At 71.3% G+C, this 53,874-nt stretch carries 48 protein-coding genes and 3 pseudogenes; 20 read left to right on the plus strand and 31 right to left on the minus strand.

Features of this window, described 5'->3' with window-relative positions:
- Positions 1-61 precede the first annotated feature (61 nt).
- The 3 genes from galK to galT are packed head-to-tail and all read right to left on the minus strand — an operon-like array spanning position 62 to position 3,245.
- Positions 62-1,228 carry a galactokinase gene (gene galK, locus EAO72_RS22470; protein ID WP_148019083.1) on the minus strand — a complete coding sequence of 389 codons (1,167 nt, stop codon included), beginning with the start codon at positions 1,226-1,228 and terminating at the stop codon, positions 62-64.
- Positions 1,225-2,205 carry a UDP-glucose 4-epimerase GalE gene (gene galE / locus EAO72_RS22475; RefSeq protein WP_148019084.1) on the minus strand — a complete coding sequence of 327 codons (981 nt, stop codon included), beginning with the start codon at positions 2,203-2,205 and terminating at the stop codon, positions 1,225-1,227. The genes galK and galE overlap by 4 nt, the downstream gene beginning before the upstream one ends.
- Positions 2,202-3,245 (minus strand): galactose-1-phosphate uridylyltransferase, encoded by a 1,044-nt coding sequence (galT, locus tag EAO72_RS22480; protein WP_148019085.1) that lies wholly within the window; start codon positions 3,243-3,245, stop codon positions 2,202-2,204. The genes galE and galT overlap by 4 nt, the downstream gene beginning before the upstream one ends.
- A 233-nt stretch (positions 3,246-3,478) precedes the next feature.
- Between galT and EAO72_RS22485 the strand changes: the two genes are divergently transcribed.
- Positions 3,479-5,149, plus strand: coding sequence for a sodium:solute symporter family protein (locus tag EAO72_RS22485; protein ID WP_148019086.1), 1,671 nt, complete (start codon positions 3,479-3,481; stop codon positions 5,147-5,149).
- Positions 5,150-5,164: 15 nt separating this feature from the next.
- Positions 5,165-5,461, plus strand: coding sequence for a hypothetical protein (locus EAO72_RS22490; RefSeq protein WP_148019087.1), 297 nt, complete (start codon positions 5,165-5,167; stop codon positions 5,459-5,461).
- 33 nt (positions 5,462-5,494) lie between these two features.
- On the opposite strand, the gene EAO72_RS22495 is transcribed toward EAO72_RS22490, so the two are convergent.
- Positions 5,495-6,190, minus strand: coding sequence for a helix-turn-helix transcriptional regulator (locus EAO72_RS22495; protein ID WP_148019088.1), 696 nt, complete (start codon positions 6,188-6,190; stop codon positions 5,495-5,497).
- 212 nt (positions 6,191-6,402) lie between these two features.
- Here EAO72_RS22495 and EAO72_RS22500 point away from each other — a divergent pair, with 212 nt between their 5' ends.
- Positions 6,403-6,849 (plus strand): hypothetical protein, encoded by a 447-nt coding sequence (locus EAO72_RS22500; protein ID WP_148019089.1) that lies wholly within the window; start codon positions 6,403-6,405, stop codon positions 6,847-6,849.
- A gap of 75 nt (positions 6,850-6,924) precedes the next feature.
- Here the strand turns inward: EAO72_RS22500 and EAO72_RS22505 are convergent.
- The 4 genes and pseudogenes from EAO72_RS22505 to EAO72_RS22520 form a co-directional block, all read right to left on the minus strand.
- Positions 6,925-8,792: pseudogene (locus EAO72_RS22505) on the minus strand (outer membrane protein assembly factor BamB family protein).
- 112 nt (positions 8,793-8,904) lie between these two features.
- Positions 8,905-10,758, minus strand: a complete 1,854-nt coding sequence (locus EAO72_RS22510) for an outer membrane protein assembly factor BamB family protein (RefSeq protein ID WP_148019090.1) — start codon at positions 10,756-10,758, stop codon at positions 8,905-8,907.
- 251 nt (positions 10,759-11,009) lie between these two features.
- On the minus strand, positions 11,010-12,764 hold the full coding sequence (locus EAO72_RS22515) for an outer membrane protein assembly factor BamB family protein (RefSeq protein ID WP_148019091.1): 1,755 nt from the start codon (positions 12,762-12,764) through the stop codon (positions 11,010-11,012).
- Between the two features lie 174 nt (positions 12,765-12,938).
- Entirely contained in the window at positions 12,939-14,756 is a 1,818-nt protein-coding gene (locus EAO72_RS22520; RefSeq protein WP_148019092.1) for an ABC-F family ATP-binding cassette domain-containing protein, read from the minus strand.
- Between the two features lie 220 nt (positions 14,757-14,976).
- Between EAO72_RS22520 and EAO72_RS22525 the strand changes: the two genes are divergently transcribed.
- Both EAO72_RS22525 and EAO72_RS22530 read left to right on the plus strand, forming a co-directional pair.
- A complete protein-coding gene (locus tag EAO72_RS22525) occupies positions 14,977-15,636 on the plus strand; it encodes a lipoprotein (RefSeq protein WP_148019093.1) in 660 nt (219 codons plus the stop codon).
- 42 nt (positions 15,637-15,678) lie between these two features.
- Positions 15,679-15,771: pseudogene (locus tag EAO72_RS22530) on the plus strand (type II toxin-antitoxin system YoeB family toxin); the annotation flags it as partial.
- On the opposite strand, the gene EAO72_RS22535 reads toward EAO72_RS22530, so the two are convergent.
- The 6 genes from EAO72_RS22535 to rsmI all read right to left on the minus strand — a co-directional run bounded on the left by EAO72_RS22535 (position 15,759) and on the right by rsmI (position 21,370).
- Positions 15,759-16,664, minus strand: a complete 906-nt coding sequence (locus EAO72_RS22535; protein ID WP_148019094.1) for a 4-(cytidine 5'-diphospho)-2-C-methyl-D-erythritol kinase — start codon at positions 16,662-16,664, stop codon at positions 15,759-15,761. The pseudogene EAO72_RS22530 and the gene EAO72_RS22535 sit on opposite strands and share 13 nt — an antisense overlap.
- Entirely contained in the window at positions 16,661-17,533 is an 873-nt protein-coding gene (gene rsmA / locus EAO72_RS22540) for a 16S rRNA (adenine(1518)-N(6)/adenine(1519)-N(6))-dimethyltransferase RsmA (protein ID WP_148019095.1), read from the minus strand. Before rsmA ends, EAO72_RS22535 begins: the two co-directional genes overlap by 4 nt.
- A 9-nt stretch (positions 17,534-17,542) precedes the next feature.
- A complete protein-coding gene (locus EAO72_RS22545) occupies positions 17,543-18,874 on the minus strand; it encodes a ubiquitin-like domain-containing protein (protein ID WP_315986311.1) in 1,332 nt (443 codons plus the stop codon).
- A gap of 115 nt (positions 18,875-18,989) precedes the next feature.
- On the minus strand, positions 18,990-19,856 hold the full coding sequence (locus EAO72_RS22550) for a TatD family hydrolase (RefSeq protein WP_148019096.1): 867 nt from the start codon (positions 19,854-19,856) through the stop codon (positions 18,990-18,992).
- Positions 19,857-19,921: 65 nt separating this feature from the next.
- The gene (locus EAO72_RS22555; protein WP_148019097.1) at positions 19,922-20,314 is read right to left on the minus strand and encodes a hypothetical protein; all 393 of its coding nucleotides are present in this window, start codon (positions 20,312-20,314) and stop codon (positions 19,922-19,924) included.
- 159 nt (positions 20,315-20,473) lie between these two features.
- Complete coding sequence (gene rsmI / locus EAO72_RS22560) at positions 20,474-21,370, minus strand: 16S rRNA (cytidine(1402)-2'-O)-methyltransferase (protein WP_148019098.1); 897 nt, start codon at positions 21,368-21,370, stop codon at positions 20,474-20,476.
- 53 nt (positions 21,371-21,423) lie between these two features.
- Between rsmI and EAO72_RS22565 the strand changes: the two genes are divergently transcribed.
- The 8 genes and pseudogenes from EAO72_RS22565 to EAO72_RS22600 form a co-directional block, all read left to right on the plus strand.
- Positions 21,424-23,202 (plus strand): dolichyl-phosphate-mannose--protein mannosyltransferase, encoded by a 1,779-nt coding sequence (locus tag EAO72_RS22565; protein ID WP_148019099.1) that lies wholly within the window; start codon positions 21,424-21,426, stop codon positions 23,200-23,202.
- 133 nt (positions 23,203-23,335) lie between these two features.
- Positions 23,336-24,988 (plus strand): penicillin-binding transpeptidase domain-containing protein, encoded by a 1,653-nt coding sequence (locus EAO72_RS22570; RefSeq protein ID WP_187285176.1) that lies wholly within the window; start codon positions 23,336-23,338, stop codon positions 24,986-24,988.
- A gap of 25 nt (positions 24,989-25,013) precedes the next feature.
- A complete protein-coding gene (locus EAO72_RS22575) occupies positions 25,014-25,781 on the plus strand; it encodes a hypothetical protein (RefSeq protein WP_148019100.1) in 768 nt (255 codons plus the stop codon).
- Positions 25,782-25,800: 19 nt separating this feature from the next.
- The gene (locus EAO72_RS22580; protein ID WP_148019101.1) at positions 25,801-26,652 is read left to right on the plus strand and encodes an EamA family transporter; all 852 of its coding nucleotides are present in this window, start codon (positions 25,801-25,803) and stop codon (positions 26,650-26,652) included.
- On the plus strand, positions 26,649-26,873 hold the full coding sequence (locus EAO72_RS22585; protein WP_148019102.1) for an XRE family transcriptional regulator: 225 nt from the start codon (positions 26,649-26,651) through the stop codon (positions 26,871-26,873). Before EAO72_RS22580 ends, EAO72_RS22585 begins: the two co-directional genes overlap by 4 nt.
- A gap of 325 nt (positions 26,874-27,198) precedes the next feature.
- A complete protein-coding gene (locus tag EAO72_RS22590; protein WP_187285177.1) occupies positions 27,199-28,308 on the plus strand; it encodes a DUF1996 domain-containing protein in 1,110 nt (369 codons plus the stop codon).
- A 116-nt stretch (positions 28,309-28,424) separates the two neighbouring features.
- A complete protein-coding gene (locus EAO72_RS22595) occupies positions 28,425-30,146 on the plus strand; it encodes a discoidin domain-containing protein (RefSeq protein WP_261991603.1) in 1,722 nt (573 codons plus the stop codon).
- Positions 30,147-30,177: 31 nt separating this feature from the next.
- Positions 30,178-30,519, plus strand: a pseudogene (locus EAO72_RS22600) (DoxX family protein); the annotation flags it as partial.
- Between the two features lie 69 nt (positions 30,520-30,588).
- Here the strand turns inward: EAO72_RS22600 and EAO72_RS22605 are convergent.
- The 7 genes from EAO72_RS22605 to EAO72_RS22635 all read right to left on the minus strand — a co-directional run bounded on the left by EAO72_RS22605 (position 30,589) and on the right by EAO72_RS22635 (position 37,014).
- On the minus strand, positions 30,589-31,536 hold the full coding sequence (locus EAO72_RS22605) for a hypothetical protein (RefSeq protein WP_148019104.1): 948 nt from the start codon (positions 31,534-31,536) through the stop codon (positions 30,589-30,591).
- The gene (locus EAO72_RS22610; RefSeq protein ID WP_148019105.1) at positions 31,533-32,096 is read right to left on the minus strand and encodes an RNA polymerase sigma factor; all 564 of its coding nucleotides are present in this window, start codon (positions 32,094-32,096) and stop codon (positions 31,533-31,535) included. The genes EAO72_RS22605 and EAO72_RS22610 overlap by 4 nt, the downstream gene beginning before the upstream one ends.
- A 234-nt stretch (positions 32,097-32,330) precedes the next feature.
- Positions 32,331-33,143 (minus strand): SDR family NAD(P)-dependent oxidoreductase, encoded by an 813-nt coding sequence (locus tag EAO72_RS22615; protein ID WP_148019106.1) that lies wholly within the window; start codon positions 33,141-33,143, stop codon positions 32,331-32,333.
- Entirely contained in the window at positions 33,140-34,300 is a 1,161-nt protein-coding gene (locus tag EAO72_RS22620) for a serine hydrolase domain-containing protein (protein WP_148021976.1), read from the minus strand. The genes EAO72_RS22615 and EAO72_RS22620 overlap by 4 nt, the downstream gene beginning before the upstream one ends.
- A 115-nt stretch (positions 34,301-34,415) precedes the next feature.
- The gene (locus tag EAO72_RS22625; protein ID WP_148019107.1) at positions 34,416-35,195 is read right to left on the minus strand and encodes an energy-coupling factor ABC transporter ATP-binding protein; all 780 of its coding nucleotides are present in this window, start codon (positions 35,193-35,195) and stop codon (positions 34,416-34,418) included.
- A complete protein-coding gene (gene cbiQ / locus EAO72_RS22630; RefSeq protein ID WP_148019108.1) occupies positions 35,192-35,953 on the minus strand; it encodes a cobalt ECF transporter T component CbiQ in 762 nt (253 codons plus the stop codon). The genes EAO72_RS22625 and cbiQ overlap by 4 nt, the downstream gene beginning before the upstream one ends.
- A complete protein-coding gene (locus EAO72_RS22635) occupies positions 35,953-37,014 on the minus strand; it encodes an energy-coupling factor ABC transporter permease (protein WP_148019109.1) in 1,062 nt (353 codons plus the stop codon). The genes cbiQ and EAO72_RS22635 overlap by 1 nt, the downstream gene beginning before the upstream one ends.
- Before the next feature lie 187 nt (positions 37,015-37,201).
- Here EAO72_RS22635 and EAO72_RS22640 point away from each other — a divergent pair, with 187 nt between their 5' ends.
- Entirely contained in the window at positions 37,202-37,567 is a 366-nt protein-coding gene (locus EAO72_RS22640) for an SsgA family sporulation/cell division regulator (protein ID WP_148019110.1), read from the plus strand.
- Positions 37,568-37,737: 170 nt separating this feature from the next.
- Here the strand turns inward: EAO72_RS22640 and EAO72_RS22645 are convergent, their stop codons facing one another.
- Positions 37,738-39,972, minus strand: a complete 2,235-nt coding sequence (locus tag EAO72_RS22645; protein ID WP_148019111.1) for an MMPL family transporter — start codon at positions 39,970-39,972, stop codon at positions 37,738-37,740.
- 116 nt (positions 39,973-40,088) lie between these two features.
- Positions 40,089-40,661 carry a TetR/AcrR family transcriptional regulator gene (locus EAO72_RS22650; RefSeq protein ID WP_148019112.1) on the minus strand — a complete coding sequence of 191 codons (573 nt, stop codon included), beginning with the start codon at positions 40,659-40,661 and terminating at the stop codon, positions 40,089-40,091.
- Positions 40,662-40,830: 169 nt separating this feature from the next.
- Between EAO72_RS22650 and EAO72_RS22655 the strand changes: the two genes are divergently transcribed.
- The 4 genes from EAO72_RS22655 to EAO72_RS22670 all read left to right on the plus strand — a co-directional run bounded on the left by EAO72_RS22655 (position 40,831) and on the right by EAO72_RS22670 (position 46,693).
- Entirely contained in the window at positions 40,831-44,115 is a 3,285-nt protein-coding gene (locus EAO72_RS22655; RefSeq protein WP_148019113.1) for a S41 family peptidase, read from the plus strand.
- A 690-nt stretch (positions 44,116-44,805) separates the two neighbouring features.
- Positions 44,806-45,507, plus strand: a complete 702-nt coding sequence (locus EAO72_RS42115) for an RICIN domain-containing protein (protein ID WP_187285178.1) — start codon at positions 44,806-44,808, stop codon at positions 45,505-45,507.
- Between the two features lie 176 nt (positions 45,508-45,683).
- Positions 45,684-46,112 (plus strand): hypothetical protein, encoded by a 429-nt coding sequence (locus EAO72_RS22665; protein WP_148019115.1) that lies wholly within the window; start codon positions 45,684-45,686, stop codon positions 46,110-46,112.
- 101 nt (positions 46,113-46,213) lie between these two features.
- A complete protein-coding gene (locus tag EAO72_RS22670; protein ID WP_148019116.1) occupies positions 46,214-46,693 on the plus strand; it encodes a hypothetical protein in 480 nt (159 codons plus the stop codon).
- 5 nt (positions 46,694-46,698) lie between these two features.
- On the opposite strand, the gene EAO72_RS42120 is transcribed toward EAO72_RS22670, so the two are convergent.
- From EAO72_RS42120 to EAO72_RS22685, 4 genes are all read right to left on the minus strand, one after another.
- Positions 46,699-46,851, minus strand: coding sequence for a hypothetical protein (locus EAO72_RS42120; RefSeq protein WP_187285179.1), 153 nt, complete (start codon positions 46,849-46,851; stop codon positions 46,699-46,701).
- Entirely contained in the window at positions 46,848-48,527 is a 1,680-nt protein-coding gene (locus tag EAO72_RS22675) for a tetratricopeptide repeat protein (RefSeq protein WP_148019117.1), read from the minus strand. Before EAO72_RS22675 ends, EAO72_RS42120 begins: the two co-directional genes overlap by 4 nt.
- A gap of 285 nt (positions 48,528-48,812) precedes the next feature.
- Positions 48,813-49,241, minus strand: a complete 429-nt coding sequence (locus EAO72_RS22680) for a nucleoside deaminase (protein ID WP_148019118.1) — start codon at positions 49,239-49,241, stop codon at positions 48,813-48,815.
- A complete protein-coding gene (locus EAO72_RS22685; RefSeq protein WP_148019119.1) occupies positions 49,238-50,089 on the minus strand; it encodes an LLM class flavin-dependent oxidoreductase in 852 nt (283 codons plus the stop codon). Before EAO72_RS22685 ends, EAO72_RS22680 begins: the two co-directional genes overlap by 4 nt.
- 94 nt (positions 50,090-50,183) lie before the next feature.
- Here EAO72_RS22685 and EAO72_RS22690 point away from each other — a divergent pair, with 94 nt between their 5' ends.
- The gene (locus EAO72_RS22690) at positions 50,184-50,651 is read left to right on the plus strand and encodes an Lrp/AsnC family transcriptional regulator (protein WP_148019120.1); all 468 of its coding nucleotides are present in this window, start codon (positions 50,184-50,186) and stop codon (positions 50,649-50,651) included.
- A gap of 54 nt (positions 50,652-50,705) precedes the next feature.
- Here EAO72_RS22690 and EAO72_RS22695 read toward each other — a convergent pair whose 3' ends face one another.
- Positions 50,706-51,620, minus strand: a complete 915-nt coding sequence (locus EAO72_RS22695) for an NmrA/HSCARG family protein (RefSeq protein ID WP_148019121.1) — start codon at positions 51,618-51,620, stop codon at positions 50,706-50,708.
- 101 nt (positions 51,621-51,721) lie between these two features.
- On the opposite strand from EAO72_RS22695, the gene EAO72_RS22700 reads away from it, so the two are divergent.
- The gene (locus tag EAO72_RS22700) at positions 51,722-52,285 is read left to right on the plus strand and encodes a TetR/AcrR family transcriptional regulator (protein ID WP_148019122.1); all 564 of its coding nucleotides are present in this window, start codon (positions 51,722-51,724) and stop codon (positions 52,283-52,285) included.
- A 128-nt stretch (positions 52,286-52,413) separates the two neighbouring features.
- Here the strand turns inward: EAO72_RS22700 and EAO72_RS22705 are convergent, their stop codons facing one another.
- The 3 genes from EAO72_RS22705 to EAO72_RS22715 all read right to left on the minus strand — a co-directional run.
- Positions 52,414-52,638 (minus strand): hypothetical protein, encoded by a 225-nt coding sequence (locus tag EAO72_RS22705; RefSeq protein ID WP_148019123.1) that lies wholly within the window; start codon positions 52,636-52,638, stop codon positions 52,414-52,416.
- Positions 52,639-52,726: 88 nt separating this feature from the next.
- Entirely contained in the window at positions 52,727-53,632 is a 906-nt protein-coding gene (locus tag EAO72_RS22710) for an SDR family oxidoreductase (protein ID WP_148019124.1), read from the minus strand.
- Positions 53,629-53,874: alpha/beta fold hydrolase (locus EAO72_RS22715; RefSeq protein ID WP_222724119.1), on the minus strand; the 246-nt coding region annotated here is incomplete at its 5' end. The genes EAO72_RS22715 and EAO72_RS22710, both read right to left, overlap by 4 nt.

Raw genomic sequence — 53,874 nt, forward strand, 5'->3', positions numbered from 1 at the left:
GGCTCCTTGAGGGCTCGGGGTGGTCCGGCCGGGGGCGGGGCCCCGGACCGGACCGGCGGGGTCAGACGAGCCGGCGGGCTCCCGCGGACGGCACCGCGGGGAACACGCCCGGGGCCGCGTACCCGGCCGCGGCGAACGCCTCCTGCACGGACTTGGTGACGGTGTCCTCCTGCGACTCCTCGACGAGCACGATCGCCGAGCCGCCGAATCCGCCGCCCGTCATCCGCGCACCGAGCGCCCCGGCCGCGTTCGCCGTCTCGACGACCAGGTCCAACTCCACGCAGGAGACCCGGAGATCGTCGCGGAGCGAGACATGCCCGGCCGTGAGGACCGGACCCGCCGCGCGTACCTCGCCGGAGTCGAGCAGCGCGATGACCTGCTCGACGCGCTGGTTGTCGCCGACCACATGGCGTACGTAGCGCACGACGGACTCGTCGGCGCCGGACGCGGCCAGCGTGTCGAGCGCGGCGCCCAGCTCCGCGTACGGGAGTTCGCGCAGGGTGCGGATGCCGAGCAGCCGGGCGCCCTCCTCGCAGCCGGCCCGCCGCTCCGCGTAGGCGCCGTCGCCCAGCGCGTGCTTGACGCGGGTGTCGACGACCAGCAGCCGCAGGCCCTGGGCGGCCAGGTCGAAGGGGACCTGGCGCTGGGTGAGGTCGCGGGTGTCCAGGTGCAGGGCGTGGCCCTCGGTGCAGCAGGCCGACGCCATCTGGTCCATGACACCGCAGGGCACGCCGACGAACGCGTTCTCGGCGCGCTGGGCGAGGACCGCGAGCTCGGCGGCCGTGAGGCCGAGCCCGAAGAGGTCGTTCAGGGCCAGCCCGGTCACCACTTCGAGGGCGGCGGACGAGGAGAGCCCGGCGCCGGTGGGAACGGTGGAGGACAGCTGGATGTCGGCACCGGTGACCGCGTGACCGGCCTCGCGCAGCGCCCAGACGACGCCGGCCGGGTAGGCGGCCCAGCCGTGGCCGGAGTGCGGGGCCAGCTCGTCGACGCGGAGCTGGACGACGCCGCCCGGCACATCGGTGGAGTGCAGCCGCAGCTCGCCGTCGGTGCGGCGGGCGACGGCGGCCCGTGCGGTGTGCGGCAGCGCGAGCGGCATCACGAAGCCGTCGTTGAAGTCGGTGTACTCGCCGATCAGGTTGACCCGGCCGGGGGCGGCCCAGACTCCCTCGGGCTCGGTCCCGTAGAGCTCGGTGAACGAGGCGGTCAGCTCAGCGTGGTCGGTCATGGTGCGGTGGGCTCCTCTCGGCGGGCGAACGTCCAGGCGTCGGAGACGATTCCGGCCAGGTCGGCGCGGGACGGCTGCCAGCCGAGGCGCTCCCTGGCGGTGGCGGCGGAGGCGACGAGCACGGCCGGGTCGCCGCCGCGGCGCGGGGCCGCGGTCTCGGGGACCGGGTGGCCGGTGACCTGGCGGACCGTCTCGATGACCTCGCGGACCGAGAAGCCGTTGCCGTTGCCGAGGTTGCAGATCAGGTGCTCGCCCGTGGTGGCGGCGTCCAGGGCCAGCAGATGGGCCTCGGCGAGGTCGGCGACGTGGATGTAGTCGCGGACGCAGGTGCCGTCGGGGGTCGGGTAGTCGTCGCCGTAGACGGAGATCGACGCGCGCTGCCCGAGCGCGACCTGGAGGACCAGCGGGATCAGGTGGGACTCGGGGCTGTGCCGCTCGCCGCAGTCGCCGTACGCCCCCGCCACGTTGAAGTAGCGCAGCGAGACGGCGGCCAGGCCGTGGGCGGCCGCCTCACCGGTGATCATGTGGTCGACGGCGAGCTTGGTCGCGCCGTACGGGCTGGTCGGGGCGGTGGGGTCGGCCTCGGTGATGGGGCTGGAGACCGGTTCGCCGTAGGTGGCGGCGGTGGAGGAGAAGACCAGGGTGCGCACCCCGGCGTCGCGCATCGCGGCGAGCAGGGCGGTGGAGCCGCCGACGTTGTTGACCCAGTACTTCTCCGGGTCGGATACGGACTCGCCGACCTGGGAGTACGCGGCGAAGTGCAGCACCCCGTCATAGGAGGAGTCCAGCCACTTGGCGGCGTCCTGGATGCGGCCCTCGATGAACTCGGCGCCGGCCGGGACGCCCTCGCGGAAACCGGTGGAGAGGTCGTCGAGGACGGTGACGGTGTGCCCGGCCTCCAGCAGGTGCTGGGCGACCACACTGCCCACGTATCCCGCACCGCCGGTCACCAGGTACTTCTTCGGGGACTTGCTCACTCGCTCGCTACCTCTCGCAGTCGCTGGGCCGCGGTCTCCGGCGGCACGTCGTTGATGAACACGCTCATGCCGGATTCGGAACCCGCGAGGAACTTCAGCTTGCCGGAGGTACGTCGGATGGTGAAAAGCTCCAGATGGAGCGCGAAGTCCTCCCGCCCCTCGACTCCGAACGGTGCCTGGTGCCAGGCGGAGATGTACGGGGTCGGCGGCTCGCCGGGGCCGAAGATCCGGTCGAATCGCCTCAAGAGTTCCAGATAGACCTGTGGGAACTCCGTGCGGGCCGCCTCGTCGAGCTGCCGCAGGTCGGCGACGCGGTGGCGGGGGTACAGATGGACCTCGTACGGCCAGTGCGCGGCGTACGGCACGAAGGCCACCCAGTGCTCGCCGGCCAGCACGATCCGCGAGCCGTCGGCCTCCTCGCGGGCGACGAGGTCGTCGAAGAGGTTGCCGCCGGTCTCCGCGCGGTGGGCCGCCGCGGAGCGGAGCATCAGCTCGGTGCGCGGGGTGACGAAGGGGTAGCCGTAGATCTGGCCGTGCGGGTGGCCGAGCGTGACGCCGATCTCGGCGCCCCGGTTCTCGAAGCAGAAGACCTGCGCGACCTGGGGAAGCTCGGCGAGCTCGGCGGTGCGGTCGGTCCACGCCTCCAGGACGAGTCCGGCCTGCTCCTCGGTGAGGTCGGCGAAGGAGGCGTCGTGGTCCGAGGTGAAGCAGACGACCTCGCAGCGGCCGGAGTCACCGGCGAGCGAGGGAAAGCGGTTCTCGAAGACGGCCACGTCGTAGTCCGGCTCCGGGATCTCGCTCTGCCGTCCCTCCTGCGAGGGACAGAGCGGGCACTCGTCGGCCGGGGGGTGGTAGATGCGGCCCTGGCGGTGCGAGGCGATGGCGACGCTGTCGCCGAGGAGCGGGTCGCGGCGGACCTCGGAGGAGGTCGAGACGGGATCCAGCGGGCGCCGGTCGACCGCGTCGCGCACGACGTCGTCACGACTGTCGTAGTAGATCAGCTCCCGGCCGTCGGCGAGCGTCGTAACCGTCTTCTTCACCAGACTCCTCCCAAACAGAACCGAACACAATGAACCACAAATCAACAGGCTCGTCAATGATCCGGCATCCGCGACATGACGGGGATCTCCTGGGCTGCGCGAGGGTTGGGACCGGCTTTTTCGGCAATACGATCACAATCCAACAAAGAACCTCATCGGAAGTGTTCAGTTTCTGAACACAAGAGCGTAGTTTCCTTCGGGTTCAGTTCGCGCAACGAAGCGAGTACCCCCACATGCAATATCTGGCTGCAGGGCTCCGGCTCCCCACGAACGGGCTCGACTACACGATCCTGGCGATCTACTTCGTCGTCGTTCTCGGCATCGGCTTCGCCGCTCGGTCGAGCGTGAAGACGAGCCTCGACTTCTTCCTGTCCGGACGGTCACTGCCCGCATGGGTGACCGGTCTGGCCTTCGTCGCGGCGAATCTCGGCGCCACGGAGATCCTCGGCATGGCGGCGACCGGCGCGCAGTACGGCGTCGCGGTCGTCCACTGGTACTGGATCGGCGCCATCCCGGCCATGGTCTTCCTGGGCCTCGTGATGATGCCCTTCTACTACCGGTCGAAGGTCCGCTCCGTACCGGAGTTCCTCCTCCAGCGCTTCGACAAGTCGGCTCACCTGCTGAGCTCCATACTCTTCGCCTTCTCGGCGGTCCTGATCGCGGGCGTGAACCTGTACGCCCTGTCGATCGTCGTCGAGGCGCTCCTGGGCTGGCCGCAGTGGGTCGCCATCGTGGTCGCGGGCCTCTTCGTCCTGATCTACATCACCATCGGCGGGCTCTCCTCCGCGATCTACAACGAGGTGCTGCAGTTCTTCGTCATCCTCGCCGCACTGATCCCGCTGACCGTGCTGGGCCTCAAGCGCGTCGGCGGCTGGGACGGGCTGAGCGACTCGCTGGAGTCGAGTCACGGCGCGAACTTCATGACGGCCTGGGGCGGCACCGGCATCGGTGACGCCAACCCCCTCGGCGCCAACTGGCTGACGATCATCCTCGGCCTGGGCTTCGTGCTCTCGTTCGGCTACTGGACGACCAACTTCGCCGAGGTGCAGCGCGCCCTGTCCGCGAAGAACCTCTCGGCCGCCCAGCGCACCCCGCTGATCGCCGCGTTCCCGAAGATGTTCATCGTCTTCCTCGTGATGATCCCCGGCCTGGTCGCCGCCGTGGTCGTGCCCAACATCGGCGCCGCCGGCTCGGACACCACCTACAACGACGCCATCCCGCTGCTGATGCAGGAACTGCTGCCCAACGGTGTGCTCGGCATCGCGGTGACCGGTCTGCTGGCCGCGTTCATGGCCGGCATGGCCGCCAACGTCTCCTCGTTCAACACCGTGTTCACCACGGACATCTGGGCGCGATACGTGAAGAAGGACCAGTCGGACGCGTACTACCTGGGCTTCGGCCGCAAGATCACGGTGCTCGGGGTGCTGGCCTCCATCGGCACGGCGTTCATCGCCTCCAGCTTCTCCAACATCATGAGCTACCTCCAGACGCTGTTCTCCTTCTTCAACGTCCCGCTCTTCGTCGTCTTCATCATCGGCATGTTCTGGAAGCGCGCCTCGATGAAGTCGGGTGTCTGGGGCCTGCTGGCGGGCACCACGGCCGCGATGGTCAACTACTTCGTGATCTACAAGCAGGGTGTCATCGACATCCCGAGCGACCAGGGCGCCAACTTCGTCTCCGCGATCGTCGGTTTCGTCGCCGGCGCGGTCGTCATGGTCGTCGTCACGCTGTTCACGGCTCCCAAGCCCGAGGCCGAACTGGCGGGTCTGGTCTACGGAACCGAGTCCCCGGACGCCGACGAGCTGCCCGCGGAGGGCGACGACGCCTGGTACCGCAGGCCCGCACTGCTGGGCTGGAGCGCGATCGTGCTCGCCGCCCTGTGCTACGTCCCCTACTCGTTCTGATCGGAGTCACCCACCATGTCCGACCTGCACAAGGAAGTCTCCGATCTGGAGAAGAAGTCCGCCACGGCGGCCCGGCTGTTCGACATCCGGACGATCATCGGCGGTCTCTTCGTGGTCTACGGAGTCATCGTCACCATCGCCGGGATCAGCCCGTCCGACGCGGACCTGAAGAAGGCCGAGGGCGTCCACATCAACCTGTGGACCGGTCTCGCCATGCTGGCCCTGGGGCTGTTCTTCCTGGGCTGGATGAAGCTGCGCCCGGTCCAGCCGCCGGCCGCCGCGCCGGACACCACGGACGCGCCGGCCGACTGAGGCACCCTCACCACCCGCAGGGGCCGGACACCGTCAGCCGACGGTGTCCGGCCCCTGCGGCGTCTCCAGCACCGCCCGGTCCAGCAGTCCGGTACGGGCGGCGAGCGCCGCCGCCTCCAGCCGGGAGCCGACGCCCAGTTTCATCAGCACGCGCTGCACATGGGTACGGGCCGTGCTGGGCGCGATCCGCATGCCGGCCGCGATCAGCCGGGTGTCCTCGCCCTCGGCGACCCGGACCAGGACCTCGACCTCGCGCGGGGTGAGCATCTGGAGCAGCCGCCGGCCCTCGTCGTCCGGCTGCGCCGCCGGGTTGAGCAGCTCGGCGAAGGCGCCCTGGAGCAGTTGCGGAGCGATGGCCGCCTCGCCGGCGCGCACCTTGGCCATCGCCCGCTCGACGCCTTCGATGCGTTCGTCGTGCCGGACGTACCCCGCGGCACCGGCCGCGAAGGCCGCCGCGATGCCGCGCGGACTGGGCACCGGACCGAGGACCACCACGGCGGTCTGCGGGCGCTCGCGCCTGATCCTGACGACCGGGTCGAAGGTGCCCGGCTCGGCGGGTGCCGCCGTACCGAACAGACAGATCTCCGGAGCCCTGCTGACGACCAGGTCCGCCGCCCCGGAGGTGGGCGCGGCGGCGGCGAGCACGCGGTGCCCGCGCAGTTTCAGAGCCGAGGCGAGCGCCTCGGCGAGCAGTCGGTGGTCGTCGATCACCATGAGCCGCACACCCATCAGGCACTCCCCCCTCGCACCGGCAGGCCCCCCAGGCCCCCTACAGACCCGGCAAGTTACACGCTTGTTCGAGGCGGCGGGCGCATTGGCGGACAGAAGGATCGAGATAGCCGACTTCGGGTGCTTTGAGAGCGAGTTGATGACCCATCATGGCCGAATACTGACTGTTGTAATCTGCATGCTCACCTATCCGGATCACCTTTGGGGGAATCTTGCGTCTCAAGAAGACTCTGCTCGTCTCGGCGGCAACTTGCGCGGTGCTGGCCGGGCCCGCGTTCACCGGGACGGCCGCCGCCGCCTCCAACGTCACCACCGAGGACGTCTCCACGACGTGGGGGTACGCCGAGGTGAAGGCGGCCTGGCGACTGAACCCGTACAGGCTCGACCCGCTCTACCTGTACGTGAAGGACAAGGACGCGGACGGTCACTCGGTGGGCGTGCGTCTGATCACCACCGGCGACGCCGGCACCCACTACTTCCCGATCCACCGGGTCTCCACCGGCGCCGGCACCGCGTGGGGCGCGACCAGCTACGCCAACCCCGGTGGCTGGATCAGCACCGCACGGATCGAGCTGTGCCACATGGAGGGCAGCACGATCCTGAAGTGCGTCTCGTCCGGCATCATGTACCCGGCGTTCGACGACAGCACAAACTCCTGACCCGTTGCGGGCGGGACGGGACATGCGTGAGGGGGTGGAGCCGGCCGGCTCCACCCCCTCACGCTTCTCCAGCGGTCAGTTCGTGCTGAACGAGACGACGAGGTACTCCTTGTCGTTCAGCGAACTCTCCCGCGGCTTGCTGACCATCGTCTCCGAGATGAACAGCTTGCCGCCGCCGTAGACGTACTCGGCGTAGTCCGGGGAGAAGCTGGTCTCCGCGTCCCGGACGGACTCGTCGCCCGGGTTGTCCATCAGCGCGGTCTGCTTGAAGGTCGCGCCGTCGATGGAGACGATCTGGCCGCCCTTGTCGTAGGGGGGCTCCTTGTACGCGATGAGGTTGCCGCCGTCCATGCGGACCGGGAACATCGAGTAACGGTCGCCCGCGTCGGCCCGGTCGCTGGTCGGCTTGCCGGTCGTCAGGTCGAACGACACGATCTCGTTGGTGTTGCCGTACTCCCCCGTGCCCTCGTGCTCCTCAGTGGGCACGTAGACGCGGTTGTTGCCGACGGCGAGGTGCTGGCAGCTCTCGACCTTCGTGGCGCGGCAGCTCGCCGCGTACTTCTCGCCGTCCGCCGCGATCCTGGTGATCAGCTTGCCGCTGGCCGCGTCGATCGAGAAGAAGTCCGAGATGCCGCTGCCGTCACCCGCGGTGTCGCCGACGTCGGCGGCGACGACCAGGGGCTTGGTGGAGACGATGCTCGCGTAGTCGACGCCGGGCGGCATCTTGTACGAGGAGAGCGGGGCGCCGGACGTCGGGTTCAGGGCCTGGATGATGAGCTGCGGGTCGTCGTACGTCCCGCACTTGCGGACCACGGCGAGGGCCTCGCCGCCGCCGTACCCCTTGTCGTAGCAGCCGTCGGTGCTGACCTTCGGCTTCCAGCGCTCGGCGCCGGTGTTCAGGTCGAAGGCCGCGCCGCCCTCGGTGCCGCCGGCGGCGATCGTGCTGCCGCTGAGCGTGACCTCGTCGAAACGGACCGGGCGGTCACCGCCGGTGGAGGCGGTGATCGACTTGTTCCACATGAGCTTGCCGGTGTTCAGGTCGAGCGCACCGATCTGGTTGCAGCTCGGGTACTTGTTGGCCGTGGTCCGCTTGCCCTCCTCGAAGGCGACGGCCGTCTTGAAGTCCTTGCTCATGTGCCGGGAGGCCGCGCAGACCTGGCCGGCGAGCGGGATCGACCAGAGCTTGGTGCCCTTGGCCGGGTCGTAGGCGACGATCTCGTTGACGCCCGTCTTCACATACGCCTTGTCGGTCAGCCAGGAGCCGGCGACCGTGGTGACCTCGGTGACCTTGGGCTGCGGGAGCTGGAAGCCGACGTGCGCCTTGATGTCGGCCGGGGCCTTCTCCTTGCCGCCGCCACCGAGGCCGCTGCCCGAACCGCCCTTGTTCTCACCGGTGGTGCCGGCGGAGCTGACCGCCTCGTCCTTCTTCTTGTCGTCGTCGCCGCCACTGGAAGCGAACCAGACACCGGCGCCGATGATCAACGCCACGGCGACCGCCGCGGCGACGATGATCTGGGCCTGCGTGGAGAACTTCTTCGGCCCGTTGCCGCCGGGCTGGTACGGCTGCTGCATCGGGGCGGTCGGGTAGCCGTAGCCCTGCTGCGGAGCCTGGCCGGGCGGGAATCCGTATCCCTGCTGCGGCTGGCCCTGCGGAGGCGTGCCGTACCCCTGCTGCTGCGGCTGGCCCTGCGGAGGCGACTGCGGGAATCCGTAGCCGGGCTGCGGCGGCTGGCCCTGCGGGTAGCCGTAGCCGGTTCCGGCCCACCGACCGACTCCCCTTCTCCAGAGGTACGCAACGCCATGACGCAGCCGCCCCAGCCGCCGCCCAACGACCCGCCCCAGGGCGGTTTCGGCGCGCCGAAACCACCGGGCGGCGGGTCCTGGGGCGCGCCGAAACCGCCCTGGGGCGGGTCGTTGGGCGGCGGCTGGGGCGGCTGCGTCATGGCGTTGCGTACCTCTGGAGAAGGGGAGTCGGTCGGTGGGCCGGAACCGGTCGCGGACGGGTCTGCCGCCGCCCGCGACCGGTGGTGTTCCTGCGGGTGCCGTGGGGAGCTGTTACTTGCCGAAGGCCATCATGGTCTTCGTCTCCAGTTCCTTTTCGTCATTGCTCGCACTGATCCGCCCGCTCGTGATGAACGAACGGCCGCCCGCGTAGAGCACCTCCTCGTCCCAGAAGGAGCTCTCGATCTGTGCCGTCGACGCCGGGTGCTGGAGCACCATCCTCGGGCTGCCGCCGGACGGGGACAGGGTGGCGATGCCGCCGCCCTTGTTGTACCCGGCGTCCACGTAGAGGAGCACGTCGGCGCCCTCCATCCGCAGCGGCTTCATGGTCTGCTCGGCCGGGGCCTTCGCCTTCCACTTCGTCCTGCCGGTGTTCAGGTTGAACGCGACGACCTGGTTGGTGCGGCCGGTGCCGCTGGTGTCGTCCTGCGTCGCCATGTAGAAGGTGTTGGCGTCGGCCGCGACACCGGTGCAGCCGTCGAGGCGCTGGCCGAACACGGCGAACGCGCCGCCGCAGTCCGGGGCGAACTTGTCGCCCTTGTCGCTGACGATCTGGGAGCGGAGCGTGCCGTTCTCCCGGAGCGCGATGATGTTCCACTTCTTGCTGTCGCCGCTGCCCTTGGTCAGCGACACGATGAGGGGGCTCACCGAGTAGACCTTGTCGACCTCCCAGCCACGCGGGGGCTTGTAGGTCCACCTGGGCTTGCCGGTGGCGGGGTCGAGCTGCTCGATCTGGTGCTGCGGGTTGTCGAGGTCGTCGGTACGGCAGCTGGTGGCAGCGATCAGCTTGGCGCCGCCGGCGAAGGCGAACGGCTGGCAGATTCCGTCGCGCTTGCCGAACAGCTCCTTGCCGTCGCTCACGCGGAACGCGTTGGAGGCGCCGGTGCGGCCGACCGTCACGGTGTTGCCGCTGATGGCGAGGGAGATGTCCGACATCAGGTCGAAGAGCCCGCTGCTCTTGACCGGCTTCTTCCAGCCCGTCTTGCCGGTGTTGAGGTCGATCAGCTGGAGGTCGGAACAGTCGGCCTTGTCGGACGTGCCGTTCTTGACCCCGATGACGATCCTGCCGTCCGTGGTCGTCTGCGCCGGGGCGGCGCAGATGTCGGCGGGAAGCTTCAGCGTCCACTTCTGCTTGCCGTCGGCCACCGAGTAGCCGGAGACCGTGCGGTACATGCCCTTGACGATGGTGTCGCCGACGATCCACGGCCCGTACACGTCCGCGCCGTTGCGCGGCAGGTCGACGTCGTTCTTCTGGAGCCAGAGGACCTTCGCCTCGCCGGCCTGGCGCCCGCCGTTCAGGTCGTCGCTGCCCTCGCGGCCGGTGCCGTCGCCGTCGCCCTCGTCGACGGTGGGCGACGTGGACGGCTTCTGGACCTCGCCGCTCTCCTTCGCCACGGGCTTCTTCTCGTCGTCGTCCCCGCCCGACAGCAGGAGGACGCCGCCGCCGATGACCAGGAGCGCGGCGACCGCGGCCCCGATGATCATGGCGGGCTTGCCCTTGAAGGGGCTGCCGCCGCCGGGCCCGGCCGGGGCCGGTGCTCCGGGGTACTGCTGCTGCGGATAGCCGTAACCGGGCTGCTGCGGCTGACCGTAGGGGCCGGGCTGCTGCTGCGGCTGACCGTAGGGGCCGGGCTGCTGCTGCGCGTACGGGCCCGCCTGCTGCGGCTGACCGTACGGACCGGGCTGCTGGGGCTGACCGTACGGACCGGGCTGCTGCGGGTAGCCGTAACCGGCCTGCGGCGGCTGCTGGGGGTAGCCGTAACCCGGCTGGCCGGCCGGTGCCTGGGGCGGCTGCGCGGGCGGCGGAGTCTGCGGCGGGCCCTGGGGCGGCTGAGGAACTCCCTGCGGCGGATCCTGCGGAGCGCCGAAGCCTCCCTGCGGCGGTTGCTGGCTGGGCGGCTGGGTCATCAGCGCGTCCCCCTTCATGCGGTCCGGTGCCCGGTCCGGACTCCCCCGCGATCGCGCCGGAGCCCTGGAAGTCGGCGAAGACTCCGCGAATTACCGGCGAAATGGAGCGAATCGGGCATGGATCCCGCAGTGTTACGTCAGTCGAGCGGGGCTTCTTTGTACCACCCGGCCCGGCACCGGCTCCGGTTCGGTCCATCCCTGTTCCCAAGGGAGAACCGCCCCGTGATGCCGCCGTTACGCCTAAAAAGCCGTCAGTTGCCGAACGCGGCGAGCGACCGCGTCTCGATCTCCTCGTCGTCCATGCCGCTGATCCTGGAGTACGTGAGGAAGCTGCGTCCGTCCACGTACGAGATGTGCGGTTCGAAGAAGGCGCGTTCGACGACGGAGGCCGACGCCGGGTGCCGCAGCACCATCTGCCAGTCACCGCCGGTGGACGGGATGGAGGCGATGCCGCCGCCCTTGTTCTTGGCCGCCCCGAGGTACATCAGCAGCTTGCCGCCCTCCGTCCGCACGGGCGAGAGGGGCTGGTCGGCCGGGGAGGTGACCGCCCACCTGAACTTGCCGGTGGACAGGTCGAAGGCGGCGACCTTGTTGCCCTCGCCGGCCTTGATGTCGACGGCCCCGGTCGCCATGTAGAACGTGTTGGCTCCGGCGGCGACCCCGACGCAACTGTCGAGGTTGGATCCCTGGACGTGCCGGTCCTTCTCGCACGTGCGCGCGAAGTTGCCCGGTCCGCCGGAGAGCTGGGTGCGGTAGGTGCCGTCGGCGTTGAGGACGAGGACACCCCACTTGTCCTTCTGGCCCCCCTGCGTGAGCGAGACCACGATGGGGTCGGCGGAGTAGATCTGCTCGACCTGCCAGCCCTTCTTCACCTTGTACGTCCACCGCACCTTGCCGGTGGCGGGGTCGATCCGCTGCACCAGGTGTTCCTTGTGGTCGTCCGCGGCGGTCTGGCAGCTCGCCGCGGCGATCGCCACGGGACCGCTGGCGAAGCCGAACGGCTGGCAGTTGCCGGGCAGTTTTCCGAACAGCACCTTGCCGTCGCTGACCCGGAAGGCGTCGGTCCTGCTGGTGCGCCCCACGGTCACGGTGTCACCGTTGATCGCCATCGCGAGGTCGGAGAGCCCGTCCCAGGCACCGTCGCGTACGTACGCCTTGCGCCAGCCGAGCTTGCCCGTCGTGAGGTCGACCATCTGGAGGTTGTCGCAGGACGCGTCGCTCGCGGTGCTGTGTTCGATGCCCAGGACGATCTTGCCGTCGGCGGTGGGCTGCGTGGGCGCCGCGCAGGCGTTGGCGGGCAGCCGCAGGGTCCACTTGCGCGTGCCGTCGGCGATCGAATAGCCCGTGATGGAGTGGTACATCGCCGTGACGACGGTGTCGCCGGCGAACCAGGGACCGTAGACGTCCTCGCCGCCCTCCGGGAGGTCGACGCCGCTCTTCTGGAGCCAGAGGACCTTCGCCTCGCCCGGCTTGCGCCGGCTGTTGATGTCGGCGGCCTCCTCGCGGGGCGTGAGCGTACCGTCGTCGTCGCCGTCACCCTTGCCGTCGCCCTGGTCCAGGGTCGGCGAGGGCGAGGGGTCCGGCTGCCCCGAGTCATGGCCGGCGGTCGTGGGCTTCTTGTCCGTGCCGTCACCGCCGGAGGCGAGCCAGATGCCGCCGCCGGCCAGGAGCGCCACCCCGAGCACCGCGGCGACGATCACTCCGGTCCTGCCGCGCAGACGCCCGCCGCCCCGGGGTCCGCCGGACTGCGGAGGCTGCGGCGCCGGCTGCGGCGGGTACCCGTAGCCTTGCGGCGGCTGGGCGTACGGGGCGCCGTAGGGACCGGGCTGGGCGTACGGGCCGGGCTGGGTGCCGTACGGACCCGTCGGCTGCTGCGGACCGGGCTGGGCGCCGTACGGGCCGGCCGGCTGCTGTGGGGCGGCCGGTGGCGGATACGACCCGGGCGGCGGGTCGTAAGGAGCTCCGAACCCACCCTGCGGCGGCTGCTGTCCGGGCGGCTGGCTCATCGGCCCGTCCCCCTGTTCCGTTGTCGTTCCGTCGGTGCGTGTGCTGCGCGGTGGTCCGGCCCGAGGTGCGCCGGGCAAGGTTTCTTTCTACCACCCGCCCCACAGACCTCATCGGCCACACCGGTCACGGCAGTTGCACCGGCCACGTGGCAAGTCGCCCCGGAACGAGGCGGGTCAGGCGTCCTCGGCCAGTTCCAGCCAGCGCATCTCCAGCACATCGCGCTCCGCGACGAGTTCGCGCAGTTCGGCGTCGAGCTTCGCGACCTTCTCGAAGTCCGTGGCGTTGTCGGCGATCTGGGCGTGCAGCGTCGTCTCGCGGGTCGACATCTTGTCGAGCTGCCGCTCCACCTTCTGCAGTTCCTTCTTCGCCGCGCGCGCCTCCTGCGCCGAGACACCCGGCGCCGGGGCGGCGGCCCCGGAGGACGCGGCGGGAGCGGCGGCGGGAGCGGCCGCTCCCGCCATCTGGAGCCTGCGCTCCAGGTACTCGTCGATACCGCGCGGCAGCATCCGCAGCGACTTGTCGCCGAGCAGCGCCAGCACCTTGTCCGTGGTCCGCTCGATGAAGAACCGGTCGTGGGAGATCACGATCATCGACCCGGGCCAGCCGTCGAGGAGGTCCTCCAGCTGGGTCAGGGTCTCGATGTCGAGGTCGTTGGTCGGCTCGTCGAGGAAGAGGACGTTCGGCTCGTCCATCAGCAGCCGCAGGATCTGCAGCCTGCGCCGCTCACCGCCCGACAGGTCACCGACCGGCGTCCACTGCTTCTCCTTCGAGAAGCCGAACTGCTCGCAGAGCTGGCCCGCGGTCATCTCCCGGCCCTTGCCGAGGTCGACCCGGTCGCGCACCTGCTGCACGGCCTCCAGGACCCGCAGGTTCGGGTTGAGCTCCGCGACCTCCTGGGAGAGGTAGGCCAGCTTGACGGTCTTGCCGACGACGATCTTCCCGTCCGCCGGCTGCGCCTCGCCCTGGGTGCGGGCGGCCTGTTCCAGCGCCCGCAGCAGCGAGGTCTTCCCGGCGCCGTTGACCCCGACCAGGCCGATCCGGTCGCCGGGGCCGAGCTGCCAGGTGAGGTGGGTCAGCAGCGTCTTGGGACCGGCCTGGACGGTGACGTCCTCCAGCTCGAAGACGGTCTTGCCGAGCCGGGCGTTGGCGAACTTCATCAGCGCGCTGGTGTCGCGGGGCGGCGGCACATCGGCGATCAGTTCGTTGGCGGCCTCGATGCGGTAGCGGGGCTTGGACGTACGGGCGGGGGCGCCGCGCCGCAGCCAGGCCAGCTCCTTGCGCATCAGGTTCTGCCGCTTGCCCTCCTCGGTGGCGGCGATCCGCTCGCGTTCGGCCCGGGCGAAGACGTAGTCGCTGTAGCCGCCCTCGTACTCGTGGACCGTGCCGCGCTGCACGTCCCACATGCGGGTGCAGACCTGGTCGAGGAACCACCGGTCGTGGGTGACGCAGACCAGGGCCGAGCGGCGGGCGCGCAGATGCCCGGCCAGCCAGGAGATGCCCTCGACGTCGAGGTGGTTGGTCGGCTCGTCGAGGACGATCAGGTCCTGCTCGGCGATGAGGAGCTTGGCCAGCGCGATCCGCCGGCGCTCACCGCCGGAGAGCGGGGCGATGACGGTGTCCAGGCCCTGCTCGAAGCCGGCCAGGTCGAGACCGCCGAAGAGCCCGGTCAGGACGTCGCGGATCTTGGCGCTGCCCGCCCACTCGTGGTCGGCGAGATCGCCGATGACCTCGTGGCGGATCGTGGCCTTCGGGTCGAGCGAATCGTGCTGGGTCAGGACACCGAGACGCAGTCCGCCGTTGTGGGTGACCCGGCCGGTGTCCGCCTCCTCCAGCTTGGCGAGCATCCGGATGAGGGTCGTCTTTCCGTCTCCGTTACGGCCGACGACACCGATCCGGTCCCCTTCGGACACGCCGAGGGACACACCGTCGAGCAGCGCACGGGTGCCGTACACCTTGCTGACCTGCTCGACATTGACGAGGTTGACGGCCACAAACGCTCCAGCTCGAAGGAGAAACACTGACCTTCAGCGTAGTCGCCATGGCGCCGGGCTCCTTACGAGCGCCCGCTCACCTGTACGGGACGGTGCCCGGCACGGCTGTACGGGACGGTGCCTGGCACGGCGTCCTCGCGGACATCCCCGTGCGGTACCTTGCCCGCATTGATCAAGGCCCCGGGGCCGGTACCCGGGTGAACCCGGGGTGGGGAACTTCATGACACGACGTACGGTCCGCGGGCTGGCTCCCGTCCTCCTGCTGGCAGCCGTGGCGCTGACCGGCTGCTCGTCGGGGTCCGACGACGCGACGAAGGTGGACACGAAGCCGGGCGGCGCCACGGCGAAGAAGACGGCCAAGGCGACGGCGGACCCGTCCGCGGCCAAGGGCGGCACGGTCGGGGGCCCCGGCTCCGTGTGCAAGCTGCCCGTCGTCCTCGACACGGCGCAGCACTGGACGGCGGAGTCCGTGGTCGCCGCCGAGCCGGGCTCGGACTTCGCCGAGCTGGGCATCCAGGGCCCGGTCACCCTGGCCTGCGAGATCGACGCGAAGCCAGCCGGGCACATCGGGTTCCTCCGGGTGTGGAAGGGCGGCGACAAGGGCAGCACGGCGCGCCAGGCCCTGGAAGGCTTCGTGAAGGCCGACACCGGGTCATCGAAGATCACCTACACGCAGACCACGGTCGGCGAGCTGTCCGTGACCGAGGCCCGCTACACCGTCTACAGCGAGCTCCTGGACGAGACGCGCCTGAACCGGGCCTTCGCCGTCGCCACCCCGGACGGGCCGGTCGTGGTGCATCTGGGCGGGCTGGACGCGTACGAGCACAAGTCCATGCTGCCGGCCTTCGAGCTGGCGAAGCGGAGCGTGCGGCTCGGCTGAGGCGGGGGGCGTACGGGTGTCGCCGTTGCCCCACTCGACCGGTCCCGGAGGATCAGCGACGAACACCGCCTGGTCTACCGCGTGGCCGAGGACGAGGTACGCATCGCCTCCTTCCGCTACCACTACGGCCGCTGAACCGTCGCTCCCGGCGCCGGGGACGAGGCGATCCGGGCGGTGCGGCAGGTCCCCGACGCGGTCAGCGCGTCGGCGATCGCGCGGGCCGACGCCTCGTCCTCGGTGAGGAACGCGGTGGTCGGCCCGGAGCCCGAGACCAGCGCGGCCCGTGCGCCCGCGACGGTGCCCGCGGCCAGGGTGCGGGCCAGTGAGGGCCGCAGCGACAGCGCCGGGGCCTGGAGGTCGTTGCTGAGGACTCCGGCGAGGGCGGCCGTGTCGCCGGAGCTCAGGGCGCCCAGGAGCGCGGGCGACACGACGGGATCGGGCACCGTGGTGCCCGCCGTGAGCCGGTCGAACTCGCGGTAGACGGCCGGGGTGGAGAGGCCGCCGTCGGCGACCGCGAAGACCCAGTGGAAGGTGCCGCCGACCTCGACGGGCGTGAGCTGCTCGCCGCGGCCGACCCCGAGGGCCGCCCCGCCGACCAGGCTGAACGGAACGTCGCTGCCCAGCTCGGCGCAGATCTCCAGGAGCTCCTCGCGCGAGGCGCCGGTGGACCAGAGCGCGTCGCACGCCAGCAGCGCACCGGCCGCGTCCGCGCTGCCGCCGGCCATGCCGCCCGCGACGGGGATGTCCTTGGCGATGTGGAGGTGGACGCCGGGTGCGATGCCGTACCGCCCGGCCAGCGCGGTCGCGGCCCGGGCGGCGAGGTTGGAGGCGTCCAGCGGCACTTGGCCGGCGTCCGGGCCCGAGCACGTGACACGCAGTGCGTCGGCCGGGGTGACGGTGACCTCGTCGTACAGGCCGACGGCGAGGAAGACGTTGGCGAGGTCGTGGAAGCCGTCGGGGCGCGCGGCACCGACCGCGAGCTGGACGTTGACCTTGGCGGGCACCCGGACGGTGACGCTCTGGCTCATGCGGTCGGCTCCGGCTTGTTCTCGGCGATGGCGGCGAACTCCTCGACGGTGAGCGCCTCGCCGCGGGCCTGCGGCGAGACGCCGGCCGCGACCAGGGCCGCTTCGGCGGCGGGCGCGGAGCCCGCCCAGCCGGCGAGTGCGGCGCGCAGTGTCTTGCGGCGCTGGGCGAAGGCGGCGTCGACGACCGCGAAGACCTCGGCCTTGCTCGCCGTGGTGGCGACGGGCTCGGCGCGGCGGACCAGCGACACCAGGCCCGAGTCGACGTTGGGCGCGGGCCAGAAGACCTTGCGGCCGATGGAGCCGGCGCGCTTGACGTCGGTGTACCAGTTGGCCTTCACCGACGGCACTCCGTAGACCTTGTTGCCGGGCTTGGCGGCCAGCCGGTCGGCGACCTCGGCCTGCACCATGACCAGGGTCCGCTCGATGCTGGGGAAGCGGTCGAGCATGGTGAGCAGCACGGGCACGGCGACGTTGTACGGAAGGTTGGCGACCAGTGCGGTCGGCGGCGGGCCCGGCAGTTCGCGTACGAGCATCGCGTCCGAGTGGACGAGGGCGAAGCGGTCCGCGCGCTCCGGCATCCGGGCGGCGACCGTGGCCGGCAGCGCGGCCGCCAGCACGTCGTCGATCTCGACGGCGACCACCCGGTCGGCCGCCTCCAGCAGCGCCAGGGTCAGCGAGCCCAGACCGGGTCCGACCTCCACCACCACGTCGTCCGGACGGACCTCCGCGGTGCGCACGATCCGGCGGACCGTGTTGGCGTCGATGACGAAGTTCTGACCGCGCTGCTTCGTGGGGCGTACGCCCAGCGTCGCGGCCAGCTCGCGGATGTCTGCGGGGCCCAGGAGGGCGTCGGGCTCTGTGGTGCTCACCCGTCAAGCCTACGGGCTGTCCCCGCCATCCGCGAGCTGGCCGCGACGGGGGCCGGTGCCGGCCTTCACGACCCGGCTGACGGGCTCCCGTACGACCTCGGTGGCCAGTACCCGGGGCTTCTGCCGGACGCCGTTGACGGTCCGCAGGGCGTACATCACGCGCCGCGAACCGTCCCGCCCCTCCCGCTCGACGCGCTCCGTACCGGCGGGGAGCGCCCGGTCCCCGGACCGTTCCACGGCGTACGGCAGCAGCTCCTCGCGCACCACCCGGGTCGTCGTGATCCGGAGCACGGAGACGGTCTGGCCCTCGCGGGGGAAGCTCTCCGGGGCGACGGAGGTGGTGTCCTCGCCGTGCAGGACGATGCCGGCCCGGGCGACGGCCTCGCGGACGGTGGCGGCGTTGGTGCGGACGGTGTGCTCGCGGCCGTCGGCCATGACGGTGACGGTGCGCTCGGTGCGCACGTCCAGGCTCAGCCCGGTGCGCCCGATCGGCGCGGACCGGGAGACGGAGAGGTAGGCCCCGTCGGCCCGCACGCCGAGCCGGCGCAGCGCGGCGCCGACGGTGGGCTCGGAGGTCCAGACGCGGCGCCGCACCCCGTCGAGCGTGAGCGTCACCGGACGCGGGCCGCCGACCGTGACCACGTCGCCGTCGCCGAGGCGGGTACCGGGGGCCGGGGACACCGCCGTGCCGTCCTCGGCGTCGACGCCCTGTTCGGCGAGGAGTTCACCGACGTCGTCCGCGAAGGTGTGCAGGGTGCGGGGCTGTCCGTCGACGTCCAGCGTCACCGCCTTGTCCTCGGCGACGAACGCGGTCGTCCCGCCCGCCAGGAACGCGACCACGAGGGCCTGCGGCACCAGGCGGCGCAGCTGCTCGGGCCGGACGGTCACCCGCCGCCGGGCGCCCCGTCGCGCCCCGGACCGGCCGCCCGGGGCCGGCACGGTGAGCGCGGTGACGGTGGGGGCCTGCGCGGTGCGGGCCGGGCCGCCGAGCGCGGCGGCGGTCCGCCCGGCAGGCAGGTCGACGGCGGTCGGCGTGCGCCGGGGCCAGGCGGCGAGCGTCAGCTCCTCGTGCGGCGGCACGGGGGACGGGCCCGGCACAATGACGGTGGCCTGCTGCACGGGGGACGGGCCCGGCACGACGACGGTGGCCTGCTGCACGGGGGACGGACCCGGCACGACGACGGTGGCCTGCTGCACGGGGGACGGACCCGGCACGACGACGGTGGCCTGCTGCACGGGGGACGGACCCGGCACGACGACGGTGGCCGGTCCCCGCGTCCCGGCCGCCGCCGCACGCCCCCTGCCGCGTGCCGCGCGGTGACTGCCCTGCGAATTGCTCACGACGCTCGCTCCAGAAGATCCGTACCGGCCCGGCTCACTCTTGGCGCCCGGGACGATAGCGGAGCGACGGTGACTCTCCAAAGCGGCGCGACTACGTACCGTCGCGACCCATCGGTCAGTAGTCGAACGCGCGAGCCGTATTGTCGGCGATCGCCGACGCCAGGGTGTCCTCGTCGACGCCCTTCACCGCCGCCATGGCGCGCAGCGTGACCGGAATCAGGTACGGCGCGTTAGGCCGTCCGCGGTACGGGGCGGGGGTGAGGAAGGGCGCGTCGGTCTCGACGAGGACCAGTTCGACCGGCGCCACGGCCAGCGCGTCACGCAGCGGCTGGGCGTTCTTGAACGTCATGTTGCCCGCGAAGGACATGAAGTACCCGGCGTCCGCGCAGATCCGGGCCATGTCGGCGTCGCCGGAGTAGCAGTGGAAGACGGTCCGCTCGGGGGCGCCCGCGTCGGCCAGGATGCGCAGCACATCCGCGTGCGCCTCGCGATCGTGGATGACGAGCGCCTTGCCGTGCCGTTTGGCGATCTCGATGTGGGCCCGGAACGACTCCTCCTGGGCCGCCATGCCTTCGGGGCCGGTCCGGAAGTAGTCGAGTCCGGTCTCGCCGACGCCGCGTACGTGGTCCAGCGCGGCCAGCGCGTCGATCTCCGCGAGCGCCTCGTGCAGCGCGGCGGTCCCGCCACCCTCGCGTGCGCCCTGCCGGGACCAGCTGTCCGGGTCCCCGAGCACGATCCGCGGCGCCTCGTTGGGGTGCAGTGCCACCGCCGCGTACACACTCGCGTGCGCCGCCGCGGTCTCGGCGGCCCAGCGCGAGCCCTTCACGTCGCAGCCCACCTGGATCACGGTCGTCACGTTCACCGCCGCGGCCCTGGCCAAGCCCTCCTCGACGGTGCCGTCCTGCATGTCCAGGTGGGTGTGCGAGTCGGCGACCGGGACCCGGAGGGGCTCGGGCAGCGGCGGGGCTTCGGAACGGCTCATGGCCACGATCGTACGAGGACCGCGGCCGGGAACGTCACCGCGCGGGCGTAACCACCCGCGGGCGGTCACCTGCGGTGGAACGGGTGGAGCAGGTCGGACAGGTGCCAGTGGTGGTCACCGGCGGGCGCGACGGTCGCGGCCACGGGCTCGTCCTCCGGCACGCCGGCCTGCGGCGGTCCGGCGGGCGACTGGACGCGGTTCTGGTTCTGGAGCAGCTGCTGCACCGTGGACACCCGTCCGGCCCGCATGATCCGTACGACATGCCCGCCGCAGTTCGTGCAGGTCGGCGTGGAGAGCGGCGACGGCACACGTTCGCCGTCGGCCTTGTAGACGACGAACGCGTTGTTGGAGGCGTCGACGTGGTGCTCTATTTCGTAGGCCTGTTCCCAGCCGTATCCACACCTCATGCACGCGAAGGCATACGCCTCGTGCACGGTGGTTGCTGCGATCTCGCTCATGCCTGCTCCTCTTGTCCGCCGGACAAGCACTCCGGAGAATGCGTCCTGGATCCAGTGGACGCCTTTACCGGCGGGAGCGCACCGGGCCCTGTCGAGTGTTGGAGCGGTTTTGGCCTTCTCGTGGCAAAAAGGCCCGGAACGCGGCTCGCGCTTTGCTATTCACGATAGTCCTTTACCTTCCGCCGGGCCGGTCCGAGCAGCATTCTTTGCCGCGACGACCGCGTCGAACACCTCGCGTTTGGGCAGCCCCGCCGCGGCGGCGACGGCGGCGATCGCCTCCTTGCGCCGCTCCCCCGCCTCCTCACGCACCTGCACCCTGCGCACCAGCTCGTCGGCGTCCAGTTCCTCGGCCCCGGAGTCGGCCGCGCCCTCGACGACGACGGTGATCTCGCCGCGGACGCCTTCGGCCGCCCAGACGGCGAGCTCGCCGAGCGGGCCGCGCTTCACTTCCTCGTACGTCTTGGTCAGCTCACGGCACACGGCGGCGCGCCGGTCGGCGCCGAAGACCTCGGCCATGGCGGCGAGGGTGTCGTCGAGCCGGTGCGGGGCCTCGAAGAACACCATGGTGCGGCGCTCGTCGGCGACCTCGCGGAGCTTGCCGAGGCGCTCACCGGCCTTGCGCGGCAGGAAGCCCTCGAAGCAGAACCGGTCCACCGGCAGCGCGGACAGCGCGAGCGCGGTGAGCACCGCCGACGGGCCCGGCACCGCCGTGACCCTGATGTCCTTCTCCACGGCCGCGGCGACCAGCCGGTAGCCCGGGTCGGACACGGACGGCATCCCCGCGTCCGTGACCAGCAGCACCCGGGCGCCGCCCAGCAGCGCGTCGACGAGTTCGGGCGTACGGGCGGTCTCGTTGCCCTCGAAATAGGAGACGACACGCCCCGTCGTGTGGATGCCCAGCGCCTGGGTCAGCCGGCGGAGCCGGCGGGTGTCCTCCGCGGCGACGACATCGGCCGTCTCCAGTTCTGCGGCGAGGCGTGGCGGGGCGTCCGCCACATCGCCGATGGGGGTCCCTGCGAGTACCAGCGTTCCAGTCGTTCCAGTCACAACGTCCATCCTCCCAGCACGGGCGACAGCACTCGCACAGATGCGTTCCCTACGATGGCGCGGTGACGAGTACTGCGCCCGAAGCCCGGCAGGGCCAAGACGCCGGGGAACAGCACGGCCCGGAGCCGACTTCCTGGCAGCAGCGGCTGCGCCGCTTCGGCCATTTCGCGCGCCCCGGTATCGGGCTGCGGGAGCGGCTTGTTCCGCCGTACACCCGCCCCGGGGGCCAGGTGTGGGCGGTGCTCGCGGTGCCCCCGCCGGTCGCGGAGCGGCTGGTGCGCTGGTCGGCCTGGGGCGGTCCGCTGCTCGTCGCGGCGGTCGCCGGGGTGCTGCGGTTCTGGAACCTGGGCAGCCCGCACGCGGTGATATTCGATGAGACGTACTACGCCAAGGACTCCTGGGCCCTCGTCCAGCAGGGCTACGAGGGTTCGTGGCCCAAGGACGTCGACAAACTGATCCTCAACGACCCGTCGCAGGTGCCGGTCCCGACCGATCCGGGATATGTGGTGCACCCGCCGGTCGGCAAGTGGATCATCGGGATCGGTGAGCAGCTGTTCGGTTTCACGCCGTTCGGCTGGCGGTTCATGGTCGCCGTGCTCGGCACGCTGTCGGTGCTGATGCTGTGCCGGATCGGCCGCAGGCTGTTCCGCTCGACGTTCCTGGGCTGCCTGGCGGGCGCGCTGCTCGCGGTGGACGGGCTGCACTTCGTGATGAGCCGCACCGCGCTGCTCGACCTGGTGCTGATGTTCTTCGTGCTGGCCTCGTTCGGCTGTCTGCTGATCGACCGGGACTGGGCCAGACGCAAGCTCGCCGCCGCGCTGCCCGTCGACGAGGACGGCGTGCTGCGGCCGGACGCGGGGATCGCGGAAGGGCTGCGGCTGGGCTGGCGCCCGTGGCGGATCGCGGCCGGGATCTCGCTCGGCCTGGCGTTCGCCACCAAGTGGAACGGGCTGTACATCATGGTCGCGTTCGGCCTGATGACGGTGTTGTGGGACGTGGGCGCGCGGCGGACGGCGGGCGCGGTGCAGCCGTACAAGGCGGTGCTGAAGCGGGACCTGGTGCCGGCGTTCGTCTCCACGGTGCCGGTCGCGGTGCTCACGTACCTCGTCTCGTGGACCGGCTGGATCATCCACGACGACCCCGACCGGCACGGCTACTACCGGGACTGGGCGGCGACCGACGGCAAGGGCGGCAACTGGACCTGGCTGCCGGACTGGCTGCGCAGCCTGTGGCACTACGAGAACCAGGTCTACGAGTTCCATGTGAACCTAACGTCCGGTCACACCTACCAGTCCAATCCATGGAGCTGGATCGTGCTGGGCCGCCCCGTCTCGTACTTCTACGAGGAGCAGAACGGCTGCGTCCAGTCGTCGACCGGCAAGTGCGCCCGCGAGGTACTGGCACTCGGGACGCCGCTGCTGTGGTGGGCCGCCTGCTTCGCCCTGCTGTACGTGCTGTGGCGCTGGTTCTTCCGCCGCGACTGGCGGGCGGGCGCGATCGCCTGCGGCGTGGCGGCGGGGTGGGTGCCGTGGTTCCTGTACCAGGAACGCACCATTTTCCTTTTCTACGCGGTCGTGTTCGTGCCGTTCCTCTGCCTGGCGGTCGCGATGATGATCGGCGCGATGCTGGGCCCTGCGGCGGGCACCGGGGAGAAGTACGAACTGGGCCTGGCCAAGAGCGATCCATCAGGTGAACGGCGCCGGACGGTGGGGGCCGTGGCGGCCGGCGTACTGGTCCTCCTGATCATCTGGAATTTCATTTACTTCTGGCCGCTGTATACGGGGACCCCGATTCCGGAGGATTCCTGGCGGGATCGCATGTGGCTGGATACCTGGATTTGACCGGTCTGTTCACACTGCACCGGATCGCATTCCGATAACAACCTGCTCGGCTGTCACGGCAGTCCCGTAAAGTGCCGGGAAAAGCCCCCTTGAACGTGTTCAAGGGGGCCTCCTGGGGAGGGGGACTGCAGGGATGCGCAGTGGAGTGAAGGTAGCCGTGGTCGGCGGGGTGTTCGCCGTCGTGGTCGGCGGAGTGGGGTACGGGGCGTACAACGTCCTGGACGGGCTCGGCGACAGCGGGGTCGGGGGCGGTACGGACGCCAAGGCCACCTCGTCCGAGGTGAAGACCGGCCCGGTCACCGAGGACGAGATAGCCGAGACGTCGAAGGCGTTCCTCGCCGCGTGGGCGAAGGGCGAGGCGACCGTCGCGGCCGGACTCACCAACAACAAGGGCGACGCCGAGCCCGCACTGGCCGGCTACAGCGAATCGGCCCATGTCACCCGGGCCGTGATCACGCCGGGTCCGGCGACCGGCTCGAAGGTGCCGTTCACGGTCAAGGCGACGGTCTCCTACGAGGGGACGACGAAGCCCTGGACGTACGCCTCCGAGCTCACCGTCGTACGCGGTCTGACCACGGGCCGCCCGCTCGTCGACTGGGCTCCCTCCGTGATCCATCCGGAGCTGGGCAAGGGCGAGTCGCTGGAGACCGGCGAGTCGAAGACCGCGTCGATCGAGGCCGTCGACCGCAACGGCAACGTGCTCACCAAGGAGAAGTACCCGTCGCTGGGCGGCATCCTGGACGAGCTGCGCAAGAAGTACGGCCAGAAGGCCGGCGGCACCACGGGCATCGAGACCTGGATCAACAGCGCGAACGCCGACGGTGCGGACCAGACCCTGCTGACCCTGGTCAAGGGGAAGCCGGGCCGCGTTCCGACGACACTGGACGCGGGAATCCAGGCGGCGGCCGAGAAGGCCGTGAAGAAGTACGACAAGTCGTCCGTCGCGGCCGTCGAGCCGTCGTCCGGCGCGATCCGGGCCATCGCCAACAACCCGGCGACCGGCTTCGAATCGGCCCGCTGGGCCAAGGTGGCTCCCGGCTCGACGATGAAGATCGTGACGGCCGCGATGATCATCCAGAACGGCCTCGGCAGCGCGAACTCGCCGGTCGAGTGCCCGTCCACGGTGCCCTGGGAGGGCCGGGTCTTCCACAACCTGAACGACTTCTCGCTGCCGAACGCCACCCTGAAGAGGGCCTTCGCGAAGTCATGCAACACCACGTTCATCAAGCCGGTCCTGCCGCTGGGCAGGGACAAGCGGGACACGGCGCTCGGTGACGAGGCCTCGCGGTACTTCGGGATCGGCCAGGTGTGGCAGACCGGCATCACCACGTGGGACGGCAAGGTGCCGCCCTCCGAGGGTGCGGAGACCGCCGCCTCGTTCATCGGCCAGGGCAAGATCCAGATGAACCCGCTGAACATGGCGTCCATCACCGCGACCGCCGTCAAGGGCCGGTTCCTGCAGCCCTTCATCGTCCCGCAGACCCTGGACAACCGGAAGTTCGCCACCGCGAGCCCGCTGCCCGGGGGTGTGTCGGGCCAGCTCCGGGACATGCTGAACTACACCGCCACGAACCCCGAGGGCACCGCCACCAAGGCGATGGCGAGCGTGGGAGGCGACAAGGGCGGCAAGACGGGCTCGTCGGAGATCGGCGGTCAGGCCACGTCCGACAGCTGGTTCACCGGATACAGCAACGACCTCGCGGCCGCGGCACTCGTCCAGTCCGGCGGCCACGGCGGGGACGCGGCCGGTCCGGTCGTCGCCGAGGTCCTGCTGGCCGGGCCGTGACCGTACGACAGGGAGAAGAAGCACCATGATCGCCGGACTGCCCCTGCTGCTCGTCCTGGCCGCCCTCCTCGCCGCGGGCGCGGCCGCCCGGCAGCTCCACCGCTACCCGGGAGGCTGGAGGTTCGCGTTCGGCGGCGCCCACGCCGCCGCACGCCACGACCTCGAGACCGCGCGGAACACGCTGCGCACCCTGGAACGGGCGGCGCAGTGGGAGTTGTCCGGCGCGCAGAACGCCGTCCGGAAGGCCGGCTCCACCCACCGGCGCGAGGTCCGCAGAGCCGAGGAGCACCTCGCTTACCTGCGCGAACCGGGCCGCGGGGGCTACCGGGACGAGATCAGGGACCTCAGCCTCTACGAGCACGTGCTCGTGGCGAGCGGCACCGACGACTGGAGCGGCGACCTCCAGCTGCCGCTGCACGAGACGTCCATCCGCGCCGACCACTCCGCGTGGGAGTCCCACGTCTACCTCACCGGCCCGGACGGACGCCGGCACCTGCTGAGCTACCCGCACACGGAGCTCGCCGAGGAGCACGTCCGCAGGTTCGTCCTCGACGTCCAGAACGCCATCGCCGCCGACAAGGCCTTCCAGCGGGACCGGCCGAGGCTCATCCGTGAGGCCGGGGCCGAGCTGCGGCGCCTGCGCGACAGCGCCGCAGGACCGACCGAGGAGGGGCGCAGGCTCGAAGAGGTCACCGCCCGTCAGAGCGGCGACCCGCGTATCCCCCGGGCCCGCCAGGAACTCGACGCGGCCCGCGCACGCTGGCACGCTCTCACCGGCCGCCGCCCCCGCTGAACGGAATCCCGGGTACCACGTGACACCGCTCGTCGCCATAGCCGTCCTGACCGCCGCCTTCACCCACGCCGGCTGGAACGCCATCGCCCACGCGATCAAGGACCAGTTGCTCTCCTTCACCCTGATCTCCGGGGGCGGTGTGCTGATCGGCGCGGCCGCCGCCTGCTTCGTCCCGTTCCCGGCGGCGGAGGCCTGGCCGTACCTGATCGTCTCCGCCGCCTTGCACGTGGCCTACATGCTGCTGCTGATGCGGTCGTTCACGCTCGGCGACTTCGGCCAGATGTATCCGATCGCGCGCGGCACGGCGCCGCTCGTGGTCACCGTCCTGGCCGCCGTCTTCGTGGGCGAGCGCCCGGACGGCTGGGCGACGGCGGGCGTCGCGGTCGCCTCGGCGGGGCTGGTGGGGCTGGCCCTCTGGGGCATCCGGGGCGCCGGCAAGCGCCCCCAGTGGCCCGCGATCCTGGCCGCGCTCGCCACGGGTCTGGCCATCGCCGGATACACCACCGTCGACGGCGTCGGGGTCCGCTCCTCGGGCAGTTCGCTCGGCTACGTCGCCTGGCTGATGGTCCTCGAAGGCCTCGCCATCCCCCTCTACGCCCTGTACCGGCGCCGCTCCGCCCTCCCGGCCCAGCTCCGCCCCCACGCGGTACGCGGCCTGCTGGGCGCGGCCCTGTCGGTGACGGCGTACGGACTCGTCCTGTGGGCGCAGACCCGCGCGGCGCTCGCCCCGGTGGCGGCGCTGCGCGAGTCCTCGATCATCGTCGGCGCGGCGATAGGCGCGGTGTTCTTCAAGGAACGCTTCGGCGCCCCGCGCATCGCGGCGGCCGGGCTGATGGTGGTCGGCATCGGGCTCATGCTGCACACGAGTTGAGAGCGGCGGGCGACGGCGTCGCGCGGCAGGCCGGCCTGACCCGGGCCGAGGTGGCGACACGGACGGGTACAGCTCAGCCCAAGGTCTCCCGGCTGAAACGCCTCCCGGTCCAGGAGATCAGCCAGCGCCGGCTTCGCCGCTGTCTTCGCGCCCTGGAGGCCGGCCTCGTCCTGCGGGCCACGATGTCCACGGGCGACCGGCTTCCGCTGACCGCTCCCTGACCGCTCCCTGACCGGCCCGCCCTCGCAGCGGCCTTCAGCGGCCACGCCGCCCCCGCGCATGGACACGCCCCGCCCTGCCTACGGCCGGCGTACGCGCGCCCGTCCGATACCCAGGTTCACGCACCACGGAGGGTGCGCGCCTCGCGAACCTCCTCGCAGGTCACCGGGCAACTCGGCCGCGGGTCCGCCGCGTTCCGCGCCGTCCGCGCACGACGGCCGTCGTTCACCAACTATTGACACGCTCTTGTCAGGAGCGGAACACTCCGAGTTGGGAGAGCGCTCTCCCAACTCCATGCACGCCCCCACGACGCAGCAGGAGGTCTCCATGCCCCGGAGGTCGAGAACCCTCACCGGACTGCTCTTGTTCACCTCGCTGACCCTGACCACGGCAGGGATCGCCGGTATCGCGGCGACAGCGAACGCCTCGCCCGAGACGCCGGCCGCGGCGGCGGGCACACACGCGGAACACGCCGCGTACTCCATGCCGGGCATGCCCGGCATGCCCGCGTCCACCCAGGCCTCCGGCGACGATCCGGACGGGGACGGCTACATCATGGCCGACCCGCCCGTCACCGGGGTCACCCCCTCGACGAAGGTCCCGCCGCCGGCGTACTTCCACGAGTTCCAGGCCAAGTGCGCCCCGACGCACACCGCCCCCGACGACCCGATCGTCTACCCGGGGCAGCCCGGCAAGTCCCACGACCACACGTTCATGGGCAACACCACGACGAACGCGAACACCACCACCGCCTCGCTGGAGTCGGGCGACACCACCTGCCTGGCACCCGGCGACAAGTCCGGCTACTGGATGCCGAGCCTGTTCAACGGGGACACGAAGATCCTGCCCGAAGGCGTCCAGACCATCTACTACAAGTCGGGCGTCACCGACTACACCAGCGTGCGGCCCTTCCCGCGGGGACTGCGGTACGTCGTCGGCAGCCCGATGCAGACGAAGGAGGAGTTCAAGAACCTCAAGGGCACCGTCGAGGGCTGGGAGTGCGGTGAGTCGTTCAAGAACTACGACTTCCCGGCCACCTGCCCGACCAGTCGGGACACCTACCTCAACCTGCGCCTCCAGGCGCCCAGTTGCTGGGACGGCATCCATCTGGACACGCCGGACCACAAGAGCCACATGGCCTACCCGGTGGCGGGCGGAGCCAACTACAACTCCTGCCCGGCCGACCACCCCGTCGCGCTGCCGATGATCGAGTTCAAGATGGCCTGGCCGGTCAACGGCGACATGTCGAAGGTGAGACTGGCGAGCGGCGCCGGCTACTCGTTCCACTACGACTTCATGAACGGGTGGGACGCCGCCACCCTCGACGCGATGGCCACGCACTGCATCAAGGGTGGCCTGCAGTGCGACCCGCACGGCTACGACGAGAACCACCCCGGCCAGGGTGCCGTGCTCGACGAGAACTACGAACTGCCGTAGCCCGCACCACCCCGCTTCCCCCCACGGAACGAGGGGCCTTTTTTCGGCCCTTCACGGAGAGCGCTCTCCAAGATCAGTCACGCCATCCCTCCCCCACCCGCCGGGCCAGGCGCCTGGTGGCGCCGCTCGCGGCGGCGGCCGTGCTGGGCGGCGGCCTGCTCGCCGTCCAGGCGCCCGCCGCCCAGGCGGCCGGCAGCGTCGTCAAGGTCACCGGATCCCAGGGGAACTGGGCGCTGAGCGTGGACGGTTCGCCGTATACGGTCAAGGGCCTGACCTGGGGCCCGTCGGTCGCCGACGCCGAGAAGTACCTGCCCGACGTGAAGTCGATGGGCGTCAACACCATCCGCACCTGGGGCACCGACGCCACCAGCAAGCCGCTCTTCGACACGGCGGCGGCCAACGGCATCAAGGTGATCGCCGGCTTCTGGCTCCAGCCCGGCGGCGGCCCCGGCAGCGGCGGCTGCGTCAACTACCTGACGGACACGCAGTACAAGAACGACATGCTCGCCGAGTTCCCCAAGTGGGTCGACACCTACAAGGACAACCCCGGCGTGCTCATGTGGAACGTCGGCAACGAGTCGACGCTCGGCCTCCAGAACTGTTACGGCGGCGACGAACTGGAGGCCCAGCGCAACGCGTACACGACCTTCGTCAACGACGTCGCGAAGAAGATCCACGAGGTCGACCCCAACCACCCGGTGACCTCGACCGACGCCTGGACCGGCGCCTGGCCCTACTACAAGAAGAACGCCCCGGACCTCGACCTGTACGCGGTCAACGCCTACAACGCGGTCTGCGCCATCAAGTCCGACTGGGAGCAGGGCGGTTACGACAAGCCCTACATCGTCACCGAGACGGGACCGGCCGGCGAGTGGGAGGTCGACGACGACGCGAACGGCGTCCCGGCCGAGCCCACCGACGTGGCCAAGGCCGAGGGCTACGAGAAGGCGTGGGGCTGCGTCACCGGGCACACCGGTGTGGCGCTCGGCGCCACGATGTTCCACTACGGCACCGAGGACGACTTCGGCGGCGTCTGGTTCAACCTGCTGCCCGGCGGCGAGAAGCGCCTGTCGTACTACGCCGTGAAGAAGGCGTACGGCGCCGACACCTCGGGCGACAACACCCCGCCGGTCGTCACGGACATGGCGGTGGAGGGTGCCACCACCGGCGTCCCCACCGGCAGCGACCTGAGGATCAGCACGCACACCAGTGACCCGGACGGCGACGCGATCACCTATCAGGTCCTCTTCAGCAGCAACTACATCGACCAGAACAAGGCGCTGGCCCCCGCCGAGACCAAGGACAACGGCGACGGCACGCTGACCGCGAAGGCGCCGAGCAGGACCGGCGTCTACAAGGCCTATGTGAAGGCCACGGACGGCAAGGGCAACGTGGGCATCGAGACCACGTCCGTGAAGGTCATCCCGCCGAAGGTGGACGGGACGAACGTCTCCCAGGGCAAGGCCGCCACGGCGTCCTCGTTCCAGACCGACCCGACGGGCGGCTGCCCGTGCGGCGCGGCCAACGCGGTGGACGGCAGGTTCGACACCCGCTGGGCCAGCGACTGGAGCGACCCGCAGTGGGTCCAGGTCGACCTCGGCGCCTCGACGAGCTTCAACCACGTCCAGCTCGCCTGGGACCCGGCGTTCGGCAAGGCGTACGACATCCAGACGTCCGAGGACGGGCAGAGCTGGACGACGGTGAAGTCGGTGACGGACGGAAACGGCGACATCGACGACATCGACGTCAACGGCACGGGCCGCTACGTGCGGATCAACGGCACGGCCCGCGGCTCCGGTTACGGCTACTCGCTGTACGAGTTCGGCGTCTACAGCTGACGGGAGGCGGACACCCACGAGGGTCACTCGCCTCGGCAGGCCGATGCTCTCCGCCGGCAGCCGGCCGGGGTGGTACGCGGCCGTCATCCAACTGGCCGGAGGCGTCCTGGTGGCGCTCGGCCTCGGTGCGAGAACGGCCGCGTTCGTGGGCTCCGGCTCCATGGCGTTCGCGTACTTCGATGTACACCAGCGGACAGGCCTGCTGCCGATGCAGAACGGCGGCGAGGCAGCGGTCTTCTTCTGCTGGACGCTGCTCCTGCTCGTGTTCACCGGTCCCGGCGTCCTGGCCGCGGACCGGCTGCCCCTCTTCCGCGGAGCCGCCCGGGAGAGTACGCGACCGCAGCGGGAACAGCACCTGGGTGTACCCGCCTGAGGGGACGGACGCGCCCACACCGGCCGGCCCCCCGGAACTGCCTCCGGGGGGCCGGCCGGCGTTCCGTGGTCAGCCCGTGGTCTTCGCCGGGCCCGCGTAGAGGTAGGTGGCGCGCTGGACGATGTGGCCGTCCTGGCCTCCCGGCATGGAGTTGACCTCAAGGAGCCGGCCGTCGGACGGCCTGACGATCCAGTTCGGGTTGTGGTCGCTGTGGGCGGGGTACTTCTCGGTCCACTTCCAGGAGATCTGGGTTCCGGTACGGCCGACCCCGTCCTTCACCCCTTCCGTCACCACGGCCCCCGGCGTGTCGGCGAGCACGCGGTACAGTGCCGCGCGCAGACGCGGTGAGACGGGGGCCTGGGTCAGCAGCACACCGGCCTGGCGGACGGTCTGCTCGGCGGCGGACCCCTTGGCGCCGGCCGAGAGGACGCCGCGCAGAGCGTCCGGCCGGGTGGGGAGGGTGTTGATGTCCTGCCAGGCCACCCGGCCGTCGCCCACCTGCCAGCTGAAGCCCTCGGGATGGGACTTGACGGTGGTTTTCTGGGCGCCCTTGATGACGGTCCTGGTGCGGCTCTGGTAGTAGTCCGCGGTGTTTCCCTTGTCGCCCTCCACCCACATCCGCACCGTCGTCTTCCAGTACGCCTCGGTCAGCGTCTTGGCGTTGTACGCGTCGGTGAGGGTGGTGTGCTCGGCCATGCTCGTGAACACCTCGGACGCCGACGCGCCGGCCGCCGGCCCACTGCCGCCCAGGTCGATGACCGGGAGGACGGCGGCGCCCACCGCGATGGCCGCGACCGCTGCGGCGAGGGCGAACACCCGGTTCCGGCGGAAGCGGGGCTCGACAGCAGCCGGTACGGCGTCCTGGGCGTCCGCGACGTCCGCCTCGATGGCCCCAAGCACCAGGGAGCGGGCACGGGCCTGGACGGCCGGGTCGAGGGGTTCGGTGCGGCCCGCGCGCTGCAGGGCGGCGGCACCGGGAAAGTCGAGTACGTCCGTCTGCTCGTCGTCGTGCGTCATGCGAAGTCTCCCGTCAGGTTCGTGCGGGTGGTTCTGGAGAGCCCGTCGCGCAGCCGGGCACGGGCCCGGTGCAGACGGGAACGGGCAGTGCCGGCGGGTATACCGACGACGGCGGCGGCCTCCGCGGGGGTCAGCTGCTCCCAGGCCACGAGCAGCAACAACTCGCGCTCGACCGCGGGGAGTCCGGCGATCTTCTCGTGCAGCTCCGGTCCGACCGTGGCGGCGTCCAGGCGCTGGTCGACGGCCTGCCACGGGTCGGCCGCCGTGGCGTCGGGGTGCTGCTGCTCGCGGGCGGCGGAGCGTGCCACGGCCTGCCGGTGCCGGGACAGCACGTTCCTGGCGACCCCGAACAGCCATCCCCTGGCAGAGCCGCGCGCGGCGTCGAACGTCTTGCGGTGGGCGTACGCCTGGAGCCACACCTCGGAGAGCAGGTCGTCGGCGGCTGCCGGGGCGCGGCGCACGAGGTATCCGTGCAGGGCCGGGGAGTGCCGGGCCACCAGCGGCTCGAAGGCCGTCGGCTCGCGTGCGGCGCGAGCCAGCAGATCCTCGTCCGGGTCCATGAGGTCTCCTGTCCGAGTCCGCCGGGCGGCGGTCTCACCCCGTACTTGCACAAGAGCTGGGCGAGCGTTCGCGGGCGGAGTCCCGGTACGCGCGGCACCGCCCCGCCCACGGGCCGGGGGCGGGGCACCACGGGCCWGGCCCGTGGTGCCCGAGCCGCCGGCGGACCCGAGCGCGCGCGGCACCGCAGCGCCGTCGGGTGGGGCGCGCCCCCGCGCCCCGGGCCGCCCGCCCGGCTACTCGCTGAGCGCCTGCCGGAAGCCCGTGTTCACCGCGGTGATCCCGCCGTCCACGCACAGCGTCGTGCCGGTGACCCACGCCGCGTCGGACGAGGCGAGGAAGGCGACGGCCGCCGCGATGTCCTCCGGCTCGCCGACCCGGCCGAGCGGGTAGAGGCCGCTCACCCGGGCCAGTTCGGCCTCGCGGCCCGCCCAGGCGTCGGTACGGACCGTGCCGGGCGTGACCAGGTTGACCCGCACCCCGCGCGGTCCCGCGTGGCCTGCGAGCGTACGGGTGAGGCTCGCCAGGCCCGCCTTGGCGGCGCTGTAGGCGTGGTTGCCGAAGTCCTGCGTCCCGTTGACCGAGCCGATGGACACGATCGCGCCCCGGCCGGACACGGCGAGGTGCGGAAGGGCGGCCCGCGCGCACCGGTAGGCGCCGCTGAGCGTGACGTCCAGGTCGCGCTGCCAGACCTCGTCCGGCTCGTCCTCGAAGAGCGCGGCGTCCGGGGTGCACGCGTAGGCGTTGTTGACCAGTACGTCGAGGCCCCCGAACAGCGAGACGGCCGTCTCCACCGCCGCCTCGACGGCCGACCGGTCGGCTACGTCGCAGGTCAGTGGTTCGGCCTCGCCGCCGACTTCCCGGATCTCCGCCGCCACCGCCCGGGCCCGGTCACCGTCCAGGTCGGTGACCAGGACACGGGCGCCCTCGGCGGCCAGCCGGCGGGCGGTGGCGGCGCCGATGCCCTGGCCGGCGCCGGTGATGAGGACGCGGTATCCGTCGAAGCGCGAGAGAGCGGAAGCGGGGGAAGCAGCGGTCTCGGAAGTCACAGCACCGAACGTACTGCGCGCACCAGTGCCTGGGCACGCGGGTCGGCGGTGACTCCCTTCTGCAGACCGTTCGTCACATAGCCGAAGGCGATGCCGGATTCGGGGTCCGCGAACCCCAGCGAGCCGCCCCGCCCGGGGTGCCCGAAGGAACCCGGGGCGAGCAGCGGGGCCGCCGGTCCGTGCAGCATGTAGCCGAGGCCGAAGCGGGTGCCCACGACCAGGACGCGGTCCGGTCCCGCCGACTCCTCGGTGCGGGCCAGCGTGAGGGTGGCGGGGGCGAACAGCCGGTGGCCGTCGACCTTGCCGATCATCGCGGCGTAGCAGCGGGCCAGGCCACGGGCGGTGGCGATGCCGTTGGACGCGGGGAGTTCGGCGGCCCGGTAGCCGGGGTCGTTCTCGTCGGGGAACGGGTCGATGGCACCGAACGCCCGTCGGGTCAGCGAGTCCGGGTCGCGGTAGGCGTCGACGACCGAGCGCTTGGGGCGCACCCGCAGCGCGCCCGTACCGTCGCCGGCCGGCGGTTCGACGGGTCCGATCCGGCCCACCCGGTGCGCCTCGTCCGCCGGGATGCCGAACCAGAAGTCCAGGCCGAGCGGGCGGGCGATCTCCTCGGCGACCCAGCGGCCGACGGTCCGGCCGGTGACGCGCCGCACCAGTTCGCCGACGAGCCAGCTGTAGGTCTGCGCGTGGTAGCCGTGGTCGGCACCGGGCTCCCACTCGGGGCGCTGCGCGGCGACCGCGCGCGGGCCGCTCACGCCGTCGGCCGCCTCGTCCGGCGTCAGGGGGTGGTCGAGCGCCGGGATTCCGGCCCGGTGGGCGAGGAGGTGGCGGACGAGGACGCGTTCCTTGCCGTTCGCCTTGAACTCCGGCCAGTACGTGCCGACCGGGGCGTGCAGGTCGATCTGGCCGCGCTGGTGCAGCAGCAGCGGGACGGCGGCGGCGATGCCCTTGCCGGCCGAGCGGACGATCTGCACGGTGTCGACGGCCCAGGGTTCGGCTCCGTCGACATCTCTGGTGCCGGCCCACAGATCGACGACCTTCTGCCCGTGCCGGTAGACGGTGACCGCTGCCCCTCGGTCGCCGCGCTGTTCGAAGTTACGGATGAAAGCATCCCGGACCGGTTCGAATCCGGGCGCTGCCGTTCCCCGTACGTCCACGCCTGCTCCTGCGCTCCCGCTCATCCCCCCATGGTGCATGGCGCGGCAGGTCGCGGAGGGGGCGGGTCACCTCATGTTCATCGTCACGGAACGCGAACCGTCAGCCCGCGAGGGCTCACGGCACGCGCACCGTCACCGACCGCGGGTCGAACCCGAAAGGAAGCTCCAGCCGGTGCGCGCGCATCAGTTCCTCGTCGCACAGGAGGTCCTGGGTCCGGTCGTCGGCGGCGATGACGCCCTCGCTGAGGATGACCGCGCGGCCGCAGAGCTCCAGGGCGTACGGCAGGTCGTGCGTCACCATCAGCACGGTGACGTCCAAGGACCGCAGGATGTCGGCGAGTTCGCGGCGGGAGGCCGGGTCCAGGTTGGAGGAGGGCTCGTCCAGGACGAGGATCTCCGGCCGCATGGCGAGGACCGTGGCGACGGCGACGCGGCGGCGCTGGCCGAAGGAGAGGTGGTGCGGCGGCCGGCTCGCGTACTCCTCCATGCCGACCTGCTTCAGCGCCTCGGTGACACGTTCCTCCAGTGCGGCGCCGCGCAGCCCGCCGGAGGCCGGTCCGAAGGCGACGTCCTCGCGGACGGTGGGCATGAAGAGCTGGTCGTCGGGGTCCTGGAAGACGATGCCGACGCGGCGGCGGATCTCGGCGAGGTTGCGCTTCTCCACGGGGAGCCCGGCGACGCGGACGGTCCCGGCGCCGGCGTCGAGGATGCCGTTGAGGTGGAGGACGAGGGTGGTCTTGCCGGCGCCGTTCGGGCCGAGCAGGGCGACGCGCTCGCCGCGGGCGACGGTCAGGTCGACGCCGAAGAGCGCCTGGTGGCCGTCGGGGTAGGCGTAGGCGAGACCGCTGACCTCGAGGGACGGCGGTGCGGGGGTGGCGGGCGTGGACTGGCTCATACGGTCCATCCCAGCAGACACACGACGAGGGCGAGCACGGGGAGTGCCGCGGCGTACGCCCACTGGGTGCGCGAGGCCGTCACCTCGTCGATGACGGGCATGGAACCGGTGTAGCCGCGGCTGACCATCGCGAGGTGGACGCGTTCGCCGCGCTCGTACGACCGGATGAACAGGGCGCCCGCCGACTTTCCGAGAACACCCCACTGCCGCAGGCCGCGCGCTTCGAATCCGCGCGAGCGGCGGGCGATGGACATCCGGCGCATCTCGTCGGTGATCACATCGCCGTACCGGATCATGAAGGACGCGATCTGGACGAGGAGCGGCGGCAGCCGCAGGCGCTGGAGGCCGAGCAGCAGGGAGCGCAGTTCGGTGGTGGAGGCGAGGAGCACGGAGGCGGCGACGCCGAGGGTGCCCTTGGCGAGGACGTTCCAGGCGCCCCAGAGCCCGGGGACGCTGACGGAGAGCCCGAGGACCTGCGTCTGCTCGCCGGGCACGACGAACGGCATGAGCAGGGCGAACGCGACGAACGGCACCTCGATCAGGAGCCGCTTGAGGAGGAAGCCGGCCGGGACGCGGGCCACGGCGGCGGCGCCCGCGATCAGCAGCGCGTAGAGCCCGAAGGCCCAGACCGCCTCGCGGGGGGTGGTGACGACGACCACGACGAAGGCGAAGACCGCGGCGAGCTTGCAGTGCGGCGGCAGGTCGTGGACCGGCGAGTGCCCGTGCCGGTAGAGCTTGTGGGCGTGGCCGGCGCCCATCAGACCTTCTCGTCGGTACGGGTATCGGCTGCGGGCTCCTCGCCGGTCCGGCGGCGACGGCTGACGACGTAGAACGCGCCGCTTCCGACGACGAGCGTGGCCCCGACGCCGATGACGCCGGCCAGTCCGCCGGAGAGCCGGGTGTCGGAGACGTCCTTGACGCCGTAGTCGGCGAGCGGGGAGTCCTTGGCCGCGTGGTCCTTGGCCTCCTTGTCGATGCCCTGGTCGGTGGCGACCTTCTCCAGGCCGTCCGGGTTCGCCGAGGCGTAGAAGGAGACGAAGCCGGCGAGGACCAGGGCGGTGACCAGTCCGGTGGCCCACAGGCCCTTGGTCGAGCGGTGGGCGGGGGCGGGCGTGGGCGTGGCCGTGGGGGCGTCGACGAGTTCGCCGTCGACGCGGAGCTTGAGCGGGGCCGTGAGGCCGCGGSCGCCGTGGACCAGGTCGGGGCGGACGGCGATGACGGCGCCGACGGTCAGCGCGGTGATGGCGGCCTCACCGAGGCCGATCAGGACGTGGACCCCGACCATCGCGGTGAAGACCTTGCCGATCGGGATGTCGGTGGTCCCGCCGATCCAGTAGATCAGCGTGAAGGCGGCGGCCGCGGCCGGTACGGAGACCAGGGCGGCGACGAAGGACGCGGCGGTCATGGAGCGGCGGGTGCGCGGCAGCACGCCGAGAAGACCGCGGAACAGCGCGTACGCGACGACGGTGGTCACGACGCCCATGTCGAGGATGTTCACGCCGAGCGCGGTGAGCCCGCCGTCGGCGAAGAGGATGCCCTGCATCAGCAGGACGACGGATATGCAGAGCACTCCGGTGTACGGCCCGACCAGGATCGCGGCCAGCGCCCCGCCGAGCAGGTGGCCGCTGGTGCCGGCCGCGACGGGGAAGTTCAGCATCTGCACGGCGAAGATGAAGGCGGCCACCAGCCCGGCCAGCGGCGCGGTGCGCTCGTTCAGCTCGCGCCGGGCGCCCTTCAGACTGACGGCGACGGCGCCGGCGGCCACGACTCCGGCGACGGCGGACACGGGGGCGTTGATGAATCCGTCGGGTACATGCATGGGGGAGGCTCCGCTTCCTGCGTTCCTGCATTGCTGCGCGGGGTCGTGAACCTCTCAATGATAGAGCCTTGTTGCGAACCATTCGCAAGAGCGGGGTTGTCACAACTGCTCAGACGTTTCACAGTGCTCTTTTAGGAAAATATGGGACATTGGATGACGAAGACGCATACACAGGAGGAGCCGGCCCATGTCCCCCGTGATCACAGAACATGCCCGAGCCCGGCTCGTCACCGACGCCCGCGATCTGCCCGTGGTGCACGTCGAGCTGCGTTACGACACCGCCGCCACCACTCCCGACACGATCCAGGTCGCCTTCCCGGGCGGCGCGCAGTGGGCCGTCCCGCGCGATCTGCTGGAGCGCGGGCTGCGTGCCCCCGTCGAACACGACAGCCTCCGTATCTGGCCGTGCGGCCGGGTCCAACTGGTCGTCGAGCGCCGTACCGCGGACGGCGTCGAGGTGGTGCAGTTCGACTGCGCGCCACTGATCCGCTTCCTGCGGCGCACCCACAGCCGGACGGAGACCGGGGCCAGGCCCGAGGCCGCGCCCGCCTGATCCACGACGGCATGACGAGAGCCCCCGTGCGCATGCGCACGGGGGCTCTCGTCGCCCCGGTCCCCCGTCCCCACAGGTAACCGGTGCTTTCCGGGGCCACGCTCCGCTCAGACGCGGCCCCGGAGGTCAGCGGCTCGTCGAGCAGCCCGGAGGGCGGCTCACCGGCCGGCTCAGACCCGGGTCAGCTCACGCGCGTCCCCGGCGTCCGGACCGGCGTCGCCCGCGCCGTTGGCGGTGTCGGCCAGTTCCTTGCGCAGACCCTCACCCTCGACGTCCACGTTGGGCAGCACCCGGTCCAGCCAGCGCGGCAGCCACCAGGCACGCTTCCCGAGCAGCGCGAGGACCGCGGGCACGATGGCCATGCGGACGACGAACGCGTCGAAGAAGACGGCGATGGCGAGCGAGAAGCCGATCATCTTGATCATCGACTCGCTGGAGCCGATGAATCCGGAGAAGACCGCGATCATGATCACGGCCGCGGCCGAGACGACCCTGGCCCCGTGCTTGAAGCCGGTGACGACGGCCTGGCCGGGCTTCTCGCCATGGACGTACGCCTCACGCATCCGGGTGACGAGGAAGACCTCGTAGTCCATCGCGAGACCGAAGACCACACCCACCATGAAGATCGGCATCATCGACATGATCGGACCGGTCTGCTCCACCCCGAAGAGCGAGCCGAGCCAGCCCCACTGGAAGACCGCGACGACCGCGCCCAGGGCCGCGACGACCGAGAGCAGGAAGCCGAGCGCCGCCTTCAGCGGTACCAGGATCGACCGGAAGACCACCATCAGCAGCAGGAAGGCGAGGCCGACGACGAGCGCCAGGTAGGGCAGCAGCGCGTCGTTCATCTTCTCCGAGAAGTCGATGTTCATCGCGGTGGCACCGGTGACCAGCACCTCGGCGCCGGTGTCGGACTTGATGTCCGTACCCGCGTCGCGGATCGCGTGGACCACGTTCTCCGTCTCGACGGAACTCGGCCGGTCCTTCGGGACGACCGTGATCATCGCGGCGTCGCCGGCCTTGTTGAAGGTGGCCGGGCTGACGGCGACGACACCCTTCATGCTGGAGATCTCGTCACCGACCTGCTTCGCTGCGGTCTTGCCGTCGGAGCTGTTCGCCGTGTCGACGACGACCATCAGCGGACCGTTGAAGCCGGGACCGAAGCCCTCGGACAGCAGGTCGTAGGCGCGGCGCTGGGTGGTGCTGGTGGGCTGGGAGCCGTCGTCCGGCAGGCCCATCTCCAGCGAGGCGGCCGGTACGGCGATGGTGCCCAGGCCGATGACACCGACCAGCAGCACCCACACCGGCTTGCGCAGCACGAACCGCGCCCAGCGGGTGCCCATGTTCGGCTTGGCGTCGGGCTTGTTCTCGGCCTCGGCGGCCGCGCGGGCCTTGCGTCCCATGATCCGCTTGCCCACGAAGCCCAGCATGGCCGGGACGAGGGTGAGGGCGATGAGGACGGCGATCGCGACCGTACCGGCCGCGGCGAAGCCCATCTTCGACAGCATCGGGATGTTGACGACCGCGAGGCCTACCAGCGCGATGACGACGGTGAGCCCGGCGAAGACGACCGCGGAACCCGCCGTACCGACCGCACGGCCGGCCGCTTCCTCGCGTTCCCGGCCCTCGGCCAGTTCGGCGCGGTAGCGGGAGACGATGAAGAGCGCGTAGTCGATGCCGACCGCGAGGCCGATCATCATCGCGAGGGTGGAGGTGGTCGAGCCCAGGTCCAGCACGTTGGCCAGCGCGGTGATCGACGAGACGCCGATCCCGACCCCGATCAGGGCGGTGAGCAGGGGCAGCCCCGCCGCGATCAGCGAACCGAAGGTGATGACGAGCACCACCGCGGCCAGGGCGATCCCGATGACCTCGGTGGCCCCGGTCTCCGGCATCACCTGGAGCGCGTCACCGCCGATCTCCACGGTCATCCCGCTCTTCTGCGCCGCCGCGCCCGAGTCCTCCAGGGACTCCCGGGTCGCATCGGTCAGCTCCATCGAGTTGACCTTGTAGGTCACCGAGACGTACGCGGTCGAACCGTCCTTGGAGACGGCCTTTCCGGCGTACGGGTCGACGACCGAGGCGATCTGGTCCGAGCCGGACTTCAGCTCGGCGGTGATCTTGTTGACGTCGGCCTTGTGGGCCGGGTCCGTCATCTTCTCGCCCTCGGGGGCCTTGAAGACGATGCGGGCCGTCGCGCCGTCGGCGCTGGCTGCGGGGAATCGCTGTTCCAGCAGGTCGAAGGCCTTCTGCGCCTCCGTACCCGGGATCGAGAAGGAGCTGGAGGTGGCGGTGGACGCGGAGGCCGCGCCGAATCCGGCGAGCGCCAGCAGTGCCACCCAGATCAGGGCGACATAGCGGCGGCGCCGGAAGGCGAGCCGTCCGAGCTTGTAGAGGAATGTGGCCACGAGGGCGTACTCCCGGTCAGGTCGTTGAGTGGAAAAGGGCGTGAGGAACCAGCCCGACGACGAGAGCGGCGTGTCAGGTGGGGCTTTGGGGAGAGGGCCGTGGGGACGGCGGTCGGTCAGACTCCGAGAGCGGGGAGAATCACGGAGTCGACGTAGTCGAGAAGGAACGCCTGATCCACCGGGCGGTCCTCCACCAGTTGCCGGGCGGCGAGCGCGCCGACCAGCATGTGCGGTACGTACTTCAGCGCCGGGTTGTCCGGACGCAGTTCACCCCGGTCCACGGCGCGGCGCAGCAGCAGGTCGAGACCGGTCATCTCCGGTTCGATCAGCAGTTCACGCAGGGCATGGAGGAGATCGGGGTTCTCGTGGACGGCATGGCTCAGACCCCGCATCAGCGCGGCGTCCTTCTCCATCTGACAGTCGTCACTGCGCCCCAGGACGGAGTGGAAGTCACCGCGCAAGGAGCCGGTGTCGACCTGACCGAGGGAAACGGGCTTGTTGTGCCGCATGGCCGTGACGACGAGCTCGGGCTTGCTCCCCCACTGGCGGTAGAGGGTGGCCTTGCTGGAATGGGTACGAGCGGCGACGGCGTCCATCGTGAGGGCGTCGTAGCCGACCTCGCGGAGCAGGTCGAGCACGGCGGCGTACAGCTCGCTCTCACGCTCGGGCGTGAGCCGTGTGCGTGCCATGGGTCGACCTCCTGTTCCTGAGCTCGCGGGTAATACGTACGTCAGTCAATCGAACGAAACTGTTTCGTACACATCGACGGTACCCCGCACCCCCAGCGAAACGGAATCGTTTCGCTTGTGTTCCGCACCACAAGTTGCCGCGGCCCTCTCGCACCGAAAGCATTGGGGGGTGAGTGACGACGTCTCGTATCTCCGGTTCCCGCACCTCCACGAGGATCTGCTCTGCTTCGCCGCGGAGGACGATCTCTGGGTGGCCCCGCTCGTCTCCGAGGGCGAGGCGCCCGGGCGCGCCTGGCGTGTGACCGTCGACCGCACCAGAGTCAGCCATCCACGCTTCTCACCCGACGGGACCCGGATCGCCTACACGACCTGGCGCAGCCTGGACCCCGAGATCCACCTGGCGCCCGTCGCCGGCGGACCGGCCCGCCGGCTCACCTACTGGGGCTCGACGGACGCCCGGGTCTGCGGCTGGACCCCCGACCCCGGCGACAGCGCCCAGATCCTCGCCGTGTCCTCGCACCGGCAGCCGTTCTCGTACTTCTCCTGGGCCTACAGCGTGCCCACGGACGGCAGCCCCGGCGGCCGGCTGCCCTGGGGCCCGGTCTCCGACATCGCCGTCGCGGACATCGACGGCGAGCGCCGCACCCTGCTCCTGACAGGGAAGCCGCCGCACGAGCCGGCCGCCTGGAAGCGGTACCGGGGCGGCGCGACCGGGCGGCTGTGGCTGCACGGCGAGCGGCTGCTCCCGGACATCAGCGGGCACCTCGACTCCCCGATGTTCGTCGACGGCCGGATCGCGTTCCTCTCGGACCACGAAGGCGTCGGGAACCTGTACTCCTGCCTCCCCGACGGCACCGACCTGCGCCGCCACACGGACCACGACGCGTTCTACGCCCGGCACGCCTCCAGCGACGGACGGCGGGTCGTCTACCAGTGCGCGGGCGAGGTGTGGCTGGTCGACGACCTCCGGTCGCCCGACGCCGTGCCCCGCAAGCTGGAGGTCCGGCTCGGCGGCCCGCGCGCCGGCCGCCGTACGTACCAGGTCCCGGCCGCCAGCAACGTCGACTCGCTCTCCGTGGACGAGACCGGCCGCGCCAGCGCCGTGTCGGTGCGCGGCAGCCTGTACTGGCTCACCCACCGCGACGGCCCCGCCCGCACCATCACGGACACCCCGGGCGTCCGCGTCCGGCTGCCGGAGATGCTGGGCAGCGGCGGACAGGTCGCGTACGTCACCGACGCGGACGGCGAGGACGCGATCGAGATCGCCTACCTGCCGCGCGCCAGCGGCGACCGCGCACCGCGCCGGCTCGCCTCGGGCCTCCTCGGCCGGGTCCAGGAGATGATCGCCGATCCGGACGGCGAACGGCTCGCCATCGCCTCGCACGACGGCAGGCTGCTCCTCCTGGACACCGACGAGGAGACGTCCACCGGCGAGCCCACGGAACTGATCCGTTCCGTCAACGGCCCGGTCCGCGATCTGGCCTTCTCCCCGGACGGCGCCTGGCTGACCTGGTCGCACCCGGGCATCGGCCGCTCCCTGCGCAAGATCAAGCTCGCCCGCATCATGGGCCCCGGCTCGCCCACGATCGTCGATGTCACCAACGGCCGCTTCGAGGACGAGAACCCGGTCTTCACGGGCGACGGCCGCTATCTCGCCTTCCTCTCCTGGCGCGGCTTCGACCCGGTCTACGACGTGCACACCGGCGACCTGTCCTTCCCGCTCGGCTGCCGCCCCTACCTCGTCCCGCTCTCCTCGGCGACCCCGTCCCCCTTCGCCCTCTCCCCCGACGGCCGGCCCGCCGCGGGCGGCCTCGACCCGGTGGACTCCGACGAGGCGGGTACGGCGGAGGGCTCCACGGTCACCGTCGAGTTCGAGGGCCTGGAGAGCCGGGTCACGCCGTTCCCGGTCTCCGCCTCCAAGTACTCGGCGCTGTACCCGGTCAGCGGCGGCGGCCTGGTCTGGCTGCGCTGGCCGATCTCCGGCGCGCTCGGCGAGACGTTCGCCAACCCGGCGGACATGTCGGGGCGGCCGACCCTGGAGTACTTCAACATCGCCAAGGCGAAGAAGACCGAACTCGTCGACCACCTCGACTGGTTCGCCGTCAGCGGCGACGCCTCCCGCCTCGTCGTGATGGACGACGGCGAACTGCGCGCCGTCCCCGCGACCGAGCCCGGCGACAACGACTCCACGGTCTACATCGACCTGCGCCGCATCCTGCACGAGGCCGACCCGCCGGCGGAGTGGCGACAGGCGTACGGCGAGGCGGGCCGCATCATCCGCTCCTACTTCTGGGAGCCGGACATGTGCGGCATCGACTGGCCGGCCGTCCTCGACCAGTACCGCCCCCTGGTCGAACGGGTCGCCACACCCGACGAGTTCGCCGACCTGCTCCGCGAGGTCCTGGGCGAACTGGGCACGTCCCACGCCTACGTCTCCCCCGCCCGCCGCAACGAGGGCCCGCCGCACTACCAGCGCGCGATCGGCCTCCTCGGCGTCAACTTCCTCTGCCGGGACGGCAACTGGATCATCCGGCGCATCCTGCCCGGCGACTCCTCGGACTCCAAGGCCCGCTCCCCGCTGGCCGGTACGGGCATCCGCGAGGGCGCGGTCCTCACCCACGTCGACGGCCGCCCCGTCGACCCGGTCACCGGCCCCTACCCCCTCCTCTCCGCCGCGGGCGGCACCACGGTGGAGCTGACCTTCCGCCCCGCCGAGGGCGAGGGCCGCTCCCGCCGCGTGGCGATCGTCCCGCTCGTCGACGAACGCCCGCTGCGCTACCAGGACTGGGTGGCCAAGCGCCGCGAGGTCGTCCGCGAACTGAGCGGCGGCCGCTGCGGCTACCTCCACATCCCCGACATGGGCGGCTCGGGCTGGGCCCAGTTCAACCGCGACCTGCGTCTGGAGGTCTCCCGCCCGGCCCTGATCGTCGACGTACGCGGCAACGCGGGCGGCCACATCAGCGAACTGGTCGTCGAGAAGCTCACCCGCACGATCCTCGGCTGGGACCTGACCCGAGACGCCCAGCCGGTCAGTTACGCCTCCAACGCCCCCCGCGGGCCCGTGGTCGCGCTGGCCGACGAGGCGACGTCCTCGGACGGCGACATGATCACCGCCGCGTTCCGGCTGCTGAAGCTCGGCCCGGTGGTGGGCCAGCGGACCTGGGGCGGGGTGGTCGGCATGACGGGCCGTCACCGTCTGGGCGACGGCACGGTGATCACGGTCCCGATGAACGCGGCCTGGTTCGACACGTACGGCTGGTCGGTCGAGAACCACGGCGTCGAACCGGACGTGGAGGCCCTGCGCACCCCCCTCGACTGGGCGGAAGGCCGCCACGCGGTGCTCGACGACGGCGTCAGGCTCGCCCTGGAACTCCTCGCCGCACACCCGCCGGCGACGCCTCCGACGTACGACACGGCCCCCGACCGGCGGCGCCCACCGCTGCCGCCGCGGTAGGGGGCGGGCGGTACGGCACGGAGGGCGTCGTTCCGCGTCGATGCCTCCCGGGACCGCGTCTCGGTCCGACGGTCTCGTCCTCCCCATGCGTCGGGACCGGTCGCATCCTGTAGGGCTCATGGCGAACCGATCCCGCCAACTCTCCCTCTTCCCAACGGCGTGTTCACCTTCCTTTGGCGGTCGCGCGGCGATGAGATGGGGTCGATCCACTGTGCCCCTCCCCGTGCGCCGCAGGGCCTCCGCCCGCCGGGAAAGCGCTGCCTGAACCGCCTGGCGCGTCAGGGGGAGGCCTGCCTCCTGGTCGCCCACTTCGTTCCCGAGCACTCCTCAGGGCTCGACCTCATCTTCAAGGAGCACAACCGAATGCCAGAGCTGCCGAAACGCAACGTCGACAGGACCGACGGCGCACGGCCGGCCCAGCCCCTTCGAAGCAACGATGCGTTGAACCTCGATTCCGCCCGTGCCGCACTCGCCCGCGCCATCGCGGCGCAGCGCGCCGAGACCGAGGCGGGCGGGAGCGTACCGGCGCAGGGGCCCGCGGAGCCCGGCCGCCCACGGCCCTCCGCGCAGTCGCAGTCGCAGTCGCAGTCGCAGTCGCAGTCGCAGTCGCACGATGGGATACCGCCGACCGCTGCCGCCAGTCGCTGGGCGTTCCTGCGACGGAGATGGGTCCTGGCAACGGCTGCCGCCGTGGCAGTCGTTGCCGTCGTCGCGGGAGTGGCCGTCACGACCGGCGGGGGATCCGGCCGCCAGGCCGACGCACCCGCCGATGGGCTCGTACAGGCCGACGACGTGGACGAGGAAGCCGGGGGCCAGCCGCAACTGCCGGGATCTCCTACGGCGGAGCAATCAGCGACCCCCTCCGTCCCCCCGTCCACCGCCCCCTCTTCGTCATCGGGCAAGAGTGCCCGGGCCACGCCCCACCCGGGCAGGAGCACCACCGCCGCGGGGTCCGGCTCGTCGCCCTCCGCCGACGCCCCCGGAACGGACAGCGCCGCCAAACCGGGCGGTGGCAACCCCGGCAGCTCGACCACGGTGCCCGGCGTCGCCCTGTCCGTCGAGGCCTCGGGCAAGTGCCTGACCGGCGCAGGCTCGGGAGCCCAGCTCGTGGCAGCCCCCTGCGGGGGTTTGGCCGACCAGTCCTGGAGTCCCCGGCCCGACGGCAGTCTGCGCCAGGGCAGCCTGTGCGTGACCGTCACCGGAACCGAGGACCGGACCCCGGTCGTCCTGGCCACCTGCGACGGGTCTTCCGTCCAGCGCATCAGCCTCGGTAGGGCGCTGGTGTCCGCGTCCACCGGCAAGTGCCTGGATCTCTTCGGGGGCGCGAGCGGCACCCAGATCGTGCTCTGGGAATGCAACGGCCGTGACAACCAGCACTGGAGTGCCGCCTGACCGCCGCGCGGAGGCGAGCCCGGAGGCTCCGCGTGCCACAACCGTGAACACCCCGCCCTGTGCGGCTGGAACGCCACCCCGCTCGCTCCAGACCGTCTCCCCCTACAGCCCCCACTTCCCTCGTACCGCAGCAGCGGTGCGCGACCCCGCAGGACGAGTCACCCGCTTATCTCGCGTTGTCCCGACTGGGCGCCGTCGACAAGCGCCTGGGACTCTCCGAGGACGACTGCCGGGCCCTGGAGGAGCTGGCCGCCGAGTGGTTCGCACGCGGCGCGGACGCCGACTACCTCGTCCACACCCTCACCGCCGGGCTGCCGGAAACCGTCGACTCGCCCCGCGGCTTCGTCAAGAAGCGCCTCAGCACCAAGCTCCCGCCCCGGCAGCCCGCCACCTCGGCACCGGCGGCGCCGGGCACGTCAGCACCCCGCCTGATCGTCGAGTGCACCGAATGCGGCGCACTTGGCAGGCCCGAAGCCTTCCGCGACGGTTTGTGCGGCCCGTGCCGCCAACCCGCCGACGCTCCTGCCGCGGAACGAGGCCCGGACATCGAGCGCAGCGTCCAGGCCCACGTGACGCGCCTTCGCGAACAACTGAAGCTCCGCTGACGGTCCCACGCCCCGGCCGGTGGTCACTGACGCACGCAACTCCACGCCGGCCATGTGGCGTCGGCTGCCATACTGCCGTCGTGGATGCCACCCCCGAGCACATGAGCTCCAGGACAGTCGCCGCATGGACGGTCGCGCTCGCTGCCCTCGGCGGAATGACCGGCTTCGTCTGGGGAGGCGGGTTCCTCGCTGTCACCTGCGGCCTGTCCCTGGCAGGCGGTGGTGTGCTGAAGGCGGTTCTGTCCCACCGTCGAGCGGTCGCGACCGCACGGGAAGACCGGGCGGCCGGGACAGCCGCCCCGGGGCACGGCAACGGTGCCGCGGACACGATGATGCTGGGCATCCATGCCTACAAGCACTCCGTGTTTCCACTGTCCGGCCCTGGCGCCGTGGACCCTGCGGAGCGCACGGCACGCCGTGAGGCGGCCTACCGGCTCACGGCCGCCGAGGGAATTCCCCACCCCATCCGTGAGGCCGCGGCCGCCACGCTGGAAGCAATCGACGGCGGCTGTGAACGTGCCGCCCTGTCCGCCGTCGAAGACCTCACGGGAGCCATCCGGAAGCGGCACTGCGACCTGTAGGCACCTCAGGAAAGGCCTGCCGCGGGGAGCGGAACATCCGCGTCGGCTCCGGCGGGCAGGGCGCCGTACGTGGACTTCTCGCCGGCCAGGGGGTCGCTCACCTCGGCACGGATTCGGCCGACCACGGCCCGCGTCGCGGCCCCGTCGCTGGTGGTCATACCGACAGGGCCGCCTCCACCTCCTCCAGCACCTTCTCCGGACGGACCATGCGGGACCGGAGCTCGAGGTCGTCGGGATCGTAGCGACGGCTCACGTCCTCCTCCCACCGGTCCACGGCTTCCTCCAACGGTTCGACGGCCTCCTCCGAGCGGCCGAGCCGGTGCAGGACGAGGCCGTAGTACCCGGCGGCCTCCGTCCAGCACGCGGAGCCTTCCCCCTCCTCCCAGACGGTGCGGAGGAACGGCTCCGCCTCGGCGTACGCGCCCCGCTGGGCCTTCAGCTTGCCGGCGAGCATGGAGTTCAGCAGGGGCCCGCCGTCGGCCGCGCGCACGTACCAGCGCTCGGCCTCCTGGTAGTCGTGGTGGTACTCGGAGAGCCAGCCCATGTGGTGGCACGAGTGGTGGTCCCCGCCCTCGGCGGCCTTGCGGTGCCACGCGTCGCGCAACGGGAAGCGGCGCAGCGCCGCGTAGAGCTCCGCGACGTCGTACGCCGCCTCCGCGTCGCCGGCCTCGGCGGCGGGTTCCATCCAGCGGAGCAGGTAGCGGGCGTTCTTGCCGCGCCAGTCGTTGAGCATCGCCGCGTACTCGTACCCGGACCGTACGTCCCCGGCCTCGGCCCGCTCGCGCAGTCCCGGGAGGCGGCGGAAGTCCACCTCGTCGGCGGCACGGGGACCGCCCTCACGGAGCGCGGCGACCCGGGCGAGCTGCTGGACGGCGTCCTTGTCGTTCTCGCCGAACTCCGCGAACCAGCGCTCGGCCTCCTCGTACCGCGCCTGCCGCAGGCACAGCATCGCGAGGTTCCACTTGGGCGGCTCCTCGCCCGCGTCGACGGCGAGCAGGTGGCCGCGCTCGGCTTCTTCGAGCTCGCCGCGCTGCTCGTGCTTGATCCCGAGCTGTGCCGCGGCCTGCTCGCACCCTGCCTCGTGTGCCCGGAGCAGCAGGTCACGGGCCCGGGGCCAGGACTCGTCGCCGCCGGTCTCGGTGAGGAACAGTGCGTAGTAGAGGCCCGCCCGGGCGCTGAGCGCGGAGGCCCGGCGGTAGAGGGCGTCGGCTTCGGTGGTCAGTCCCGGGTAGTCCGCGAAGTGCTTGTCGAGTGCGAAGAGCGCCTCGACCGCCTTCACGGCGGCCTCCCCGTCCTCGTCGTCGTCGGCCTCCGCGGCATCGAGGCCGGTGGCTGCGGCGGCGAAGGCGTCGCGGAACGAGTCGAAGAGCTGGGACCAGCGGTAGACCGCGATGTCGCCCAGCTCGGTGTCGCTCATCAGGAACTCGGACGCTTCCTCGACCCGCCCCTCGGCCGCCATCAGCTTGCCGAGCTCGATCTTGCAGTCCAGATGCCGCCCGTCCTCCCAGCCCCGCCGGAACCACGCGGCGGCCTCCGGGTCCCCGTCCTCCTTCAGCAGCACGCCGAGCCCGTACGCACTCCCCGAGTGCCGTTCGGCGACGGCCCGGTAGAGCGCCTCCGCGGCAGGCCGGTCGCCCCGGATCTTCCGGTAGCGGGCCAGGGTGTAGTGCGCGAAGGCGTCCCCGGCCGCCGCTGCCTGTTCCCAGTAGGGGATGCCTTCGTCGATGTGCTTCCCGAACACGAAGAAGTCTGTACCCCGTCGCACGGCCTTGCTGTCACCGGCATGAGCGGCGGCGACGAGCGCCTCACCACGAGCCTGTATGTCCTCCGTCATACCCGCATCGTGCCAGGGGCCACCATGTACCGCCCAGCCGAGGGCTGTTGGCCGCTCGGTCACCGTTCCCGAGGGCAGGGTCGACGGCGCCGAGGCAACCGGGGCATGAGAAAGGAGCGACTGCTTCGCGCACTTGGGCAGATCTCTCTCCTCCACGGGATGATGCCGGACAACGCCCGCTGACCTTCGTTCCCTCGCCGCCGACCGCGCGTTCCCGCCCCGGGCCGTGCGACGCGCCCCCGTCGGCGCTTCCAACGGTTTCCCCGACTCAACGAACGATCCTGGTCAGACGTAATACGACTCCATCGCCGCCCGCACCTCCTCCAGCAGCGCCGGTCCCTCCTGCGGCACGGGCGGGCGGCCGTTGCCCGGCCTGATGTCCAGGAGCTGTTCGCCGGAGAGGGCGAACACCACGCGTCGCAGGCCCGCCTGCTGGATGGTGGCCGCACACATCATGCAGGGCTCGCAGCTGGTGTACATCGTGGTGGCCGCCGCCGTGGCCGCGTCCAGTTCCCTCGCCGCCCACCGCGCGAGCTTCAGTTCCGGGTGTGCGGTGATGTCCCGGTCGGTGAGCGTCGTGTTGCGGTCCTCCGCCAGGACCGTTCCGTCCGGGGCCGCCAGCAGCGAGCCGAACGGCGGGTTGCCGCTTTCGCGTGCCTCGGCCGCGAGGGCGATGGCCCGTCGGAGGAGGGTGTGGTCGTCGGGCGTGGTCATGGCTGCTCCTTCAGGTTCAGGTGCGCGGCCACCGCGGCGAGCGCCTGCTGGGCCGGTTGTGGGTGGCTGGTCTCGCGGGGGTCGCCGTTGTACGGGTCGAGGACGACCGTGTCGGCGCCCAGCAGTCGTAGTTGGTCGAGGTCGTCCAGGATCTGGTCGATCGTGCCCTCGCCGGCGAGGCGTTGCGGGCTGGTGACCGGGGTCGCGGTGGGCCGGAGCGCGATCCGGGGAGCGAACGCGGGAACCGGGCGGCTCTCTTCGTACGCGACCGACTTCAGCCGGTCCGTGGCCTCCCGCAGCCAGGGCATCGTGCAGCGCAACGGGTGCCAGGCGTCACCGAGGCGTACGGCCCGGCGCAGGCCCGCGTCGCTGTTGCCGCCGACCCAGAGGGGGATCGTCCCGTTCCCGTACGCGGCCGTGTCGGACCACGCCTCCCGCAGGTCCCGCAGGGCGGTATCGGTCAGCCGTCCCCGCTGCTCGAAGGGGATGCCGAGAGCGGCGAACTCCTGCCGCGCCCAGCCGATCCCGACGCCGAGGACGAGACGGCCGCCGCTGAGTGCGTTCAGGTTGGCCGCCATCCGGGCGGTCAGCAGCGGGTGCCGGTAGGGGGCGATGAGGACCGTCGTGCCGAGGCGGATCCGGGTGGTGAGACCGGCCAGCCAGGACAGGGTGGTGAAGGGCTCGTAGAAGGGCGCCGGGTATCGCTCGGCGACGTCCGGCGTGATGGCGATGTGGTCGGAAAGCATCAGCAGGTCGAAGCCCAGACCTTCCACGGTCCGGGCCCAGTCGTGCAGGACGCCGGGGTCGGTGCCGGGTCCGAAGTTGGGGACGTTCACTCCGATCTTCACCCGGTCGAGCCTAGCCACGTCCTACGGCCCGCCAGAAGAGATTCCTGCCGGTCCGGGCGGAGTTCACCCGTGGATCCCCCGGTAATCTGGGCAGATGGCCGAGAATCTTGACGCGACCGACTGGACGATCCTCGACGAGCTCCAGCGCGACGGCAGGATCGCGTTCACGGAGCTGGCCCGGCGGGTGAACCTGAGCGCGTCGGCGACGACGGAGCGGGTGCGGCGGCTGGAGGCGGTCGGGGTCGTCACGGGATACCGGGCCGAGGTCGATCTGGAGCGGGCCGGGTATGCGGCCCTGGCGGTCGTGCGGCTGAAGTACCCCGGGAGCCGGCACGGGCCGTTGCACCGGATGCTCGACGAGCGGCCGGAGATCCTGGAGTGCCTGCGTACCACCGGGGACGACTGCTACGTCCTGAAGGTGGCGGCCACCTCGATGGCCCACCTGGAGGAAGTCGTCGACGCCCTGGCCGAGTTCGGGAGTACGACCACCAATCTAGTCTTCAGCCGGACCCTGCCGCTGCGCGGCCCGCGGGAGCCCCGGGCGGACCCCACCGCACCGTGAGATTCGGGAGGTGAGATCCGGGAGGGTGCCCACGGGCTTTGGCACTGCGCACTCTCACCGTGCGGCCGTGCCCCGCAGATGATCTCCGGCCCATTCCTCGAAGGTGGTGAGCGGGACGCCCAGCTCCCGCGCGAATTCCGGGCGGGCGGGATGATTGTGCTCATTGAGATGTGACTGGCCGAAGCCCATGTCGGGCATCCCGGCGGCGGTTGCCTCTTCCGCGGTCAGGTCCGGCGCGGTCAGCTCGATGCCGAGGCTGCGAGAGAGGATCGCGGCGATCTCCGTCATCGTCAGACGGTCGCTGGCCAACTCCAGCTCGACACCACCGAATCGCACCGGTTCGACCATGGCTGCCGCGGCCGCCCTGCCGATGTCCTCGACCGCGACGAGGGACAGCCGGGTTGCCGGCTTGAGCAGGCTCACCAGGCCACCCTCGACCCCGCGGGGGAACACGATCTCCTTGGCCGGCAGGAAGTTCTCCATGAAGAAGCCCGGCTTGATGAGCGTCCAGTGTGTGAAGCCGGCCTCGCGCACCCGGTCCTGGATCCCGGCCTTCGCGGTGTAGTAGGGCTCCATCCAGGCCCAACGGCCTTTGACCCAGCTGACGTGCTGCCCCGCACCGGAGACGGATGTATGCACGAACTGCGGCACTCCTGCCGCCTTCGCGCCCTCGATCAGGTTGACGGCCTGCTCGAGCTCGCCTTCGAAGGCGCGCCCGTTCACGTCGGGCATCTGGACGGAGAAGACCGCGCGGGCCCCTTCGGCAGCCCGGGCCAGGGAGTCGCGGTCGTCGAGGTCGCCGGTGACCAGCTCGGCGCCGAGTGCTTCGACGGCCTTCGCCCGGGCGGTGTCCGGGCTGCGGACCAGCGCCCGGACGGGAACGCCGGTCGCGAGCAGTGCGCGGGCGGTGGCGCCGCCCTGCTGACCCGTGGCTCCGACGACCAGGGCAGGGGAGGATTCCGAAGGCATGGCGCTCCTCAGGTGGTGACAGGATATGTGGCGGGCCCCGCCACTTACGCTTCGGTACGATACGGAGGACCCCACCACTTAGCAAGGCCGGAGATGACGCCATGACCGTCCAGCGCGCGGACGCCCGGCGCAACTACGCACGGATCCTCGCCGTCGCCGAGGAGGAGGTCGCCGCACACGGCGCCGATGCCTCCCTGGAAAACATCGCCCGCACGGCCGGCGTCGGATCGGCCACCGTGCGCCGTCACTTCCCCGGTCGGCAGGCACTGCTGGAGGCGGTGTTCAGCGAACGGATCGACGCCCTGGTCGCCCGCGCCACGGCGTCGGCCGGGGCACCCGACGCCCGGGCGGCCCTGCTGGAGTGGCTGGGCGCGCTCACCGCGTACGCCTCCTCGGCGCGGGGCCTGGCCGAGGCGCTGACCCTGGCCGGAACGGACGACCCGGACCACGCGCCCGCCTGCTGTTCGGCGAAGCTCGCCGCGGCCGCCGACCCGCTGCTCCAACGCGCCGCGCAGGCCGGTGCGGTGGCGCCGGGCGTGACCGCCGCCGACCTGGTCACCCTGGTCACCGGCATCGTCCTGGCCACGGAACATCACCAGGACCCCGCCGCCGAGGCGAACCGACTGCTCGACCTCACCCTGCGGGGAGTCATCCCGCGGGGATGAGAGGGGAAAGCGGCCGCCGAGGGCAGTGAACGACCGGCCGATACGTACGGCGCCCGCACCACGCGGAAGGGGCGCGCCCGGAACGAACCGGGCGCGCCCCTCAGCACGTAACGCTCAGATGCGCGACGTCAGCGGTCGAACTTCTCCCGCATGTCGTCCGCCGCACCCTGGGCGCGGTCACGACCCTGCTCGGACGCCTCGCGGGCCCGGTCGGTCGCCTCCTGGCGACGGTCCTGACCCTGGCCCTGGCGCTGGCCCTGGCGCTGGTCGTCGCCCTTGCCGCCCTTCATCTTCTTCTGGCCCTGGTCGGCGAGCTCCTGCGCCTTGTCCTTGAACTGGTCGGCGATGCCCATGCTGTTCACTCCTATGTGGGGGTGCGTGGGGATGGCCCCGTGGGGGCCTCGACCAGACTTACACGCGGGGACATCCCACGCATTTCGATCACTTACGCTGCGTATCCGTCGCCGCCCGCGAGGCCCGTTCGTCCTGGTCAGCCGCGCCTCCGGCCCCCACGAGCCCCTTGCCGACCCCCTCCAGCCGGGGACCGAAGCGCTTCATCTCCCGCCGGCCGACCACGCCGATCAGGCTCGGCAGGTAGCCGCGTACGGACTGCATGCCGCGCAGCCACCACTGGGCGTACACATGCGGGGAACGCCGCTCGATCCCGGCCACGATGCGGTCGACGGCAGGGCCCAGCGGGTACGTGCGGTTGGACGGCCACGGCAGGCGCTGGCGGAGCTCCCGCATCACGTCGTCCTCGTCCGCGCCGCGCACCATGTCGGTGTCCGTCCAGGAGAGGTAGCCGACGCCGACCTTCACGCCCCGGTAGCCGACCTCCGCGCGCAGGCTGTGCGCGAACGCCTCGACGCCCGACTTGGAGGCGCAGTACGCGGTCATCATGGGCGCCGGCGTGATCGCGGCGAGGGAGGCGATCTGGAGGAAGTAGCCGCGGCTCTCCATCAGGACCGGCAGGAACGCCCGGCCGGTCACCGCGCCGCCGATCAGGTTGACCTCGATCACCCGCCGCCAGGCCACCGGGTCGGAGTCGACGAACGGTCCGCCCGAGGCGACGCCCGCGTTGGCGACGACGACGTCGACCTTCCCGAAGCGCTCCTTGACCTCCTGCGCGACCCGCGCCATCGCCTCGTGGTCGGTGACGTCCGCGTGCCAGTGGTCGCTGTCCCCGTGCAGCCGCTCGGAGACCTTCTTCAGCTCGTCCGGCTCCAGGCCGACGAGCGCCAGTATCGCGCCGCGCGCCGAGAGCTTGCGCGCCAGCAGCTCGCCCACACCGCGCGCGGCGCCCGTGACGACGACGACCTGTCCTTCGAGACTGCCCCTGCCGCTCATACGACCTCCTCCTTGCCGTCGATGTGGGTCGCGCCCCGTACCGGGAGGTACGTGGTCACCAGTTCCCGGATCTTCGCGGTGACGGTCTCCGGCGCCTCGACCGGCGTCATGTGGCCCATGCCCGTCAGTTCGGTGAGGCCGAGGCAGTCGGGCAGTGCCGCCGCGAGCGCCCGGGCGTGGACGGGCGGGGTCAGCCGGTCGTCCGTACCCGCGATCACCGCGGTGGGCACCCGCAACTCCCG

This window comes from Streptomyces sp. OR43, from assembly GCF_008042275.1.
Taxonomy (GTDB): Bacteria; Actinomycetota; Actinomycetes; order Streptomycetales; family Streptomycetaceae; genus Streptomyces.

What these genes read in the sequence shown, in the direction of transcription:
- galK (WP_148019083.1), bottom strand. Translation starts at nt 1,228, where the DNA reads ATGACCGACCACGCTGAGCTGACCGCCTCGTTCACCGAGCTCTACGGG.
- EAO72_RS22485 (WP_148019086.1), top strand. Translation starts at nt 3,479, where the DNA reads ATGCAATATCTGGCTGCAGGGCTCCGGCTCCCCACGAACGGGCTCGAC.
- EAO72_RS22490 (WP_148019087.1), top strand. Translation starts at nt 5,165, where the DNA reads ATGTCCGACCTGCACAAGGAAGTCTCCGATCTGGAGAAGAAGTCCGCC.
- EAO72_RS22495 (WP_148019088.1), bottom strand. Translation starts at nt 6,190, where the DNA reads ATGGGTGTGCGGCTCATGGTGATCGACGACCACCGACTGCTCGCCGAG.
- EAO72_RS22510 (WP_148019090.1), bottom strand. Translation starts at nt 10,758, where the DNA reads ATGACCCAGCCGCCCAGCCAGCAACCGCCGCAGGGAGGCTTCGGCGCT.
- EAO72_RS22515 (WP_148019091.1), bottom strand. Translation starts at nt 12,764, where the DNA reads ATGAGCCAGCCGCCCGGACAGCAGCCGCCGCAGGGTGGGTTCGGAGCT.
- EAO72_RS22525 (WP_148019093.1), top strand. Translation starts at nt 14,977, where the DNA reads ATGACACGACGTACGGTCCGCGGGCTGGCTCCCGTCCTCCTGCTGGCA.
- EAO72_RS22535 (WP_148019094.1), bottom strand. Translation starts at nt 16,664, where the DNA reads ATGAGCCAGAGCGTCACCGTCCGGGTGCCCGCCAAGGTCAACGTCCAG.
- EAO72_RS22550 (WP_148019096.1), bottom strand. Translation starts at nt 19,856, where the DNA reads ATGAGCCGTTCCGAAGCCCCGCCGCTGCCCGAGCCCCTCCGGGTCCCG.
- EAO72_RS22555 (WP_148019097.1), bottom strand. Translation starts at nt 20,314, where the DNA reads ATGAGCGAGATCGCAGCAACCACCGTGCACGAGGCGTATGCCTTCGCG.
- rsmI (WP_148019098.1), bottom strand. Translation starts at nt 21,370, where the DNA reads ATGGACGTTGTGACTGGAACGACTGGAACGCTGGTACTCGCAGGGACC.
- EAO72_RS22570 (WP_187285176.1), top strand. Translation starts at nt 23,336, where the DNA reads ATGCGCAGTGGAGTGAAGGTAGCCGTGGTCGGCGGGGTGTTCGCCGTC.
- EAO72_RS22575 (WP_148019100.1), top strand. Translation starts at nt 25,014, where the DNA reads ATGATCGCCGGACTGCCCCTGCTGCTCGTCCTGGCCGCCCTCCTCGCC.
- EAO72_RS22590 (WP_187285177.1), top strand. Translation starts at nt 27,199, where the DNA reads ATGCCCCGGAGGTCGAGAACCCTCACCGGACTGCTCTTGTTCACCTCG.
- EAO72_RS22605 (WP_148019104.1), bottom strand. Translation starts at nt 31,536, where the DNA reads ATGACGCACGACGACGAGCAGACGGACGTACTCGACTTTCCCGGTGCC.
- EAO72_RS22610 (WP_148019105.1), bottom strand. Translation starts at nt 32,096, where the DNA reads ATGGACCCGGACGAGGATCTGCTGGCTCGCGCCGCACGCGAGCCGACG.
- EAO72_RS22625 (WP_148019107.1), bottom strand. Translation starts at nt 35,195, where the DNA reads ATGAGCCAGTCCACGCCCGCCACCCCCGCACCGCCGTCCCTCGAGGTC.
- cbiQ (WP_148019108.1), bottom strand. Translation starts at nt 35,953, where the DNA reads ATGGGCGCCGGCCACGCCCACAAGCTCTACCGGCACGGGCACTCGCCG.
- EAO72_RS22640 (WP_148019110.1), top strand. Translation starts at nt 37,202, where the DNA reads ATGTCCCCCGTGATCACAGAACATGCCCGAGCCCGGCTCGTCACCGAC.
- EAO72_RS22650 (WP_148019112.1), bottom strand. Translation starts at nt 40,661, where the DNA reads ATGGCACGCACACGGCTCACGCCCGAGCGTGAGAGCGAGCTGTACGCC.
- EAO72_RS22670 (WP_148019116.1), top strand. Translation starts at nt 46,214, where the DNA reads ATGAGCTCCAGGACAGTCGCCGCATGGACGGTCGCGCTCGCTGCCCTC.
- EAO72_RS42120 (WP_187285179.1), bottom strand. Translation starts at nt 46,851, where the DNA reads ATGACCACCAGCGACGGGGCCGCGACGCGGGCCGTGGTCGGCCGAATC.
- EAO72_RS22675 (WP_148019117.1), bottom strand. Translation starts at nt 48,527, where the DNA reads ATGACGGAGGACATACAGGCTCGTGGTGAGGCGCTCGTCGCCGCCGCT.
- EAO72_RS22680 (WP_148019118.1), bottom strand. Translation starts at nt 49,241, where the DNA reads ATGACCACGCCCGACGACCACACCCTCCTCCGACGGGCCATCGCCCTC.
- EAO72_RS22690 (WP_148019120.1), top strand. Translation starts at nt 50,184, where the DNA reads ATGGCCGAGAATCTTGACGCGACCGACTGGACGATCCTCGACGAGCTC.
- EAO72_RS22695 (WP_148019121.1), bottom strand. Translation starts at nt 51,620, where the DNA reads ATGCCTTCGGAATCCTCCCCTGCCCTGGTCGTCGGAGCCACGGGTCAG.
- EAO72_RS22700 (WP_148019122.1), top strand. Translation starts at nt 51,722, where the DNA reads ATGACCGTCCAGCGCGCGGACGCCCGGCGCAACTACGCACGGATCCTC.
- EAO72_RS22705 (WP_148019123.1), bottom strand. Translation starts at nt 52,638, where the DNA reads ATGGGCATCGCCGACCAGTTCAAGGACAAGGCGCAGGAGCTCGCCGAC.
- EAO72_RS22710 (WP_148019124.1), bottom strand. Translation starts at nt 53,632, where the DNA reads ATGAGCGGCAGGGGCAGTCTCGAAGGACAGGTCGTCGTCGTCACGGGC.